The 57,671-nt window shown below is 35.5% G+C and carries 56 protein-coding genes and 5 tRNA genes (1 of these 61 running past the window's edge); 34 read left to right on the forward strand and 27 right to left on the reverse strand.

The window, feature by feature from the left end; all coding sequences use genetic code 11:
• The 7 genes from J3U24_RS10195 to tcdA all read right to left on the reverse strand — a co-directional run.
• A partial coding sequence (locus J3U24_RS10195) for a GTP-binding protein (protein ID WP_010312103.1) occupies positions 1-85 on the reverse strand: 85 nt, incomplete at its 3' end.
• 182 nt (positions 86-267) lie between these two features.
• A tRNA-Thr gene (locus J3U24_RS10200) sits at positions 268-343 on the reverse strand.
• Positions 344-346: 3 nt separating this feature from the next.
• Positions 347-421, reverse strand: a tRNA-Gly gene (locus J3U24_RS10205).
• A gap of 55 nt (positions 422-476) precedes the next feature.
• Positions 477-561, reverse strand: a tRNA-Tyr gene (locus tag J3U24_RS10210).
• Between the two features lie 32 nt (positions 562-593).
• Positions 594-669, reverse strand: a tRNA-Thr gene (locus J3U24_RS10215).
• Positions 670-822: 153 nt separating this feature from the next.
• Positions 823-3,534 (reverse strand): bifunctional acetaldehyde-CoA/alcohol dehydrogenase, encoded by a 2,712-nt coding sequence (adhE, locus tag J3U24_RS10220; protein ID WP_065735067.1) that lies wholly within the window; start codon positions 3,532-3,534, stop codon positions 823-825.
• Positions 3,535-3,797: 263 nt separating this feature from the next.
• A complete protein-coding gene (gene tcdA, locus J3U24_RS10225) occupies positions 3,798-4,592 on the reverse strand; it encodes a tRNA cyclic N6-threonylcarbamoyladenosine(37) synthase TcdA (protein ID WP_267330981.1) in 795 nt (264 codons plus the stop codon).
• Between the two features lie 78 nt (positions 4,593-4,670).
• Here tcdA and J3U24_RS11675 point away from each other — a divergent pair, with 78 nt between their 5' ends.
• Positions 4,671-4,925 carry a dihydroxyacetone kinase subunit DhaK gene (locus tag J3U24_RS11675; protein WP_081303423.1) on the forward strand — a complete coding sequence of 85 codons (255 nt, stop codon included), beginning with the start codon at positions 4,671-4,673 and terminating at the stop codon, positions 4,923-4,925.
• 247 nt (positions 4,926-5,172) lie between these two features.
• Here J3U24_RS11675 and J3U24_RS10230 read toward each other — a convergent pair whose 3' ends face one another.
• Both J3U24_RS10230 and J3U24_RS10235 read right to left on the reverse strand, forming a co-directional pair.
• Complete coding sequence (locus tag J3U24_RS10230) at positions 5,173-6,528, reverse strand: PFL family protein (protein WP_267337688.1); 1,356 nt, start codon at positions 6,526-6,528, stop codon at positions 5,173-5,175.
• A gap of 42 nt (positions 6,529-6,570) precedes the next feature.
• Positions 6,571-6,840: an ACT domain-containing protein gene (locus J3U24_RS10235; RefSeq protein WP_065562050.1), complete on the reverse strand. Its 270-nt coding sequence runs from the start codon at positions 6,838-6,840 to the stop codon at positions 6,571-6,573.
• 146 nt (positions 6,841-6,986) lie between these two features.
• Here J3U24_RS10235 and J3U24_RS10240 point away from each other — a divergent pair, with 146 nt between their 5' ends.
• Positions 6,987-8,201 (forward strand): pyridoxal phosphate-dependent aminotransferase, encoded by a 1,215-nt coding sequence (locus J3U24_RS10240; protein WP_065735064.1) that lies wholly within the window; start codon positions 6,987-6,989, stop codon positions 8,199-8,201.
• A 62-nt stretch (positions 8,202-8,263) separates the two neighbouring features.
• On the opposite strand, the gene J3U24_RS10245 is transcribed toward J3U24_RS10240, so the two are convergent.
• Positions 8,264-9,022 (reverse strand): M48 family metalloprotease, encoded by a 759-nt coding sequence (locus J3U24_RS10245; RefSeq protein ID WP_065735063.1) that lies wholly within the window; start codon positions 9,020-9,022, stop codon positions 8,264-8,266.
• Between the two features lie 155 nt (positions 9,023-9,177).
• Here J3U24_RS10245 and queA point away from each other — a divergent pair, with 155 nt between their 5' ends.
• Positions 9,178-10,203, forward strand: a complete 1,026-nt coding sequence (queA, locus tag J3U24_RS10250; RefSeq protein WP_267337689.1) for a tRNA preQ1(34) S-adenosylmethionine ribosyltransferase-isomerase QueA — start codon at positions 9,178-9,180, stop codon at positions 10,201-10,203.
• A 50-nt stretch (positions 10,204-10,253) separates the two neighbouring features.
• On the opposite strand, the gene J3U24_RS10255 is transcribed toward queA, so the two are convergent.
• Positions 10,254-10,916: a M48 family metalloprotease gene (locus J3U24_RS10255; RefSeq protein WP_267337690.1), complete on the reverse strand. Its 663-nt coding sequence runs from the start codon at positions 10,914-10,916 to the stop codon at positions 10,254-10,256.
• A gap of 139 nt (positions 10,917-11,055) precedes the next feature.
• Here J3U24_RS10255 and tgt point away from each other — a divergent pair, with 139 nt between their 5' ends.
• Complete coding sequence (tgt, locus tag J3U24_RS10260; RefSeq protein ID WP_267337691.1) at positions 11,056-12,192, forward strand: tRNA guanosine(34) transglycosylase Tgt; 1,137 nt, start codon at positions 11,056-11,058, stop codon at positions 12,190-12,192.
• 71 nt (positions 12,193-12,263) lie between these two features.
• Positions 12,264-12,340, forward strand: a tRNA-Pro gene (locus tag J3U24_RS10265).
• A 63-nt stretch (positions 12,341-12,403) separates the two neighbouring features.
• Here J3U24_RS10265 and J3U24_RS10270 read toward each other — a convergent pair.
• The gene (locus J3U24_RS10270) at positions 12,404-13,432 is read right to left on the reverse strand and encodes a LacI family DNA-binding transcriptional regulator (RefSeq protein ID WP_267330974.1); all 1,029 of its coding nucleotides are present in this window, start codon (positions 13,430-13,432) and stop codon (positions 12,404-12,406) included.
• Positions 13,433-13,760: 328 nt separating this feature from the next.
• Here J3U24_RS10270 and J3U24_RS10275 point away from each other — a divergent pair, with 328 nt between their 5' ends.
• The 5 genes from J3U24_RS10275 to J3U24_RS10295 all read left to right on the forward strand — a co-directional run bounded on the left by J3U24_RS10275 (position 13,761) and on the right by J3U24_RS10295 (position 16,537).
• Complete coding sequence (locus J3U24_RS10275; RefSeq protein ID WP_267330973.1) at positions 13,761-14,204, forward strand: PTS sugar transporter subunit IIA; 444 nt, start codon at positions 13,761-13,763, stop codon at positions 14,202-14,204.
• 31 nt (positions 14,205-14,235) lie between these two features.
• Positions 14,236-14,508, forward strand: a complete 273-nt coding sequence (locus tag J3U24_RS10280) for a PTS sugar transporter subunit IIB (RefSeq protein WP_065562042.1) — start codon at positions 14,236-14,238, stop codon at positions 14,506-14,508.
• 20 nt (positions 14,509-14,528) lie between these two features.
• The gene (locus tag J3U24_RS10285; RefSeq protein WP_267330972.1) at positions 14,529-15,893 is read left to right on the forward strand and encodes a PTS ascorbate transporter subunit IIC; all 1,365 of its coding nucleotides are present in this window, start codon (positions 14,529-14,531) and stop codon (positions 15,891-15,893) included.
• A 105-nt stretch (positions 15,894-15,998) separates the two neighbouring features.
• Positions 15,999-16,163 (forward strand): hypothetical protein, encoded by a 165-nt coding sequence (locus J3U24_RS10290; RefSeq protein WP_267337693.1) that lies wholly within the window; start codon positions 15,999-16,001, stop codon positions 16,161-16,163.
• Entirely contained in the window at positions 16,118-16,537 is a 420-nt protein-coding gene (locus J3U24_RS10295; RefSeq protein ID WP_267330970.1) for a GNAT family N-acetyltransferase, read from the forward strand. Before J3U24_RS10290 ends, J3U24_RS10295 begins: the two co-directional genes overlap by 46 nt.
• 60 nt (positions 16,538-16,597) lie before the next feature.
• Here J3U24_RS10295 and J3U24_RS10300 read toward each other — a convergent pair whose 3' ends face one another.
• Positions 16,598-18,043: an APC family permease gene (locus J3U24_RS10300; protein WP_267332336.1), complete on the reverse strand. Its 1,446-nt coding sequence runs from the start codon at positions 18,041-18,043 to the stop codon at positions 16,598-16,600.
• Between the two features lie 182 nt (positions 18,044-18,225).
• Positions 18,226-19,257 carry an alcohol dehydrogenase AdhP gene (gene adhP / locus J3U24_RS10305; protein WP_065735054.1) on the reverse strand — a complete coding sequence of 344 codons (1,032 nt, stop codon included), beginning with the start codon at positions 19,255-19,257 and terminating at the stop codon, positions 18,226-18,228.
• A gap of 330 nt (positions 19,258-19,587) precedes the next feature.
• Here adhP and J3U24_RS10310 point away from each other — a divergent pair, with 330 nt between their 5' ends.
• Genes J3U24_RS10310 through J3U24_RS10335 form a run of 6 tightly spaced genes read left to right on the forward strand, consistent with a single transcriptional unit; the run spans position 19,588 to position 26,328 of the window.
• Positions 19,588-21,183, forward strand: a complete 1,596-nt coding sequence (locus J3U24_RS10310) for an ABC transporter substrate-binding protein (RefSeq protein ID WP_267332337.1) — start codon at positions 19,588-19,590, stop codon at positions 21,181-21,183.
• 14 nt (positions 21,184-21,197) lie between these two features.
• Positions 21,198-22,175, forward strand: a complete 978-nt coding sequence (locus J3U24_RS10315) for an ABC transporter permease (protein ID WP_267346998.1) — start codon at positions 21,198-21,200, stop codon at positions 22,173-22,175.
• Between the two features lie 2 nt (positions 22,176-22,177).
• Complete coding sequence (locus J3U24_RS10320) at positions 22,178-23,008, forward strand: ABC transporter permease (protein WP_220225593.1); 831 nt, start codon at positions 22,178-22,180, stop codon at positions 23,006-23,008.
• A complete protein-coding gene (locus J3U24_RS10325; protein WP_267337696.1) occupies positions 23,005-24,645 on the forward strand; it encodes an ABC transporter ATP-binding protein in 1,641 nt (546 codons plus the stop codon). The genes J3U24_RS10320 and J3U24_RS10325 overlap by 4 nt, the downstream gene beginning before the upstream one ends.
• 12 nt (positions 24,646-24,657) lie before the next feature.
• Positions 24,658-25,509, forward strand: coding sequence for a VOC family protein (locus tag J3U24_RS10330; protein ID WP_267329302.1), 852 nt, complete (start codon positions 24,658-24,660; stop codon positions 25,507-25,509).
• A gap of 15 nt (positions 25,510-25,524) precedes the next feature.
• On the forward strand, positions 25,525-26,328 hold the full coding sequence (locus tag J3U24_RS10335) for a pyrroline-5-carboxylate reductase family protein (protein WP_267330965.1): 804 nt from the start codon (positions 25,525-25,527) through the stop codon (positions 26,326-26,328).
• Between the two features lie 62 nt (positions 26,329-26,390).
• Here J3U24_RS10335 and J3U24_RS10340 read toward each other — a convergent pair whose 3' ends face one another.
• Positions 26,391-27,710, reverse strand: a complete 1,320-nt coding sequence (locus tag J3U24_RS10340; RefSeq protein WP_267337697.1) for an MFS transporter — start codon at positions 27,708-27,710, stop codon at positions 26,391-26,393.
• A gap of 183 nt (positions 27,711-27,893) precedes the next feature.
• On the opposite strand from J3U24_RS10340, the gene J3U24_RS10345 reads away from it, so the two are divergent.
• On the forward strand, positions 27,894-28,934 hold the full coding sequence (locus tag J3U24_RS10345) for a tagatose 1,6-diphosphate aldolase (RefSeq protein ID WP_065735046.1): 1,041 nt from the start codon (positions 27,894-27,896) through the stop codon (positions 28,932-28,934).
• A 129-nt stretch (positions 28,935-29,063) separates the two neighbouring features.
• On the opposite strand, the gene grxB is transcribed toward J3U24_RS10345, so the two are convergent.
• Together grxB and J3U24_RS10355 are read right to left on the reverse strand one after the other, a co-directional pair.
• On the reverse strand, positions 29,064-29,714 hold the full coding sequence (gene grxB / locus J3U24_RS10350; RefSeq protein ID WP_065562029.1) for a glutaredoxin 2: 651 nt from the start codon (positions 29,712-29,714) through the stop codon (positions 29,064-29,066).
• Complete coding sequence (locus tag J3U24_RS10355; protein ID WP_267337699.1) at positions 29,711-30,337, reverse strand: Pr6Pr family membrane protein; 627 nt, start codon at positions 30,335-30,337, stop codon at positions 29,711-29,713. Before J3U24_RS10355 ends, grxB begins: the two co-directional genes overlap by 4 nt.
• Positions 30,338-30,483: 146 nt before the next feature.
• On the opposite strand from J3U24_RS10355, the gene xerD reads away from it, so the two are divergent.
• From xerD to mpl, 4 genes are all read left to right on the forward strand, one after another.
• Positions 30,484-31,398 (forward strand): site-specific tyrosine recombinase XerD, encoded by a 915-nt coding sequence (gene xerD, locus J3U24_RS10360; protein ID WP_267337700.1) that lies wholly within the window; start codon positions 30,484-30,486, stop codon positions 31,396-31,398.
• Between the two features lie 26 nt (positions 31,399-31,424).
• Complete coding sequence (gene dsbC, locus J3U24_RS10365; protein WP_267337701.1) at positions 31,425-32,129, forward strand: bifunctional protein-disulfide isomerase/oxidoreductase DsbC; 705 nt, start codon at positions 31,425-31,427, stop codon at positions 32,127-32,129.
• A gap of 73 nt (positions 32,130-32,202) precedes the next feature.
• Entirely contained in the window at positions 32,203-33,933 is a 1,731-nt protein-coding gene (recJ, locus tag J3U24_RS10370) for a single-stranded-DNA-specific exonuclease RecJ (RefSeq protein ID WP_267337702.1), read from the forward strand.
• Positions 33,934-34,054: 121 nt separating this feature from the next.
• The gene (gene mpl, locus J3U24_RS10375; RefSeq protein WP_065562024.1) at positions 34,055-35,437 is read left to right on the forward strand and encodes a UDP-N-acetylmuramate:L-alanyl-gamma-D-glutamyl-meso-diaminopimelate ligase; all 1,383 of its coding nucleotides are present in this window, start codon (positions 34,055-34,057) and stop codon (positions 35,435-35,437) included.
• A 253-nt stretch (positions 35,438-35,690) separates the two neighbouring features.
• On the opposite strand, the gene J3U24_RS10380 is transcribed toward mpl, so the two are convergent.
• Positions 35,691-37,049: an L-serine ammonia-lyase gene (locus J3U24_RS10380; RefSeq protein WP_065735040.1), complete on the reverse strand. Its 1,359-nt coding sequence runs from the start codon at positions 37,047-37,049 to the stop codon at positions 35,691-35,693.
• 237 nt (positions 37,050-37,286) lie between these two features.
• Positions 37,287-37,667, reverse strand: a complete 381-nt coding sequence (locus J3U24_RS10385; protein ID WP_065562022.1) for a hypothetical protein — start codon at positions 37,665-37,667, stop codon at positions 37,287-37,289.
• A gap of 170 nt (positions 37,668-37,837) precedes the next feature.
• Between J3U24_RS10385 and proS the strand changes: the two genes are divergently transcribed.
• The 3 genes from proS (at position 37,838) to J3U24_RS10400 (ending at position 41,727) form a co-directional block, all read left to right on the forward strand.
• A complete protein-coding gene (proS, locus tag J3U24_RS10390) occupies positions 37,838-39,553 on the forward strand; it encodes a proline--tRNA ligase (protein WP_065735039.1) in 1,716 nt (571 codons plus the stop codon).
• Positions 39,554-39,586: 33 nt separating this feature from the next.
• Positions 39,587-40,138, forward strand: coding sequence for a tyrosine-protein phosphatase (locus J3U24_RS10395; protein WP_065735038.1), 552 nt, complete (start codon positions 39,587-39,589; stop codon positions 40,136-40,138).
• 134 nt (positions 40,139-40,272) lie between these two features.
• Positions 40,273-41,727 carry a M48 family metalloprotease gene (locus J3U24_RS10400; protein WP_065562019.1) on the forward strand — a complete coding sequence of 485 codons (1,455 nt, stop codon included), beginning with the start codon at positions 40,273-40,275 and terminating at the stop codon, positions 41,725-41,727.
• A 61-nt stretch (positions 41,728-41,788) separates the two neighbouring features.
• On the opposite strand, the gene J3U24_RS10405 is transcribed toward J3U24_RS10400, so the two are convergent.
• Both J3U24_RS10405 and rluC read right to left on the reverse strand, forming a co-directional pair.
• Positions 41,789-42,448, reverse strand: a complete 660-nt coding sequence (locus tag J3U24_RS10405; RefSeq protein WP_220225580.1) for a histidine phosphatase family protein — start codon at positions 42,446-42,448, stop codon at positions 41,789-41,791.
• Between the two features lie 26 nt (positions 42,449-42,474).
• Positions 42,475-43,449 (reverse strand): 23S rRNA pseudouridine(955/2504/2580) synthase RluC, encoded by a 975-nt coding sequence (gene rluC / locus J3U24_RS10410; RefSeq protein WP_267337703.1) that lies wholly within the window; start codon positions 43,447-43,449, stop codon positions 42,475-42,477.
• A gap of 148 nt (positions 43,450-43,597) precedes the next feature.
• Here rluC and dsbB point away from each other — a divergent pair, with 148 nt between their 5' ends.
• The 4 genes from dsbB to rapZ all read left to right on the forward strand — a co-directional run bounded on the left by dsbB (position 43,598) and on the right by rapZ (position 46,476).
• Entirely contained in the window at positions 43,598-44,131 is a 534-nt protein-coding gene (gene dsbB, locus J3U24_RS10415) for a disulfide bond formation protein DsbB (RefSeq protein ID WP_065735035.1), read from the forward strand.
• A gap of 75 nt (positions 44,132-44,206) precedes the next feature.
• Positions 44,207-44,863: a bifunctional tRNA pseudouridine(32) synthase/23S rRNA pseudouridine(746) synthase RluA gene (rluA, locus tag J3U24_RS10420; RefSeq protein WP_065562015.1), complete on the forward strand. Its 657-nt coding sequence runs from the start codon at positions 44,207-44,209 to the stop codon at positions 44,861-44,863.
• 74 nt (positions 44,864-44,937) lie between these two features.
• A complete protein-coding gene (locus J3U24_RS10425) occupies positions 44,938-45,534 on the forward strand; it encodes an XTP/dITP diphosphatase (RefSeq protein ID WP_267330948.1) in 597 nt (198 codons plus the stop codon).
• A 93-nt stretch (positions 45,535-45,627) separates the two neighbouring features.
• Positions 45,628-46,476, forward strand: coding sequence for an RNase adapter RapZ (gene rapZ / locus J3U24_RS10430; RefSeq protein WP_267337704.1), 849 nt, complete (start codon positions 45,628-45,630; stop codon positions 46,474-46,476).
• A gap of 6 nt (positions 46,477-46,482) precedes the next feature.
• Here the strand turns inward: rapZ and J3U24_RS10435 are convergent, their stop codons facing one another.
• A complete protein-coding gene (locus tag J3U24_RS10435; RefSeq protein WP_065735032.1) occupies positions 46,483-47,280 on the reverse strand; it encodes a divergent polysaccharide deacetylase family protein in 798 nt (265 codons plus the stop codon).
• Positions 47,277-48,485 carry a murein hydrolase activator EnvC gene (gene envC, locus J3U24_RS10440; protein ID WP_267330946.1) on the reverse strand — a complete coding sequence of 403 codons (1,209 nt, stop codon included), beginning with the start codon at positions 48,483-48,485 and terminating at the stop codon, positions 47,277-47,279. Before envC ends, J3U24_RS10435 begins: the two co-directional genes overlap by 4 nt.
• Positions 48,486-48,687: 202 nt before the next feature.
• Between envC and glyQ the strand changes: the two genes are divergently transcribed.
• The 4 genes from glyQ to ybaK all read left to right on the forward strand — a co-directional run bounded on the left by glyQ (position 48,688) and on the right by ybaK (position 53,171).
• Positions 48,688-49,620, forward strand: coding sequence for a glycine--tRNA ligase subunit alpha (glyQ, locus tag J3U24_RS10445; protein WP_065562010.1), 933 nt, complete (start codon positions 48,688-48,690; stop codon positions 49,618-49,620).
• Between the two features lie 10 nt (positions 49,621-49,630).
• On the forward strand, positions 49,631-51,703 hold the full coding sequence (glyS, locus tag J3U24_RS10450; protein ID WP_416380509.1) for a glycine--tRNA ligase subunit beta: 2,073 nt from the start codon (positions 49,631-49,633) through the stop codon (positions 51,701-51,703).
• Positions 51,704-51,763: 60 nt separating this feature from the next.
• Entirely contained in the window at positions 51,764-52,588 is an 825-nt protein-coding gene (locus tag J3U24_RS10455; RefSeq protein ID WP_267330944.1) for a hypothetical protein, read from the forward strand.
• Positions 52,589-52,685: 97 nt separating this feature from the next.
• Complete coding sequence (ybaK, locus tag J3U24_RS10460) at positions 52,686-53,171, forward strand: Cys-tRNA(Pro) deacylase (RefSeq protein ID WP_065562007.1); 486 nt, start codon at positions 52,686-52,688, stop codon at positions 53,169-53,171.
• A 120-nt stretch (positions 53,172-53,291) separates the two neighbouring features.
• Here the strand turns inward: ybaK and J3U24_RS10465 are convergent, their stop codons facing one another.
• From J3U24_RS10465 to J3U24_RS10480, 4 genes are all read right to left on the reverse strand, one after another.
• Positions 53,292-53,564, reverse strand: a complete 273-nt coding sequence (locus J3U24_RS10465) for an HU family DNA-binding protein (RefSeq protein ID WP_065562006.1) — start codon at positions 53,562-53,564, stop codon at positions 53,292-53,294.
• A gap of 175 nt (positions 53,565-53,739) precedes the next feature.
• Positions 53,740-54,333 (reverse strand): YjaG family protein, encoded by a 594-nt coding sequence (locus J3U24_RS10470; protein WP_267337707.1) that lies wholly within the window; start codon positions 54,331-54,333, stop codon positions 53,740-53,742.
• The gene (gene hemE / locus J3U24_RS10475; RefSeq protein WP_065562004.1) at positions 54,330-55,400 is read right to left on the reverse strand and encodes a uroporphyrinogen decarboxylase; all 1,071 of its coding nucleotides are present in this window, start codon (positions 55,398-55,400) and stop codon (positions 54,330-54,332) included. Before hemE ends, J3U24_RS10470 begins: the two co-directional genes overlap by 4 nt.
• A gap of 76 nt (positions 55,401-55,476) precedes the next feature.
• Entirely contained in the window at positions 55,477-56,382 is a 906-nt protein-coding gene (locus J3U24_RS10480) for a LysR family transcriptional regulator ArgP (RefSeq protein WP_065562003.1), read from the reverse strand.
• Positions 56,383-56,590: 208 nt separating this feature from the next.
• On the opposite strand from J3U24_RS10480, the gene rpiA reads away from it, so the two are divergent.
• Complete coding sequence (gene rpiA / locus J3U24_RS10485; protein WP_065562002.1) at positions 56,591-57,250, forward strand: ribose-5-phosphate isomerase RpiA; 660 nt, start codon at positions 56,591-56,593, stop codon at positions 57,248-57,250.
• Between the two features lie 70 nt (positions 57,251-57,320).
• A protein-coding gene (gene serA / locus J3U24_RS10490) for a phosphoglycerate dehydrogenase (protein ID WP_065562001.1) crosses the window boundary here: on the forward strand, positions 57,321-57,671 show its 5' end (the start). Its footprint extends 891 nt past the window's final position; the window shows 351 of its 1,242 coding nt (coding positions 1-351); it begins with the start codon at positions 57,321-57,323; its stop codon lies beyond the right edge, outside the window.

Raw genomic sequence — 57,671 nt, forward strand, 5'->3', positions numbered from 1 at the left:
TTAAAGTTGTTTTACCATGGTCAACGTGGCCGATTGTACCAACGTTAACGTGGGGTTTTGTACGTTCAAATTTTTCTTTAGACATTTATAGTCCCTCAATGTAATACAAATCGGTGGTGAATCACCACATTAACCAAGTATCATATTTAGTTTTAACATAATACTAATTTAAAATTAGCTTTGCATAATAACAGATAAAGCCATCTAGTGACAAGCTTTAAAGCTATCAAATATAATTTTTTTAGAAGTTTAGGAAAGTAACAAGAATGGTGCTGATAGGCAGATTTGAACTGCCGACCTCACCCTTACCAAGGGTGCGCTCTACCAACTGAGCTATATCAGCAATTGGAGCGGGCAGCGGGAATCGAACCCGCATCATCAGCTTGGAAGGCTGAGGTAATAGCCATTATACGATGCCCGCATGTTCAAACTCGGCTACCTAAATGCTTCAATTAGCAATTGCTAACGTTAGATAATGGTGGTGGGGGAAGGATTCGAACCTTCGAAGTGTGACACGGCAGATTTACAGTCTGCTCCCTTTGGCCGCTCGGGAACCCCACCCCGAATCATTATAAACTGTTTACTTAGGAAAATGGTGCCGGCTGCCGGAATCGAACTGGCGACCTACTGATTACAAGTCAGTTGCTCTACCTACTGAGCTAAGCCGGCCTAAGTGCTGCGCATTATGGACTAGAACATTTAACCTTGCAAGCAAAAAAAACATTTTTTTTATTGTTTGCTTAAAAAAAAATCAAAAATATAAAAAAAACCTGAAATATAGACTATTTCAGGTTTTTATTTAATCAAAAATAATGTGTTAAATTATTTCTTTTTTGTTGCTTTTTTAGTCGTTGCTTTTTTCTTAGTTGAAGCAACACCTTTAGCTGCTGTATGTACTGCTACATCTTCGCTGATATCACCTTTATCTTGATATGCACGACCGTAATAAGTATCAAGTAGAATTTGTTTCAATTCTGCAATTAAAGGATAACGAGGGTTAGCACCTGTACATTGATCATCAAATGCATCAACTGCAAGTTGGTCAACTTGAGCTAAGAAAGCTTTTTCATCAATACCAAACTCTTTAATAGAGAATGGAATTTCAAGATCTTTTCTTAATTGATCTAACCAACCAATTAATTTCTCAACTTTCTTCTCGTCTTTGTCTGATGCAGCAGTTAAGCCTAAGTGGTCAGCAATTTCAGCATAACGTCTAACGGCTTGAGGGTAACCATATTGGCTAAATGTACCTTGTTTAGTTGGTTTATCTGTTGCATTGAAGCGAACAACATTACTAATCAGCATTGCATTTGCCACACCATGAGGGATATGGAATGCAGCACCAATTTTATGAGCCATAGAGTGACAAACACCTAAAAATGCTTGAGCAAATGCAACACCAGCTAACGTTGCAGCACTATGCACTTTTTCACGAGCAACTGGGTTTTTAGCCCCTTCTTTATAGCTTGTAGGTAGATATGCTTTCAATATGCTCAATGCTTGTAATGCTTGTCCATCAGAGAACTCGCTTGCCATAATTGACACATAAGCTTCTAAGGCATGAGTTACCGCATCATAACCACCTGCAGCACAAAGTGATTTAGGCATATTCATTACTAAGTTAGCATCAACAATTGCCATATTTGGTGTAATTGCATAATCAGCTAATGGATATTTTTGGCCAGTTGCATCATCTGTTACTACCGCAAACGGTGTAACTTCAGAACCTGTACCAGAAGTAGTTGTCACACAAATTAATTTGGCTTTTTTACCCATATTAGGGAAATGACAAGTACGTTTACGGATATCCATAAAGCGCAATGCTAATTCATCAAATTTTGTTTCTGGATGTTCATAAAGTACCCACATAATTTTTGCGGCATCCATTGGAGAACCACCACCTAAAGCAATAACAGTATCCGGTTGGAATGCTATCATTGAGTCAGTACCTTTACGAACAACACTTAATGTTGGGTCTGCTTCAACATCAAAGAAAGTTTCACAAATTACACCACGCTCTTCAAGTTGATCGGTAATTTGTTTTGAGTAACCATTGTTAAATAAGAATTTATCGGTTACTAAAAATACGCGTTTGGCACCTTGTTCAATTACTTCATTTAAAGCAACTGGAAGTGAGCCACGTTTAAAATAGATAGAACTTGGTAATTTGTGCCATAACATGTTTTCTGCTCTCTTAGCGATTGTTTTCTTGTTGATTAAGTGTTTCGGACCGACATTTTCTGAGACCGAGTTACCACCCCAAGAACCACATCCTAGTGTTAAAGATGGCGCCAAATCAAAGTTATATAAATCACCAATACCACCGTGAGCAGCTGGTTGATTAATTAAAATACGACATGTTTTCATTTTACTACCGAAATAAGCAACACGATCACGATTGCTATCTTGGTCAGTATAAAGAACAGAAGTATGACCCATACCGCCCATTTCAACTAATTTCTCAGCTTTATCTACTGCTTCATTGAAGTCTTTAGCTTTAAACATAGCTAAAGTTGGAGAAAGTTTTTCATGAGCAAATGGTTCTGATAAGTCAACTTTACTCACTTCACCAACAAGCACTTTTGCACCTGCCGGCGCTTTAAATCCAGCTAATTCAGCAATTTTAGTCGCTGGTTGACCAACGATATTAGCATTTAAAGCACCTTTATCATTTAAGATAATACCTTGAACAGCTTTGGTTTCCTTAGCATTTAAAATATAAGCGCCATATTGTTTTAATAAACTACGAACTTCGTCATAAACAGAATCAACAACCACAATAGCTTGTTCTGAGGCACAAATCATACCGTTGTCGAATGTTTTAGACATCAATACTGATGCAACAGCACGTTTTAAGTCAGCTGTTTCATCAATAATTACAGGAGTATTACCTGCTCCAACACCTAATGCTGGTTTACCAGAACTATAAGCTGCCTTAACCATACCTGGACCACCAGTAGCTAAGATAGCTGACACACTATCATGATGCATTAATGCATTAGATAATTCGATAGATGGTTCATCAATCCAACCAATAATATCTTTTGGAGCACCAGCTTTAATTGCAGCATCTAGCACAATTCTAGCTGCTTCAATGGTAGATTTTTTAGCGCGTGGATGAGGTGAAAATACGATAGCATTACGAGTTTTTAAGCTAATTAATGATTTAAAGATTGCAGTTGATGTTGGGTTTGTTGTTGGAACGATACCACAAATAATCCCTAACGGTTCAGCTAAAGTAATGGTCCCATATGGTTCATTCTCAGCGATAACACCACAAGTCTTATCATTGCGATATTTATTAAGAATATACTCAGCAGCAAATAGGTTTTTGATAACTTTATCTTCAACAATTCCCATTCCTGATTCAGCAACAGCTTGCTGTGCAAGAGGGATTCGAGCTGCGGCTGCAGCTGTTGCTGCTGCTACGAAGATTTTATCAACTTGCTCTTGAGTATAAGTAGAATAAGTTTCTTGAGCTTTTTTCACTCGAGTCATTAACTCATTTAACTCATTCATATTGGTTACTGCCATAGATTTCTCCTTGAAAATTAAAAAATAAACTGGGATCGTTTGGCGTCTTCCTTGAACATATTTGTAATAGCAAAACGAAATTGTGGAATATCGTAAATCAGTTTTTTACTTAATACAATAAGATATTTAACAAAAAATGAATGTTCTTTAAAAGAACAAAATTTATTATTACTTTAAGCGAATTAAATTTGAAGATTTTTAAAAAATATAATTAATTAGCTAAAGGAAGCAAAATTGTTTCTTTAGCTAAATTGAATTAAAAATCAAACATTAATTAACTTGTCTAATACATAACTCACAGCCACAAAACCAAAAGTCGCTGTCACGGTAGTAATAGCACCAAATCCGGACTGACAATCCATTTTCTTACTACCTTCAGCTTGATTTTTAGTTGAACAAACCTGACCGTTTGGAGCTGGATAAATTAACTGTTCAGTCGAGAAAACACACGCTATGCCATACTTACCTTTACTATCTTTATTGAGTTTATAATCATTTTTTAAGCGCTCACGCAATTTAGCCGCTAACGGATCTTGAATGGTTTTAGCTAAATCAGCAATTTTAATTTTGGTCGGATCTTTTTGCCCGCCAGCGCCACCAATGGTGATAACTTTTAATTTATTTCGCTTGCAGTGCGCTAAAAGTGCAGCTTTATCACGCACGCTGTCAATGGCATCAATAATAAAGTTGAAGCATGGGTTTTGTTTCGACCCTAAATAATTTGCAACATTATCCGGACTGATAAAATCATCGATGACATTGACGATGCATTGAGGATTGATCTGTAAAATTCGTTCAGCCATAACAGCAGTTTTAGCTTTACCAATATTGGTATTTAACGCATGAATTTGCCGATTAGTATTGGTGATACACACATCATCCATATCAATTAAGGTAATTTGCCCAATACCACTACGGGCAAGGGATTCGGCCACCCATGACCCAACACCACCAATACCAATGACACAAATATGAGCTTGTGAAAATTGCGTTAATGCTGCTTCACCATAGAGCCTTGCAATACCGCTAAAACGTTGAAAGTAGGATTCTGATTTCATAATTGATTATCGAAGGTGCTTATCGTCAAACACCCAACACTCCAAAAACTTGTTTACCAATAATAAAGATAATTTGCTTTGCTAACTAATTTATATATAAATAATGTCGATATATTCGTTTTCAAGGACTCTGGATGCAATATATGCTTTCTCATTGCCAGAAAAGTCGATATTAAACTTGATTCACGCTGCATAATCAGCCATGAGATTGCTATTGGCCATTTTTGTACCTCACTGGAAATGTCCGGCTTTTCGATCACTTTAGTCAAATTAGATCAGCAGTTACAATACCTTTACGACCTACCTTGCCAAACCTTAGGAAGGAGAAAATAGAATGAACTTATCACTACTAATAAGATTATCGCCTTACTTGCAACTGTTTGAGATGTAGCCGCTCCACTCCCACATGCAATGATAATCTTTTTCTTAAAGTCTCCCAATAAATAGATTATTTGATGTCGATAATTTAAAAACTTAACGCGGGAAATATCTGGGATTAGTTATACTAAGTTAGTTAGGCAATTGTGATTCTGCTATTAGCAATTTAATAGACAGAATCACAATAAGTATTGAAGGTTATTTAATTTTTGAAAGAGTGAATTGGTGCCGGAATTCGTCCGCCACGATGAATGAAATCAAATGAACTGAATTTACTCACCGGCATCACAGGAGCATGACCGAGTAATCCGCCAAACTCAATATTATCACCCACCTTTAATCCCACAGCCGGAATAATCCGCACAGCAGTGGTTTTGTGGTTAATGACACCGATTGCTGCTTCATCAGCAATAATAGCAGAAATCGTTTCAGCGGAGGTATCACCCGGTATAGCTATCATATCAAGACCAACTGAACACACACAGGTCATGGCTTCGAGTTTTTCCAGATTAAGAGCCCCGCAATTAACCGCATCAATCATGCCGGCATCTTCTGAAACAGGTATAAAGGCGCCACTTAAACCACCGACATGACCACACGCCATTACGCCGCCTTTTTTAACCGCATCATTTAACATCGCCAAAGCTGCCGTTGTGCCATGTGTGCCGACAACTTCCAGTCCCATTTCTTCTAAAATATGCGCAACCGAATCACCAATTGCCGGCGTCGGTGCGAGCGATAAATCTACGATACCAAATTTCACACCTAAGCGCTCTGATGCTTCTTTTCCAACTAATTGCCCCATACGGGTAATTTTAAAAGCAGTTTTTTTAATCGTTTCGGCAACCACATCAAAAGGTTGACCTTTTACTTTTTCAAGCGCACGTTTAACAACCCCCGGTCCACTAACGCCGACATTAATCACACAATCGGCTTCACCAACACCATGAAATGCGCCGGCCATAAAAGGGTTGTCTTCAACTGCATTGGCAAATACAACTAATTTTGCACATGCCATACTGCTATTATCAGCGGTTAACTCTGCCGCTTGTTTGATAATTTGCCCCATTTGCTTAACCGCATCCATATTGATACCGGTTTGAGTTGAGCCAACATTGACCGATGCACACACCCGCTCTGTTTGAGCCAGCGCTTGCGGAATGGATTTAATTAAAATCTCATCACCTTTGTGATAGCCCTTTTGTACTAAGGCAGAAAACCCACCAATAAAATTAACACCAACGGCTTTAGCTGCTCTATCAAGGGTTTTAGCAAAGGCAACATAATCTTTATCATCACTGGCGCCGGCAATTAAAGATATCGGCGTGACGGAAATACGTTTATTGATAATAGGGATGCCAAATTCGGAAGTGATTTGATCCCCAACTTTGACAAGATCTTTAGCTAATGTCGTTATTTTGTCATAAATTTTTTGGCGAGCTTTCTCACCATTACTATCGATACAATCAAGGAGAGAAATACCCATGGTTATTGTGCGGATATCAAGTTTTTCTTCCTCAATCATTTTAATTGTTTCGAGGATCTGTTTTGTTTCCATTAGTCCTATCCTTAAGTAAGAAATGTAGAATTAGAATTGAAATTACAAACGATGCATAGCATCGAAAATCTCTTCTCGCTGAATATTTACTTTTACCTTGAGTCTGTCGCCTGTTTGCGTTAACGAAGTTTTAACTTCATCAAATGAGACTTTTATTTTGGATAAATCAAGCAACATAATCATGGTAAAATATTCATCCATAATCGTTTGGCTCACATCTAAAATATTGATATCTAATTCAAACAGCTTTTGACTAATTCCCGCAATTATTCCGGTTTGGTCTTTTCCAATGACAGTTAAGATCGTTTTCATCACATACTCCGCACAAAATTCACACAATTAAAAGATATTTATTGAGTTGATTATAATAACATCTTCAAAAATTATCGAAATAGGAGTAGATTGTTTTTTTCAACAAAAATAAAAATATCATTAGAATAAATTGAAAGGGCGAAGTTATGATAAATTTCCAAAAATCCAATAAATTGGATCATGTCTGTTACGACATTCGTGGACCTATCTTAGATCATGCAAAACGACTTGAAGAAGAAGGTCAAACTATCCTTAAACTCAATATTGGAAATCCCGCCCCTTTTGGTTTTGCCGCCCCTGATGAATTATTGGTTGATGTCATTCGTAATTTACCTTCTGCGCAAGGATATTGCGATTCAAAAGGGCTTTACTCAGCTCGTAAAGCCATTATGCAACACTATCAAGCCAGAGGAATTACCAATTTAGATATTGAAGATATCTATATCGGCAATGGTGTGTCGGAACTGATTGTGCAATCGATGCAAGCACTACTTAATAGCGGAGATGAAGTTTTAGTGCCTATGCCTGATTACCCATTATGGACAGCGGCAATTAGTTTATCCGGTGGCAATGCCGTTCACTATTTGTGTGACGAAGAGGCCAACTGGTCACCAGATTTAGAGGATATAAAACGAAAAATCACCCCCAAAACTAAAGGGATTGTGATCATTAATCCTAATAATCCAACCGGCGCAGTTTATAGCAAAGAAGTGTTACTTGAGATTGCCGAAATTGCTCGCCAACATAATTTGCTTATTTTTGCAGACGAGATTTACGATAAGATTTTATACGATGATGCCGTGCATCATTCGATTGCCGCCCTTGCTCCTGACTTATTTGTTGTTACCATGAGTGGCTTATCAAAAACCTATCGAGTAGCAGGCTTTAGACAAGGCTGGATGGCGCTTTGTGGACCTAAACAGCATGTAAAAGGCTACATTGAAGGATTAAATATGCTCGCCTCGATGCGTTTATGCGCCAATGTGCCATTACAACATGCTATTCAAGGCGCATTAGGCGGATATCAAAGCATAAATGAATTTATTGTGCCCGGTGGCCGTTTATATGATCAATGTATGTTAGCTTGGCGGTTGTTAAATGAGATTCCGGGCGTTTCATGCACCAGACCACAAGGCGCGTTATACCTGTTTCCAAAGCTGGATCAACAAAAGTTTAATATTCACAATGACCAAAAATTAGTATTAGACTTTTTATTACAAGAAAAAGTATTGTTAGTGCAAGGCAGTGGCTTTAATTGGCACAAACCCGATCATGTAAGAATTGTTGCACTGCCACATACTGGTGATCTTGAAGATGCCATTAACCGCTTTGGTAACTTTTTATCAAGTTATAAACAATAATTAGATACCAATAAAAAAGCGCCAGAATTGGCGCTTTTTATTTAACCAGTAATGTGAATTAATTATCTTTTTAATTCAGCTAATTTATTACGGATATTTTGTGCACGTTTAGATGAAGATGGATGGCTACTTAAAATTGATGATTCACCGCCACCTAATTTATCAAATGCTGTTGCAAGACCAGCTGGATTAATTTTTCTCTTGATTAAATAATCAAATGAGAAGTTATCCGCTTCTTGTTCTTGAGCTTGTGAGAATTGAGCATTGATAACTTTTTCTGCTAATTTACCAATACTTGATTTAGATAATTTAGCAACTGCTGCATTACCTGATGCTGCTGCTGCATCACGAGCAATTTCTGTAGCATAAGCAACTTGGATTGCTTTTTTACTATGACCTAAAGCTACGTGACCTAATTCATGACCTAAAACACCTTCGATTTCGTTGTCATTCATCATATCCATTAGACCGCTGTAAACACGTACACAGCCGTTAGCCATTGCCCATGCGTTAACATCTTTAGTAATATATACTTTATAGTTAACTGGTGTACCGTTTATATTATTACCAAGAGCTTTGGCAATTTTATTTAAACGTTTGGCGTAAGCACTTTTAGCTGGAGCAATTTTTGATTGAGCATCCATTTGTGCACATGATTTTTGGCTTAATGCTTTCACATCATTATCACTGAGTGTTGCCGCTTTCAAACCTTTCATGCCAAGACTAGTTAAATCGTTAGCACTCATGTTTTTACAACCAGCTAACGACATAGCTGCAACTAAAGGTAGTGCAACAAGCAAAGTTTTTTGATGTTTTTTCATACTCTTTTCCTTATATTAACAAATTTTACTTTTTTCTAACTTAAAGCTAGATTTTTTGAATTTTAACGCAAATTTAATAATAATCAACAAATAATTACTTGCTTAGTCATTATTAGCACTTTAGACTAGTGCCTCATTTTTTGAGGAACACAAATATGCAACTGTCAGATTTTGATTTTACACTCCCAAAAGAACTGATTGCAAAATACCCATCAGAAACAAGAAGCTCATGCCGATTATTATCACTTAACAGCCGTACGGGTCATATTGAAGATAAAGTATTTACTGATATCACTGATTACATCAATCAAGGAGATTTACTTATTTTTAATAACACAAAAGTGATTCCGGCTCGAATATATGGAAAAAAAGCATCTGGTGGAAAAATTGAAATATTGATTGAACGTTTATTAGAAGATAATCGAGCTCTTGCACATATAAAAGCATCTAAATCACCTAAAGCAGGTGCTGAACTCATTTTAGGTGAGGAAAATAATATTAGCGTTACCATGCTTGCTCGCCATGATACTTTATTCGAATTACAATTTCCTGATGATGTACTTAAAATTTTGAATGAAATTGGACACATCCCTTTACCACCTTACATAGATCGACCTGATGAGGCTCAAGATCGTGAGGTATACCAAACTGTTTATAGTAAAGTGCCTGGTGCAGTTGCTGCGCCAACAGCAGGTCTTCATTTCGATGAGCTTTTATTAGAAAAGCTTAAAAACAAAGGTGTCGAAATGGAATTTGTAACGTTGCATGTCGGTGCAGGTACATTTCAACCAGTAAGAGTTGAAAATATTGAAACGCATATCATGCACGCTGAATATGCAGAAGTACCAGAATCAGTTGTGAAAGCAGTTTTAGAATGCAAAGCCCGAGGAAATAAGGTCATTGCTGTCGGTACAACATCAGTCAGAGCGTTGGAAAGTGCAGCAAAACAATCTGGCAAAATTGCACCTTTTTTTGAAGATACTCAGATATTTATTTATCCAGGTTTTGATTTTAAAGTAATCGATGCACTTATTACTAATTTTCATTTACCTGAATCCACTTTAATAATGTTAGTTTCTGCATTTGCTGGCTATGAAAATACCATGCGAGCTTATCAACATGCAGTAAACGAAAAATATCACTTTTTTAGTTATGGTGATGCCATGCTAATTACTAAATAAGTTATAGCCAATTAAATTTTACCTAAATTTAATTGGCAAAATATAAAATACTAATAATGCTTTAACTTGTTAGTGATGTTATTAATACGATTTATATTAGTTGGATGGGATGTTGGTTGATTTTTAGCATGAATTGGCATTTTTGTTAACATATTAACCAATCCTTTGGGATCTATTTTTTCCTTAGCTAATAAATCAAAAGCATAATTATCTGCTTCAACCTCATATTGATGGGAAATTTCTTCTTTTACCATAATCACTATTTCATTGGATTTATCAGTAATCTCAATATAAGGCGCTTGTCTAAATAAACTTATTCCGTGTTTTAGTGCAATATGAGCCTGTTCATGAGCAATCACTGCTTGTAACTCATCATCTTCAAGTAATCTCATCAATCCACTATTTATTCGAATACAACCATTAGCTGTAGACCAAGCATTAGGTTCACTATCAAGGTAAACTTTGTAACTTAATTCAATATTATTTATTTTTTTAGGTAACTTATTGGTAAGATTGGATAATCTATTACTAAGAAAATGATAATCGGGTGCAATAATTGCCTTCTTATCATTTTCAATGCAAGCTTGTTGGCTAATAGCTAATATATCAGAGTCAGATAATGTTTTAATTCGTTCAGATGAAATGATAGTTGGCTGTATTTGATTTTGACATCCAACTAACATTACTACAAATAAGAAAATAATATATTTCAAAAGCTCAAAGATCCTTATAGATATTGTCTATTTAGGTTTAGCACGATAAACTACGCACCGCAAAAATAATACGATAGCGTATTATATCAATAATTAGCGCCAAACTGTTTATTTGGTCGCAAGAGGTTAACACAAAAAAATGAAATTTGAACTAGATAATACTGATGGCTTAGCTCGTCGTGGACGAATGAAGTTCGATCGTCGTGGTGTTGAATATACAGTTGAGACACCTACATTTATGCCAGTTGGCACTTATGGTACCGTCAAAGGTATGACCCCAGAAGAAGTCGCTGCAACAGGTGCACAAATTTTATTGGGTAATACTTTCCATTTATGGTTAAGACCTGGACAAGAAATTATGCGTAAGCACGGTGATTTGCATGATTTTATGCAGTGGCCAGGCCCGATTTTAACCGACTCTGGAGGATTCCAAGTTTTTAGTCTTGGTGATATTCGTAAAATTAAAGAAGAAGGCGTCTATTTCCGTAATCCTATCAATGGTGATTCAATCTTTTTATCACCTGAAATTTCAATGGAAATCCAATATGATCTTGGTTCTGATATCGTCATGATTTTTGATGAATGTGCCCCGTTTCCTGCCGAGTGGGACTATGTCAAAAAATCAATGGAAATGTCTCTACGCTGGGCAAAACGTAGTCGCCAACGTTTTGACGAATTGGGCAATAAAAATGCCTTATTTGGTATAGTACAAGGCGGTATACATCAAGAATTACGTGATATCTCGATTAAAGGATTAACCGAAATTGGTTTTGACGGCTATGCCGTTGGCGGATTAGCGGTGGGTGAGCCGAAAGCCGATATGCATCGTATCTTAGAAGGAACTTGCCCACAATTACCAGCTGATAAACCACGTTATCTAATGGGTGTTGGTAAACCTGAGGATTTAGTTGAAGGTGTTCGTCGTGGTATTGATATGTTTGATTGCGTGATGCCAACTCGTAACGCACGTAACGGGCATCTGTTTGTTACTAATGGAGTCATTAAAATACGTAATGCCAAATATAAAGATGACACGACCCCACTCGATCCTGAGTGTGATTGTTACACCTGTAAAAATTACACGAAATCGTATCTTCATCATTTAGATAAATGTGGAGAAATATTAGGGGCAAGACTCAATACCATCCATAATTTACGTTATTATCAACGCTTAATGGCTGAAATTCGTGAAGCGGTTGCTAATCAACGTTACGAAGCATTTGTCATCGAGTTTTACCAAAGAATTGGCAAAACCCCCGCTCCTTTCACAAAATAAAAATTATCATTATAATTTTTAGGGGTAACTATTGACACATCGAGGTTAGCGCAGTATTATGCGCATCCTAACGGCGAGTAGCGCAGCTTGGTAGCGCAACTGGTTTGGGACCAGTGGGTCGGAGGTTCGAATCCTCTCTCGCCGACCAATTTAAATAAAAAAGCCTGCTCATTGAGTAGGCTTTTTTTATTATCTCTTTTATTATTTTTTATTACAAACTAGCTCGTGATTTTATGATCGGTAAAAACTCCGTGCTTTCTGATTTAATTGGCTCCCCATTTTTTAATTTATTTAGCAATAACGCCGCTGTGTATTCGCCAATTTGTTTAGACGGTAACGCAACAGTGGTTAACGGCGGAAAGCAGACTTCACTAAACTCATTATCACCAAAACCGCTGACTGCCAATTGATAAGGAACTCGAATATGTCGCCGTTGACACTCATATAGCACACCGCAAGCTAATTCATCGGTGGTACAAATTAACGCATCAACCTCAGACCAGTTTAACAAAATATCGGCAAGCAACTGTGCGCCGGTACTAAAGTTCGCTGGTTTGGCTGCATGAATGATACGATGAGTCGGCAAGTGATAATTGAGCATCGCTTTATGCCAACCATGTAAACGCTGTTGAAATAGATGATATTGCTGATTTGCACAAAGTAAGGCAATATTTCGATACCCTTTATTAATCACATGCTCTGTTAATTTATACATCGCTAAACTATCATCATAGCCAACATCGACATCGATTGATTCATCATATTTTTTACCAATATTCATTACGGTGATTGTTTTATTTTGAACAATTTTTTTTATAAGTTCATCATTTTCAACATAAAACAACAAGACAGCTTCAAGATTATGGCTATAAAGTGTCTCTAATAATTGGGACTCTTGTTTATGGTAATGATAAGATTCAATGATAAGCGTGGTATACCCCTCTTTAGCTAACTGTGTCTGTAGCGAATCAAGCAATATTCTTACAGAATAATCATAAATTCGAGTGGTAATAACGGCAATCACTCGATTGGCGCTGGCTGATGCTAATAAACTGGCGGCGACATTCGGCTTGTAGCCCAATGTCTCAACAGCTAATTGAATTTTATGTCTAAGCTTATCTGATACCCTTTCCGGCGTGCGTAAAGCCCGAGAGACCGTCATTGTTCCCACGCCAGCATATTTAGCAACATCAAATAAAGTAATCTGCCCTGTATTTCGACGTTTTTTAGTATCCTGCATCTTTCATCCCGATTGAATTTGATTTATATATTCATTTACGCATACAATTTTTTTTGTAAAGATAGTACGATTACTCAATAATCATCTACAATGCATCAAGCAGTCTATAGCTAAATTCTGACTTTTTTCTTTCTAATTCTAGTATGTCAAAGCGGAATAGTTTAGAATTAATACATTAAAAATGTTATCTATGTCACACAATCAAAGAAAATTTTTCTAACTTTGATAGCGCTATCACATTTCTGACAATTTTTGATTTCTATTATTACTTAATATGATAATTTTCTAACCGATTATCAAAATGATTAACGGCCTTAATGGAGGTAAAATGTTAGGTACATGGTTAACTAATGAAACAGTCAATGTTGTTGATTCAGTCGAAGATTGGCAAGAAGCGATAACACTTTGTGCTGAGCCATTATTAAAGAATAAAACAATTACATCAGATTATATTAAGGCTATTTTTGAACTACACAAATCAATAGGACCTTATTATGTATTGGCACCCGGAATTGCAATGCCTCATGCAAGGCCAGAACAGGGCGTAAACCAATTAAGCCTATCGATGTTACTAGTTAAAGAAGGCGTTAAATTTAATTCAGAAGAAAACGATCCAGTCTATTTAATCATTCTATTAGCCGCTAAGGATAGTACCAGCCATATCGAAATGTTAACTCAATTGGCGGCACTGTTTGGCGAATCTGACGATATCCAGAAAATTTTCAATGCACAAAATCGTGATGAAATTTTGGCGGTTATCAAACAATATTAATTTCCAACGTATAAGTAAAAGGATAAACAATATGAAAATTATGGCAGTTTGTGGCTCAGGCCTTGGTAGTAGTTTTATGGTAGAAATGAATATCAAAAAAGTACTCAAAAAATTAAACATTGATGCAGAAGTCACTCACGCTGATCTAGCGTCAGCAACACCCGATCAAGCTGATTTGTTCGTGATGACAAAAGATCTAGCTACCAGCTCAGGAATTCCAACCGAAAAATTAGTAGTATTAAATAATATTATTGATATCAACGATTTGGAAAAGAAACTCGTTGAACATTTTGCCAAAAACTAAGCAAATTTTGAGGTGTTACTATGATTCAGGAAATAGTAAAATTTATTGTTGATATCCTAAAAGTTCCAGCGGTACTTGTTGGTTTAATCGCAATGGTAGGATTATTGGCTCAGCGTAAATCGTTTGCCGATACGGTTAAAGGAACCATTAAAACTATTTTAGGTTTCTTGGTATTAGGCGGTGGTGCAACAGTACTCATCAGTGCCATTACCCCATTAGGCTTAATGTTTGAACAAGCATTTGAACTACAAGGAATTGTTCCCAACAATGAAGCCATTGTTTCAATGGCATTAAATGAGTATGGCACAGCAACTGCTTTAATTATGGCGTTTGGCATGATTGCAAATATTATCGTTGCTCGATTTACTCGTTTAAAATACATCTTTCTAACAGGTCATCACACTTTTTATATGGCTTGTATGATTAGTATTATTTTAACTGTCTCAGGGTTTAAAGATTGGCAATTAGTCTTTACTGGCGCATTAGTTTTAGGGCTAATTATGGCGTTTTTCCCAGCTTTAGCTCAACCACAAATGCGCAAAATTACTGGTAATGACGATGTCGCGTTTGGTCACTTTGGTACACTAGGTTATGTCTTAGCTGGTTGGCTTGGAATGGCAGTTGGAAAAGGATCTCGTTCAACCGAAGAGATGAATTTGCCAAAAAACTTAAGCTTCTTACGTGACAGTTCAATTTCAATCTCGTTAACCATGATGATTATCTACCTTATTTTAGCTGTATTTGCCGGTTCAAATTATGTTGAAAGCAATCTTAGCAGTGGTGATAATTATTTAGTTTATGCCATTATTGAGGCAATTACGTTTGCCGCAGGCGTCTTTATTATATTGCAAGGTGTACGCTTAATACTTGCTGAAATTGTCCCGGCATTTACAGGGTTTTCTGAAAAGTTAGTCCCAAATGCAAAACCAGCTTTAGATTGCCCTGTCGTCTTCCCTTATGCCCCTAATGCCGTATTAATTGGCTTTTTATTCAGCTTTTTAGGTGGATTAGTCGGATTATTTGTTCTAGGTCAACTTAACGCTGTGCTCATTTTACCGGGCGTGGTTCCACATTTCTTCTGTGGTGCAACTGCTGGTGTATTTGGTAATGCAATGGGTGGACGTCGAGGCGCAATGCTTGGCGCATTTGCTAATGGTTTATTAGTGACATTCTTACCTGTGGTATTATTACCTGTGTTAGGATCACTTGGTTTTGCCAATACAACGTTTTCTGATGTCGATTTTTGTGGTGTAGGCATTTTACTTGGTAATATGGCAAAATGGTTTAATAAAGATGTTATCATGATGATTATTGTTGGTATCTTCGCTTTATTAGTTGTGTATAACTATGTAGCTAAACCGAAAAGCGATACCCATAATGATTAATAGATAATATTGTATAGATTAAAATCCATCTAATTTGCCAGACTAATCAGTCTGGCAATTTTATAAAAATAGTCATTGTATAGTTGTTTTTTAAAGGAATAAAAAATGAATGATAACCAACAAAATGGAATTTATGTCACTGAAGATATTTATCTAAAAACCGCAACGGTTTATTATGCTAATATCACATTATTGATTCAAATCGTATTTTGTTCAGTCAATTTATGGCATGGCCAAACAAATGCGAGTCAGATACGGCTAACTTTTTAGCAGATTGTTTTATCAAACATCAACAAGATGAAACTAAAACCTATGTCATTTTAAATAATAACATACCAGTTGGATTACTTTCCTTTAACCACATTGATAAAAGCAATAAAACAGCTTATATAGGCTATTGGCTAGATAGCAAAGCACAAGGTAAGGGTATTATTACACAAGCTATCCAAGCACTCACACATTATTATGCGATAAAAAAACTTATTAAACGTTTTGTCATTAAATGTTCTGTCACTAATTTAAAAAGTAATCAAGTCGCTAAGCGTTGTGGTTTTGATTATGAAGGAACACTTAAACAAGCAGAATATCTTAATGGCACTTATTATGATCAAAATATTTATAGCTTAATTTCAAGTTATATCTAAATTTAAAAAAATAAACCGACAATAGTCGGTTTATTGAATGTATTTATTAAGGAATATATTTCAATTAATGATATAACCATACACAATTAATGCAGTTATAACGATTAAAGTTCCACAAGCAATAACGTATTGTGTTTTGACACGATATCTTTTCATTTCACCAAGTGAAAGCTCTTTATTATGATTTTTTCTGTAATAATAGTAGTACAAAGGTAAACCTATCAATGTCAAACAGATTGAAGCAATACCGTTTACAGTTTGATAAATCAACATACCATAAATAACATAAGCTGCTCCGCTTATAGCCACAATGGGAATAATAGGATAACCGATAACTTTATAAGGCCTAGCCACGTCAGCATATTTTTTTCTGGCAATAATCACGCCAACAAAAGTAAGTAGATAAAATACCCAAATCGCAAACATTGAAATCTCAGATAACCGATCAGCATCTAGTAATATTGAATACAAAAATGAAAAAATGACCAAAACAATAATGGCATTAACCGGAGAACGGCTATCTTCATCAATGGTACTTAAAAAACGTGCTCCAATAATTGTACCTCGTTCCGCCATACTAAACATAGTTCGCGATAACGTCATGATATAACCATTGATACCGCCTAAAATTGAAACCATAATGCCAACTGCAACTAAATTACCACCTAAATGTCCAAACATTCGTTGTGAAGCCACCGCAGATGCATCGTGTCCAAGCGTAACCATCTCTTTTACAGGAAATATTTTGAATAATGCAATATTAATACAGGCATAAACTATTACTAAAAATATAATGCCGAGAATAATGGCTTTGGGTAACACTCTTGATGGATTACGAATTTCACCAGCAACGGACGCTACTTGCGCCCAACCATCATAAGCAAACAAGGTTGCCAATATTGCTACTGCAAATGGCGCAGTAGTTTCAATTCCTTGGCCGCTTGAACTAAATAATGCAACTTGACCATTACCTTTCCATAATCCAAATATTGCTAACAACAAAATTGGAATGAGTTTACAAAAAGTAGCGATGGTTTGCAGATATCCAGCTTGTTTAACCCCTATTGAATTGATACATGCAATGAACCCCAAAACCCCAGCACTAACCGCCAATCGATAAGAATCATTGATATCAAATAATAAACAACAAACTGAGCTAAAATATCCTACCAATGCGCCTACTAATGATGGCGCAAATAAAACGGTTATCATCCAACCATATAGATGTGAAACTTTTGCACCATAAATCTTTTCTAAATAAACCAACATGCCACCTGTTTTCGGGAACATAACGCCCAATTCACAGAGTGTTAAACCACCACAAATAGAAAAAGCACCACCGATTATCCAAGCTAACAAGGCAAAATTATAATCCCCAGCTACTTCTAGTACCGCTGGCGGTTTCATAAAGGCACCAGCCCCTAAAACCATTCCAACAACTAGTGATAGTGCAGAAAGTAAACCCAAATCTTTCCGCAAATTATTCTCTAAATTGTGCTCAGACATAAACAACCCCTTAAATCTATCAATTAAGCAAGCAAAATTGGCTTATGATAGGGTTTTATTTATAAAACACAAGAAAGATTATTCTTAATCTAAAAAAAGTCATACAAGTTATAAAATAGTTAACATTCTGTTTAATAAAAAAGTCAGCATAAAGCTGACTTTTAACAATTCAATGATAATGATTATTTTTTCTTCATTTTCATATCGATAACCATACGACCACGAATTTTACCCGCTTTCATTTCATCAATCATATTATTGATATCTTCAAATGGGCGTTTTTCAACTATTGGCACAACTTTACCTTCAGCACTAAAACGAAATGCTTCGGCTAAATCTTCACGTGTACCAACTAGCGAACCTAAAACTTGAATACCATCTAAAACTGTCTTAGGAATACTTAAATCCATTGTTTCAGAAGGGAGACCTAATGCAACAACACGACCTAATGGACGAACAGAACCTATAGCCTGATTAAATGCAGTTTTAGTAACTGAAGTCACAACTGCACCATGAACACCACCACCTGTATGCTCTTTAATATAGGCACCAACATCTTCCACCTTTTTAGGATTAACAACTAAATCAGCACCAAGTTTTTTACACAATTCTAACTGGCTATCACTGTTACTAATAGCAACAACTTTGTTATTAAAAACATTCTTACCATATTCAATAGCCAAAGTTCCAAGACCACCAATTCCAAATACTGCGAGCCATTGACCTGGTTTAGTATCAGCTACCTTAATTCCTTTATAAGTGGTAACCCCCGCACAAGTTACACTTGTTGCTTGAGCTGGATCTAATCCATCAGGGACTTTTACCGCATAATCAGCTTTAACAATACATTGCTCAGCCATACCGCCATCAACAGTATAACCAGAATTTAATGCACTACGACAAAATGTTTCGTTACCGGAAATACAATATTCACAAGTACCACAACCTGCATGAAACCATGCAATACTGACACGATCACCAACTTTCAAGCTTTTTACATCAGGCGCAATTTTAGTCACGATACCGACACCTTCATGACCAATTACACGACCAGGTTTTTTACCGAAATCTCCAGCTGCAACATGAAGATCGGTATGACAAAGTCCACAATATTCAACCTCAACTAAAGCTTCCCCCGCTTCTAAAGGACGTACAGGAATATCTTTAATTTCAACTTGACCATCGCACTCTTGTCTAATAACTGCAGCTTTCATTTGTTTCTCCTAGATAATTACAATTTAAAAACATAACTGCTTTTATTTTAGCCTATTTATTTAGAAAAAATATGCGCTATTTCACAATTATCAATAAAAATGAGAATTATTTTTAATTTATTGTGTATATGCGATATTTACCCTAAACATCTTAAAAAACTGGTGATCATAAAAATTCTACAAGTTAGCCTCGCGAGTAAATATATAACTAAAAGTAATATAAATATGCGATATCGGCATTTCTCAACTTTACTAAAAATTTTTATAGTTAAATCCTAAAAATTTTCATTGTTATAAATACCGAAAATATGGTGACAACAAGGAGCATACATGAAATTATTCAATATAAAACAGACATTTATTATAGGACTACTCTCAATTTTGTTGCCATTTTATTCGGTGGCGGATGAAAAAACACCGCAACGAGGTGGAACACTAGTTGTCCATTATTCAGGAGAACAAAGAGTTCTCAACCCTGCTTTACGCGCTTCAACGGGGGTATATGAAGTATCAGGAAAAGTAGTTGAATCATTAGTTGATCTCGATGCAGATGGCCAAATTGTTCCTGTTCTTGCTACATCATGGACTTCCTCACCGGATGGAAAAACAATAACATTCAAATTACGCGAAGGTGTCAAATGGCACGATGGTAAACCCTTTACATCACAAGATGTAAAATATAACGCATTAGAATTTTGGAAAAAAAGATTAAATTTCTCAACTGCATTACAACTTAATTTAACCTCTGTCGATACACCTGATGACCATACAGTGGTATTCAATTATTCTCGTCCAATGCCATTAGATTTACTATTAAGAGCTTTAGTTGATCTTGGCTATGTTGTTCCCAAACATTTGTACGAAGGTACCGATGTATTAAATAATCCTTATAACACCGCACCCGTAGGGACTGGGCCATTCAAGTTCGTTGAATATCAACGAGGACAACATATTATTGTTGAACGCAATCCTGATTATTGGCGAAAAGGATATCCTTATTTAGATAAAATAATCTGGCGCATTATTAACGATAACTCTTCAGCATCAGCTGCACTTGAAAGTGGACAAATTGATTTAAGTGCATACTCAAAATTAAGCCTTGCTGATATTAATCGATTCAAACAAAACTCAAAATTTGAGGTTTTAACAAAAGGTTCTCAAGCAAATATTTTCAATAATACTTTAGAATTTAACTTCCGCAATCCGATCATTGCTAACCTAAACGTTCGCAAAGCAATTGTTCAATCACTCGATATTCCTTTCTTCATCGATGACTTTTTATACGGATTTGGTAAGCCTGCAACCGGTATTATTCCATCATCAAACGTTTTTTACCCTAAAGACAGTAAAATTGTTTACCCTTTTGATAGAGAAAAAGCTGAACAATTATTAGATGAAGCGGGTTATCCACGAAAAGCTGACGGCACTCGTTTTACCTTAAAATTAGTCCATATTAATAATGGTGAAGATGTTCCACTTTTTGCAACATTTATCCAACAATCTTTAGCTGAAGTCGGCATTAATGTGGTTATCGTTAATCTCGACACTGCTGGCGCTTTAAATGCCGTTTATAAACTCCACGATTTTGATATTGCAACAGGATGGCACCAATATAGAGGCGATCCAGCAGTATCGACAACTGTTTGGTTACGTTCTGGCAGTCCTGAAGGAGCGCCTTGGACAAATCAATATGGCTGGAAATCAGATGCTGTCGACCAATTAATCGATAGTGCCGCAACTGAAATAGATCCAGTCAAACGTAAAGCACTTTATGGTCAACTAGTTGATGTCGTGAATACTGAACTACCACTCTGGTTCGCAACAGAACGTGAATTCATCTCAGTGATTAATAACAAAGTACACAATCATCATAATACAGCACGTTGGCCATCAAGTAGTTGGTTTGATGTATGGATAGAACACTAAGTTAAGGTGAAATGATGACGCATATACTGACTTTAGCACTTAGACGATTATTAACCACGATTCCAGCACTGGTTATCATACTAATCGCGCTATTTTTATTATTGCAATTGGCGCCTGGCGATACAGTGGATGCTTTACTTGCCCAAATTGGTGGTGCCGAGTCAAGCGTTATTGATGAAATGCGTCATCATTATGAACTTGACCAATCAACAAGTTCAAGATTAATCAATTATTTATGGCGATTAGTACATCTCGATTTAGGGCAATCAGCGATCTATAACAAACCTGTCAGTCATATCATTCTGGAACGTTTACCGGCTACATTATTGTTAATGGTTTGTGCAATGCTATTAGCATTTACTTTCGGAACAATTCTCGGCATTTTATCTGCTCAAAAAGTGAATCGTTGGCCAGATACACTCATTTCAGTATTGGGGCTAATTTTTTATTCAACACCTTCATTTTGGTTAGCTCTCATGGGAATTGTCTTCTTCTCAATTTATTTGAATTGGCTACCACCCAGTGGGTTTGGCAGTATCGGCGAATCATTAACGGGTATTTCAGCATTTTTTGATATTGCATGGTATTTAATCTTACCAACTACCACCCTAGCTTTAGTTTATCTAGCAATCTATTTACGCATTATGCGCGCTTCATTACTTGAAGTATCGACCTTAGACTTTGTAAAAACAGCTAAAGCGAAAGGATTAAGTAGCCGCCAGATACTGGTTAATCACATACTACGTAACGCCATGTTACCAATGATAACACTAATCGGCCTACAAGCAGGCACCATGTTAGGCGGTTCGGTGGTTATTGAAACCATTTTTGCCATCCCTGGATTAGGACGTCTTGCCTATGATTCTGTAGTACAAAGAGATCTAAACACTTTACTTGGCGTAGTATTTGTTTCAGCAATACTCGTTATCATTATTAATTTTATTGTCGATATGCTTTACGCAAAGCTCGATCCACGCATTACAGGACATTAATGATGGCGATATTAAAAGACTATTTCCGTAGCCCAATTGCTAGAATTGGTACAATTTTACTGTTATTAATTATCATAATTGCATTAAGCGCAGATTGGTTTTTTCCTGGCAATCCGCTTCGCTTAGCGGGTCGCCCATTACAATGGCCTTTTACAAATCCTAAATTTATCCTGGGAACAGATCAGGCAGGAAGAAATATCGCTGCCCAGCTTTTTCATGGTGCAAAAGTATCACTGATTATCGGACTCATCTCAACATTCATAGCAATTATTATTGGTGTGGTTATTGGTGCTATTTCAGGATTCTACGGAAGATGGGTTGACGACATACTGATGCGCCTTACAGAAGCATTCCAGATTTTACCTAACTTTTTACTATTACTCGTTGCTGTTGCGGTATTTGGTTCAACAATCAATATTGTGGTGATTGCAATTGGTGTTGTTTCTTGGCCGCCCGTTGCAAGGTTAACTCGAGCAGAATTTTTATCATTACGCAATCGTGAATTTGTACAGGCGGGAAAAACCATAGGTATGAGCTCAACTAGACTCATGTTTAAAGAGATTTTACCAAACGCATTACCGCCAGTAATTATGTATGCCAGTGTTATTTTATCAACCGCGATATTAATGGAAAGTGCGCTAGCTTTTTTGAGCCTTTCCGATCCCAATATTTCATCATGGGGGAATCTGGTCGGTAATGGGCGACTAGTATTACGTCAACAATGGTATGTTTCAGCTATTCCTGGCATTGCAATATTGCTAACCGTTTTATCTGCATCATTAGTTGGACAAGGAATAAATGATGCACTCAATCCAAGGTTAAAAAAACGATGAATCAAAAAAGACTATCAATTAAAAATTTAACCCTAGATTTGCCTCATGGTTCGGATCGAAAATATGCGGTTAATGATGTCTCACTAAATCTTTATGCTAACGAAATCCTATGTATTGTTGGTGAAAGTGGTTCGGGTAAATCTTTATTATCCAATGCAATCATGGGATTATTACCTGACGGTATTATTGCTTCTCAAGGTGAGATTGATTACGACGGAAACAACTTACTCACTTACCATGATGAACAAATGCGTAAAATTCGTGGTGCGCATATTGGTATGGTTTTCCAAGACCCGATGACTGCGCTAAATCCATTAAAAACCATCGCTAATCAAATTAGTGAAATGTTCACTATCCACACTAAGTTAACTAAACAAGAGATTAATCAGAAAGTTATCCAATTATTAACGGATGTGCAAATGCCCAATCCGCAGTCTGTTGCTAAAGCTTATCCACATCAACTTTCTGGTGGCCAGCGTCAACGTGCCATGATTGCTATGGCATTAGCATTAGAACCCGCTATTTTGATTGCTGATGAACCAACAACAGCTTTAGATGTCACAACTCAAGCATGCATATTAGAATTAATTCGCGAACTACAATCACGCAAAGGTACCGCAGTATTATTCATTACTCATGATTTTGGTGTAGTTGCTGATATTGCAACTCGTATTGCGGTTATGCAGAAAGGACAACTCGTTGAGCAAGGCTTGGCAAGTGACGTGTTAAATTCGCCAACACATCCTTATACACAAGCGTTAATAGCTGCTGTCCCTCCCCTTACTCCTGGTGATGTTCGACGTATTAATAAAGAAATTATTCTTGAAGTGAACAACCTATCAAAAACGTATCACAATCATAGCTTTTTTAAGCAAAACCGACGTACAACCTATGCGGTTAATAATGTTAGCTTTAAGTTACATAAAGGTAGTACTTTAGGCGTTGTGGGAGAAAGCGGCTCAGGTAAATCAACGTTAGCCAGATGCATTATTAAATTATTAGAAATAGACAGCGGTCAAATCAACTTTGAAGATGTAGATATTGCCAATTTAAAAGGGAAAAAACTTAAACAATATTCACGCCATATTCAGATGGTCTTTCAAGATCCCTATGCGTCATTAAATCCACGTCGAAAAGTCGGCGATCAAGTTACGATTGGACCAATACTTCACGGAACAAACAAACACGAAGCAATCAAAAGAGCAAAAGCGTTATTCAACATGGTGGGATTGGAAAGCGAGGCATTAAACCGTTATCCTCATGAATTTTCGGGAGGACAACGACAACGAATAGGCCTTGCTCGAGCATTAGCATTAGAGCCGAAAATATTGATTGCTGATGAACCGGTATCGGCGCTTGATGTTTCAGTTCAGGCACAAGTTCTTGAACTATTAACGCAATTACAAAAAAAGCTGGATTTAACGGTTCTATTTATCACCCATGACCTGCGAGTTGCTGCACAAATTTGTGATCATATTATTGTAATGAAATCAGGAAACATCGTCGAGCAAGGTATCGCATCACAAGTCTTTCTAAATCCGACAGCATCTTATACCAAAGATCTACTTGATGCGGTTCCTGGTAAAGGATGGAATCCACATCGATTAATTGATATGTCTCCCGCTATTCATATTTAAGGAGTGAATATAATGACAACACTTAGTCCACAAATTGATCATGTTGTAATCACCGTATCAGATCAGCTCGATCAAGCAAATTCTCAATATCAAAAACTGGGATTCACAACAACCCCAAGGGGCCACCATTCACTAGGAACAAGTAACAATTTAGCGATATTTACGACCACATATCTTGAGCTTTTAGGTTTTGAACCTCAAAATGCGGGTAAAGTAGATAAAAGTTGGTGTTTTGCTGACGGGCTAACTGGGTTGGTTTTCAAAACCAAAGATGCCAACAAACTTTATCAACAACTAGTTAGCCAAGGTATAAAAGTTGAGGGTGACGGTCCTAAATCCTTTTTTAGACCTGTCGAATTAAATGATGGCACTAAACCTGAGGCGCGTTTTAAAACCGTCAGATTAGACCCTTCCTATACACCAAATGGACAGATCTTTTTTTGCGACCAACTGACCCCGGAACTCGTTTGGCGTAAAGAGTGGCAAACGCACCCAAATGGTGTAATAAATATTAATCAAGTCATTATTGAAGCTCAAAAACCCCGTTCCTCAATTAACTTGCTTGAAAAAACTTTCCCTTCAGCAAACATTATCGAAATTGACGGAGGCGTACGTCTAAAAGCTGAAGATAAATTTATTGATTACCTTACACCAAATGCAATACAGCATCTTTTTGGCTCGTCAGTAAGTAAAGCGAATAACGACCAAGATCGTAAAGTTGCTTTAGGCTTCACAACAAAATCATTAGCGCAAACCCAACAAGCACTAGAAAAAGGAAAAATTAAATACAATTTACAAAATGATACGATTATCGTACCTGCCAGTGAAACATATGGTGTAGTTATGATTTTTAGCCAATTATAAATAGGAACTATCAGTATGAGTAAAATTTTATTTATAGGTAGTGGCCATATGTCTGAAGCGATTATTAGCGCTTTGATAAAAAATAAAACATATGAACCCCAAAATATATTAGTGAACGATATTGTTAAATCTCGCTTAGACTATTTACATTCAACTTATGGCGTTACCCCAACTGGCAAAATCGTCAATGCAGATATTATTGTATTGGGTGTTAGACCTCAAGATGCATGGAGTAAGATAGTTCAACAATTGGATGTTAAAGAGACTGTTATCATTTCAATCATTGCTGGAGTAACAATTGCCCAAATAAAACAATCCTTAAAAGTTGATCTTCCAGTTATTAGAACGATTCCAAATACACTTACCGATACAGGTTTTGGTTATTCAGGTATTGCTACCGACGAGAATGATCAGGCTGTTGCGAAACAAAAATCCGTTACCCAATTCTTCAAAAGTTTTGGTAAACTTGAATATATTGACGAATCACTGCTTGATATTTTTACTGGCTATGCCGTTGCAGGACCGAATTATATTTATTATTTTTATGAATCGTTAGTTGATGCTGGAGTTTTAGTTGGATTGCCCCGAGATATGGCAAAACGCATTGCAATTGAAAATTTACACGGCGCAGCCTCAATGCTTCAATTAAGTCAAAAACATCCAAGGCAATTACTTGATATTAATAACTCGCCAGCCGGAGTTGGAATACATAGTTTGTATGAACTAAATAATAGTGATTTTGCTGCAGGGTTACAACGAAGCGTGAAAGCTGGAGTCATTCGAACTATTGAGCTGGGAAAAAGCAGTAAAATAAGCTAAATATAATTGTTGAGGAACTTAAAAAACCCCGCTCCTCAACTTTTTTTATTATCTATTAAATGTTAAGAGATATCTTTTGCTATATATTTTTGGCTATTATTATTGATTAATAAAAATAGCCCGATCAATGCACCTAACACAAATAATCCAACAACATAAATAGCGGGCGCCATTTTACTTACAAAATCACTAAAAAATGAGATTAGTAATGGCGTTAAGCCACCAGCTATGGCATAAGCCATATTAAATGAGAACGACACACCGCTATAACGCACCTGAGTTGGAAACACTTTAACCATAAAATAAGCAAAAGAACCGACAATTCCAACACTAAAACCTGCTAATGAATAAGTGATAAATAGAAGATTCGGATTATCTAGTGATAGATAAAATATAGCAATCATGATAGCAGCCACGATACAACCAACAACAAGTACTTTGCCCATCGAAAACTTATCCATCATCATACCGTAAAATGTACAACTGATAATCAGTCCGATGATAGCTAATATATTCCCTTGCAAAGCTTCAATTGCTGAATAACCAAATTGCTTTTGTAACAAAATTGGCGTCATTAACATTATCACCATAATACCCGCTGACAACACCCAAGTAAGTAGCATCGATAAAATTGTTTGGGGTAAATATTGGGTAATCACAGTAATTACTGGCAACTTTCTTGATAATTCTTGATTTTTACGCTTTTGAATTTCAAGAAAAATCGGCGTTTCTTTTAGCCAACGACGTAGATACATAGCGATTAAACCGAAAATACCGCCGATAATAAATGGAATTCGCCATCCCCACTCATTCATTTGTTCTACCGAGATACTTTTACTCATTATTGTCGATACCAGCGAACCAAGCAGGATACCTAAACTTAATCCACTAGTTAAAATACCACACGCTAGACCTATTTTATTTTTAGGAACATGTTCGGCAACAAATGTCCATGCTCCAGGAACTTCACCACCAACGGCAAGTCCTTGGCATAATCGCATCATTAACAGTAATAATGGCGCAAAAATACCGATATTGGCATAAGTTGGTAGACAGCCAATAAATAATGTTGGTAAAGCCATCAATAGGATGCTAAGTGTAAACATTCTTTTGCGGCCAAATATATCACCAAAATGAGCCATCACAATACCACCAAAAGGGCGAATCAAATAGCCGGCAGCAAAAATGCCAAAAGTCTGAACTTGACTTAACCATGTAGGCATATTAGTCGGAAAAAATAAATGGCTAATCGTTATTGAAAAAAAGACAAAAATAATAAAATCATAAAACTCTAATGCGCCACCTAATGCTGAAAGTGCTAAGGTTTTATAATCCTGATTATTTAATGTTCTCACATTTTGGGAAATTGCAGAATTTGGCATAATCATCCTTGTAAATAATTGTTTACAATCAGTCTATTAAATTGTACTACTATACAAGAACTAGCTGTTATTTAAAAGAAAATATCTAAAAGCAAACAAAAATCAAAACTAGCACTAAATGATTAATAGTTGGCCATACAAATACCTACAATAACAAAATCTTAACAAATGGAGAGTTCTAAAATGGCAACAAAACGCATTTCTCGTGGAAAATTCAACCGTATGCAACAATTATCTAACCAAGATGGCGTAATTGCAGCATTAGCAATCGATCAGCGTGGTTCAATGGTAAAAATGATGCAAAATGCCGTTGGTCAAGAGCGTTATCACATTGACATGGTTTATGAATTTAAAGAGCTTGTTTCTCAGGAATTAACCAAATATGTTAGTGCCATTTTGCTTGATGAAGAACTTGGTTTCAAAGGTATGGCGGCAAAAAATAAAAATGCTGGCTTAATCATGTCTTATGAAAAAACTGGTTATGATGCCAATACTCCTGGTCGTTTACCCGATATTTTGCCTGAAGATTCATTGCAACGTTTATTGAAAAAAGGTGCTGATGCAGCAAAAGTCCTTGTTTATTATAATCCGGATGATCCTCAAGATATCTTAGATAAAAAACATGCCTTTTTAGAACGTTTAGGCAATGAAGCGAGAGCCGCTGATATTCCGGTATTTGTCGAACCAATTGTCTATGATAATGTGGTGACTGATGATAAAAGCCCTGAATTTGCCAAAATCAAACCTCAAAAAGTGATCAAAACTATTGAGGAATTTACTAAAGATCACTATTACATCGATATCTTAAAAGTAGAAGTGCCAGTTCTATTTAAAAATGTTGAAGGATTTAACGACAATAATCCTGTGGTATATTCCCAAAAACAAGCGGCTGAATATTTTAAACAAGCAAGTGACGCTGCTACACGCCCATTTATCTACTTAAGTGCGGGTGTACCAACCAAAACTTTCCATGAAGAGCTTATTTTTGCTGGCGAACATGGCGCTAAATACAGTGGTATTTTAGGCGGTCGTGCAACTTGGTTTGAAGGCGTGGCAGCATATGCTAACGGCGGTAAAGATGGCTTAAAACGTTGGCTAGATACAACTGGTCGTGAAAATGTTGAGCACCTTAACAAAATCTTAAAACAATACGCAACACCTTGGTATGATGTGTATGGTGGCAAAGATAAGATTGAAATTATTGATCCTGTATTAAGCAATTAATTGATTATTTTTAAAATTTATAACGAAGATTTAATACAAAAAAGAGTACAAGTTTTCTTCCTACTTGTACTCTTATAATTAGCAATTAATTAGCTGATTACTTTTTGATACTCCTGCAAATATCTCCAATTAGATAGCTTTATCAAAAAATAAATTTACTTTACTTTTTTCAGACATGGATTCTAAATATTCTCTGATTTTAGTTGGAAATTTAAGTCCTTTAACACATGTCAAATTGCGTAATATTGGGAACAAACAAATATCATCCCAAGATAATAAGCCATTACATGCATTAGGTGAAGTAATTAAAGATTCAAGTTGAGTAAATAAATCAGCTACCTTAGCGATTAACGAATCAGTCTGAGCAAGACATTCATCAAACGATCCCATCTTTTTACTCTTATTTGTGACAAAATTATCAATAGCATCTTGAGTAGCAAATTCAGCTAAACCAAGTTTGATATAACGCGGACACTCTAACTTATAGTCATATTGTTGAAGTTGTTTTATCAAAGCTTCAATTTTTGGATTTTTAGGTCCTGTTAAAATAGGGCTTCCGCCATAATTGCTATCGATATAAGCAACAATATCCAAACTTTCTGGCATATAGCTACCATCTTCTTTTTGTAAGATGGGTACCATTTTTTCGCCAATCATGCTTTCTGGTGATTTAGCATCATTACTTAGAAAAACATGCTGCTCAACCGGAATATTTTTCAAGCCAAAAATCATTCTTGCACGTACACAAAAAGGACAGTGTTCATAAATAAATAATTTCATATTCGTCTCCTAAAACAATCAATGCCCCATAATAAAAAAGCCAAGACTAAAAACAGCACAAAAACCAATCCAGAGGAATAAAGCGCTTTAGCGTAACCAACCTTCACTACATTAATAAAAGGATAGGGATATTGATTAGTAAAATAACCTCTTGTGAAGATATAAATACCATAAATTAGCATTGACAAAAACGAGCCAACGATAACCTTGAAATGAATGCGTCGAAATGGCCCCCATATTAACCAACTTAATACTCCAGCAATAGGTAAAACGACATGTAAACTCTCATTAGTAAATTGTAATAATGTACTCGGTGGTTTATGAATACTTCTTAATAATAGATTATAGACAATAGCCGTTATAATTACTCCGATTAAACCATTTAATCGAATCACTTTAAATAAATATCGATTACAGTTTGGATTAAAGGCTAACCACAAACAGCTAAATGCCAACATGAGATTAGACAACACGGTAAAAAAACTGTAATAAAAAACCATTCTCCCGATAGGTGTTCCTGGTTGCCAAGGCCGAAGTCGTGTATGCCAATAAATATAAGTTTCAAGACCTATTACCAAAAAAGCATATAGCACAATAAAAAGATTAATATTTCGTTTCAGCATAACTTATTATAAAAAATAACTGATAGTGCAGTATATCGTAGGCTAAAGAAAAGATACAAAAGATTCTTCCAACATAAACTAAAGTGAATAGTTATTAGCAGTTAGTATATAATAGGAAAAATCGTCGAAAAAAGAGTTGGCTTTTAATGTCTGATAAAGAGATATCATCACAAAATAAAATATTAATTGAACAATTTTTAGACTCAATTTGGTTGGAACGAAATCTTTCTGAAAATACTATCGAATCTTATAAACTCGACCTGTTTGCTTTAAGCCAATCACTGCAATCACAGCAAGTTAATTTCATCACTGCTCAATCAATTAATTTGCAGGAATTTTTATTGCAACGCGTTAAAGATGGTTATAAAGCAAGTAGTTCAGCTCGTTTACTTAGTGCGACTAAACGTTTTTTTCAATATTTATATCAAGAAAATTATCGTACGGATGATCCATCAGCTATATTATCATCGCCCAAATTACCCAAAAAGTTACCCAAAGATCTAACAGAATTACAGGTTGATGCTCTTCTTGAATCACCAAGTGTTGATGATCCAATAGAATTGCGAGATAAAGCCATGTTAGAAGTGCTTTATGCAACAGGGCTACGCGTTTCGGAGTTAGTGAATCTAGAGATTAGCGATGTAAGTCTTAGACAAGGAGTAGTTAGAGTCGTTGGTAAAGGAAATAAAGAGCGTTTAGTTCCTTTGGGAGAAGAGGCTATTTATTGGCTTGAATACTATTTCAAATATGCGCGCAACGATCTTTTAAAAAATGGCCCTGTTGATGTTCTTTTTCCAAGTCGATTGGGTAAAAAAATGACACGACAGACTTTCTGGCATAGGATAAAATATTATGCCATACTAACGGGCATTAATATAGAAGCCCTTTCGCCTCATGTACTTAGACACGCTTTTGCAACGCATTTACTTAATCATGGTGCCGATTTGCGTGTTGTACAAATGTTACTTGGGCATAGTAGTTTATCAACTACACAGATTTATACACATGTTGCAACAGAAAGATTAAAACAGTTGCACAGCAAACATCATCCTCGCGCATAGCGGTTCAATAAACTAAGGATAATTGAATGAAAAAATTAGTAATCAGTTTAGGTTTAGCATTGATCTCAACTTCAGTATTAGCCTCTAACACCGATATTACAAAAACAATGGAAAAGTTAGGTTTTTCTAGCAAAGAGATTACAATCGAAAATAACCCAATACAAGGGCTAAAAAGTGTTACCACACCTGATGGTATCTTTTATGTCACTGATGATGGTAAATTCTTAACTCAAGGACCAATCTATAATCTTGAAGGCAGTGAACCAGTAAATATTGCCAACAGCAATAACTTAAAATTAATGAAATCAATTGAAAAAGATGCCATTGTTTATCAAGCTCCAAATGAACAATATGTTATTTCAGTTTTTACCGATTACACATGCCACTACTGTAAATTATTACACGAAAATATTGAGCAATATTTAAATGCAGGCATCTCAGTTCACTATTTTGCTTTTCCACGAGCAGGAGCAGATAGTGAAGTAGGTAAAAATATGCAATCCATTTGGAGTGTAGTTGATCGCAAAGCCGCTTTTGAAAATGCATATAAAGGTAATAAAATTTCACCTGCTAATAGCATGATCCCTTATGTAACACAGCAATTTAACGTTGGTAAAAAACTCGGTATTAGTGGAACACCAGCAATAGTATTACCTGATGGACAACTTGTCTCTGGTTACGTTCCGGCTGATAAATTAATCGAAATTTTAAAAAAGAAATCTAATAACTAGTACTGTATAATTTATAACCTTTAAATTATAGAATACAAAAAATTGTTAGCGCATACGCGCTAACATTCATCATATGAAAGCAGATAAATTAATACATCGTAAATTACCCGAAACGCTACCAGAATTATCAAATGACATTCCGTTATTGTTGCAGCGAGTATATGCATTGCGCGGAATAACGTCTATGCAAGAACTAGACTATACCACTCGTAATCTATGTAACTACGACAATCTAGATGGTACCAATAAAGCTGTTGACATTCTTTATTCTGCAATGAAAAACAATGAGCGAATAATGATTGTTGGAGACTTTGATACCGATGGCGCAACCAGTACCGCATTAACGGTAAAAGCGTTAAAAAAAATGGGGTGTCAATTTGTCGATTATATTATTCCAAATCGTTTTGATGATGGATATGGCTTAAGTATTAACGTCGTAAAGAAAGCAATTTTACAAAAAGCGGATCTTATTATTACTGTTGATAACGGTGTTTCTGCTGTTGAGGCGGTCGAATTTGCAAAACAGTCGAATTTAACCGTCATTATTACCGATCACCACTTATGTCCAGAAAAACTACCTCCTGCGGATGCAATTATCAATCCTAATTTACCAAATTGCACTTTTCCTTCAAAACATTTAGCAGGTGTTGGTGTAGCTTTTTATTTTATGTTGGCATTACGGTCAAAATTACGCAAGGAAAACTGGTTCACCACACATAATTTAGAAGAATTTAATATTGCTAGCTTATTAGACTTAGTTGCCCTTGGCACTATTGCCGATGTGGTAAAACTCGACCTAAATAACCGAATACTAGTCCATCAAGGTGTTAGTCGTATCCGAGCAGGCTATTGTTGTGAAGGAATTAAAGCATTATTAAATATTTCCAGACGAGATCCCCTTACGTTCACCTCAACAGATCTTGCTTATTATATAGCCCCAAGACTAAATGCTGCTGGACGAATGGATAATATGTCTCTGAGCGTAGAATTATTGCTATGTGAAGACTATGATAGTGCAGTCAATCAAGCAGCCGATCTTGATACGCTTAATAGTGATCGAAAATTAATTGAGCAAACGATGTATCAAGAAGCTTTATCCCACGTTGAACAGATACATAAAACTACTTTCCCTAATTCAATAGTGGTACATCATCCTGAGTGGCATCAAGGTGTTATTGGTATAGTCTCAGCACGATTGAAAGACAAATATTATCGTCCTGTGATATGTTTCGCTTCGACAGAAGATGGATTATTGAAAGGTTCTGGAAGATCAATAGATGGTATTCACTTACAAAATGTACTCTATGAATTGAATCAAAGATATCCAGATATTTTGGTTAGCTTTGGTGGTCATGCCATGGCTGCTGGATTAAGTATTCAAGAAAAAGATTTAGATAAATTTAGGGATCTTTTAGAAACAGTGATAACTGAGCAACTTGATTTGAAGGTACTTGAACAAACGATTGAAACCGATGGCGAGATAAATAACGAAGATTTTAATTATTCAATTGCAAAACTACTAAAAGACTCTGGTCCATGGGGTGAAGGATTTATCGAACCTACATTTGATGGCGAATTTATTATTCATCAGCAACGCATATTTGCTGAAAAACACCTTAAATTAGTATTAGAACCCAAAAATGGGGGACCAATAATTGAAGGGATCTGTTTTAATGTTAATTTAACAAAGTGGCCAGACCAAACGATAAAAGAAGCAAAAATTGTTTATCACTTAGATGTAAATGAGTTTCGAGGAAATCAAACCCTAAAATTAATGATAAGACATATTTGGCCTATCGCATAAGCGATTAAGATCGACTATAATTACTAGATTCTGTAAAATCAGATCAGTTAATCATAAAAATAAAATTAGCAATACAATAGTTTTATCATTAGTACATTTTATACAACATTAAGGACAAAAAATGCATATTCATATTCTTGGGATTTGTGGCACATTTATGGGCGGTATTGCATTAATAGCTCGTTCATTAGGTCACAAAGTAACAGGATCAGATAAAAATGTTTACCCACCAATGAGTACGCTGTTACAAAAAGAGCATATTGATATTATTGAAGGAGACGATCCTTCACAATTAACGCCAACTCCTGATCTGGTCATCATTGGTAATGCTCTATCAAGAGGAAATCCTTGTGTTGAATACATTTTGGACAATAACATTCCTTACGTCTCTGCACCACAATGGTTACATGATAATGTACTAAAAGACCGTTGGGTTATTGCTGTAGCAGGTACACACGGCAAAACAACAACGGCTGGAATGGTTAACTGGATTTTAGAAAAACAAGGCTACAAACAAGGTTTTGTTATTGGTGGTGTTCCGGGTAATTTTGAAGTATCAGCAAGATTAGGTGAAGGCAACTTTTTTGTTATTGAAGCGGATGAGTATGACTGTTCATTCTTTGATAAGCGCTCTAAATTCATGCATTATTGTCCAAAAACACTGATTATGAATAATTTAGAGTTCGATCATGCAGATATTTTTGATGATCTTAGTTCTATCCAGAAACAGTTCCATCATCTAGTTCGTTTAGTACCAAGTAAAGGGTTAATTATTTCCCCTCAAGAAGATGTTAATTTAAAACAAGTATTAGCGAAAGGTTGTTGGAGTAAACAATCTTTTACCGAATCTGAAGAAGGTTGGTTAGCAAAGAAAATTGCTAACGATGCCAGCCAGTTTGATGTTTATTACAACAACAAAAAGATGGGTACAGTTAACTATTCTTTAGTTGGTGAACACAATATGCATAATGCCTTAATGGCAATTGCCGCTGCACACAATGTTGGTATAGATCCAGCAGATGCTTGTTTAGCATTAGGATCATTTTTAAATGCTAAAAGACGCTTGGAGCTATATGGTGAGGTCAATAACATTGAAATTTATGATGATTTTGCTCATCATCCAACGGCAATTTTAGCAACATTAGAAGCATTACGCAGCAAAATTGGTGCAAATCGACGAATTTTAGCAGTATTAGAGCCTCGTTCTAACACAATGAAGTTAGGGATTTCAAAAGATGAACTTGCTCCATCATTAGGTCGAGCTGATGAAATATATATGTTCCAACCAGAACAACTACCTTGGTTAGTTGCTGATGTAGTCGATGCCTGTATCCAACCGGCTTATTGGACAGCTGATATTGACTTATTAGTTGAAATGATAACAAAATCAGCCAAACCAACCGATGCCATTTTGATTATGAGTAATGGTGGTTTTAGTGGAATTCATAACAAGATTTTAGAAAGCTTAAAAAAACAACAATTAAGAAAACAATTAGATGCATAACGATTAATCGCACTAAATAATTAATTTTCCTAAATGCATCTGCATATTAAAAGATGCAAAAAAGATTGTTGTAATACTTAAATATGCCACTCTTATTTATAATCCGATAATAGTGGCATCGAGTAATAGTGGTAATGTTTTAACAGTGACTCGGTAAGACTTATAACTTAACATTTATCACTCACTAAAGTAACTTCGGTGAGTGATTACTTACATTGTACAGCAAAAAGCTCACATAATTAGCTCTTCATTATTAACTACAGTGAACAGTAATTGCTAACCCACCACGTGAAGTCTCGCGGTATTTTGCATTCATATCCTTTCCGGTTTCGTACATAGTTTCAATCACCTTATCAAGCGAAACGATAGCTGCGGTAGTGCGTCTTAATGCCATGCGTGTCGCATTAATTGCTTTAACTGCAGCAATCGCATTACGTTCAATACAAGGAACTTGTACTTGACCATCAACAGGATCACAGGTTAAACCTAAATTATGTTCCATACCAATTTCGGCTGCCATACAAACTTGCTGAGGATTACCCCCCAACAATTCAGCCAGACCAGCAGCCGCCATTGAACAAGCAACACCGACCTCACCCTGACAACCAACTTCAGCACCTGAAATAGATGCATTTTTTTGATAAAGTAAACCAATGGCTCCACAAGTTAAAAAATAGCGAATAAAAATATCGGGCGAGACCGGATCGATAAACTTATCATAATAGGCAAGAACGGCTGGTATTATGCCGCAAGCGCCATTGGTAGGAGCCGTCACTACCCTTCCCCCTGCGGCATTTTCTTCACTGACTGCTAACGCAAACATATTTATCCAATCAATAATAATCATTGGATCATTATTATTTTTGCTAGTCAATAATTGGCGATAAAGTGCATTTGCTCGACGTGGAACCTTAAGCGCACCAGGTAATAATCCTTCAGTATTCATGCCGCGTTTAATACAATCAAGCATTGTTTGTCCAACTAAAGAAAAATAATTTACAACATCATCATAACTATGCAGTTGTAACTCATTTTTTAACACAATACTCGATACCGACAACGAATTATCATCACAATGCTTCAATAATTGCGCTGCTGTTGAAAAAGGATAAGGCACATCAACAGAATTCTGTTCTTGTTGTCCAAACTGCTCCTCTTCAACAATTTTTCCTCCACCCACTGAATAATAGGTTTTCTGGACGATGAGTTCATTACCATGATAAGCGCTTAACGTCATACCATTTTCATGTAATGGTAAAAAAGTTGAATGAAAAATAATGCTTTCGTTTGAAAAATCAATTTGGTATTTACCATTATATATCGGTAATTTACCACATTGGTTCATGGTTTGAATAAAATGGGGAATTTGGTCAATATTAACGGTATCAGGCTTTTCGCCAGATAACCCAAGAATAATTGCAACATCAGTATGATGTCCCTTGCCGGTCAGTGATAAAGAACCATAAACATCTGCCACAATTTTTGTCACTAATGGCATTTGCCCATTATCAATCAGTTGATCAATAAACGCCTTACCCGCTCGCATTGGACCAACTGTATGTGAACTAGAAGGACCTATACCAATTTTAAATATCTCAAAAACTGAACCCATTTTATCCCTTTTATAATCTTTGACATGCACGTAGTTATGAATAAAAAATGACTTATATAATGCTATATTATGGTGATAAGTATTAGCTAATCAAGCTAATAATTGAGATTAAATTTTTATCCTTAAATAAATTAAAAAAAAGTTGAGGAGCGGGGTTTTTGACACCAAATTTTGGTTTAAAAACATGTCAAAATGATTATATAGAATCATAGTAACAATTTTATAATACCCGTTATTTTAATCCATAACAGAGTCGTAGTAACAAATGAACCCTGTATCTATATGTTCAATTTTTAAAAATCCCCCCGTCAAAAGATCCATTTGAAAATAGCTTGGTTTTTCTATCAAAGTCACCTTACCATAGAGTTTATTACCAAAGTACATGTATCCGTCGTTGTTAATGTAAACATCATCATCCGGTTCGATTAATCCACCACACGGGCAATCAGCACTGCTTACTAAATCATCATCTTTAGTTTTGCAAGTATCAAAGCGCCAACCGACATTTGAAATTTCATCATAACTCATATCCATTAAATGGTATTTGGCGATTTTGAATGGATAGTAAAGTAGAATCATGCAAAACAAAATAAGAGCAATACGAGATAAAAATTTCAAAAATATTCAACCTTATTATTTTTCTAATCTTATAATTATCTAAATTTACTCTATATTTTTACTCATAACAACAATAACCAATAAAATTACTTTAGTGTTACGTTAGGTACTGCTAAACTAGCTCACATTTTAGTATATTATTAGTACATTATTTTTTTCAGGATAAATTTATGCGAACCAGTAAATATCTTCTATCTACATTAAAAGAGACACCCGCTGATGCTGAAGTGATAAGCCATCAATTAATGTTACGTGCCGGCATGATCCGTAAAGTTGCCGCAGGATTATATACTTGGCTACCTACTGGCTATCGTGTACTTAAAAAAGTTGAAAATATTGTTCGGGAAGAGATGAACAAAGCAGGGGCAATTGAAGTGTTAATGCCAGTTGTGCAACCTGCTGATATTTGGCAAGAGAGTGGTCGTTGGGAACAATATGGTCCAGAGCTATTACGTATCAAAGACCGTGGTGACCGTGATTTTGTATTAGGCCCAACCCATGAGGAAGTGATCACTGACTTACTTCGTAATGAAGTCAGTTCCTATAAACAATTACCGCTTAATGTTTATCAAATTCAAACCAAATTCCGCGACGAAGTCCGTCCACGATTTGGGGTAATGCGTTCGCGTGAATTCATTATGAAGGATGCTTATTCGTTTCATACTTCACAAGAATCTTTACAAGAAACCTATGATGATATGTATAAGGCTTACAGTGCGGTATTTACTCGTGCTGGCTTAAATTTTAGAGCAGTGCGTGCTGATACGGGTTCTATTGGTGGCAACTGGTCGCATGAGTTCCAAGTATTAGCCGATAGTGGTGAAGATGATATCGTCTTTTCAACTGAATCTGATTACGCTGCTAATATTGAGATGGCACAAGCATTAGCACCAACGCAAAGCCGATCAGCACCAACTAAGGCAATGGAACTGGTTGATACACCTGATGCCAAAACAATTGATGAATTAGTTGCACAATTCAATTTACCGATTGAAAAAACAGTTAAAACACTCATGGTTAAGGCGACTAAAGAGAGTGGGCACCAACTTGTAGCTTTATTAGTCCGTGGTGATCATACGTTGAACGAAATCAAAGCGGAAAAAATTGATATTGTGGCATCACCGCTTGAATTTGCAACTGAAGAAGAAATTCGCGCGGTAGTGAATGCAGGACCTGGCTCTTTAGGACCAGTAAACCTTAATATGCCAATCATCATTGACCGTGATGTGGCAGTAATGAGTGATTTTAGTGCTGGCGCCAACATTGATCATAAACATTATTTCAATATCAATTGGGAAAGAGATGTCGCTTTACCTCGCATTGAAGATATTCGTAATGTGGTTGAAGGCGATATTAGCCCAGATGGTAAAGGGACATTACAAATTAAACGTGGTATTGAAGTTGGGCATATTTTCCAACTTGGTACTAAGTATTCAGAAGCAATGAAAGCAACTGTCCAAGGTGAAGATGGACAAAACCATGTGATGATCATGGGCTGTTATGGAATTGGGGTTAGCCGAATTGTTGCAGCTGCAATTGAACAATGCCATGACGATCGAGGGATTATTTGGCCAGAAGCGATTGCACCATTTAGTGTTGTCATTATTCCAATGAATATGCATAAATCAGAAAAAGTACAAGCCACTGCTGAAAAACTTTATGCCGATCTCCAAGCTCTGGGTATTGAAGTATTATTTGATGATCGCAAAGAGCGTCCTGGTGTTATGTTTGCAGATGCCGAACTTATTGGTATTCCTCATACTATCGTTATTGGTGAACGTAACCTTGATAATGGTGAAGTGGAATACAAACATCGTGCGGGTGGCGATAAAGAATTAATTAAAGTTGATGATATCGTTGAATTTATTAAAAAACGTCAACAATAAATTTAAGAATTAGATTTTAATATTGGAGCACAAATGGCCTGTAATAAAATATCCAAAATAACTAATATTTTCTTATTGTGTTACTTGTGCTTTATCATTAGTGGTTGCCAATCTAATATCAATTCTTTACATCTCCCCGATAATTTTTATCAAGTTTCTAATGATGTCTATCGCTCTGAGCAACCCAGTGTAGAGCAGATAGCGCAGCTTGATAAACTTGGCTTTAAAACCATTATAAATTTACGGCTATTTCACAGCGATCGAGAGTTAGTCGAAAATGCACAGATATCAGAAGTTTGGATTCGAATGCGGGCAGGTGATATTACTGATGAGAAAATGATCCAAGTAATGAAAGCGATTCATACCTCTCCTAAACCGATATTAATCCATTGTTGGCAAGGCAGTGATCGTACCGGCGTCACTATTGCTATGTACCGTTTGGTTTTTGAGAATTGGACTAAATCTCAAGCAATTAATGAGTTAATGCAAACTGAATTTGGTCATCACTACAATGTTTATCCTAACATACGAAAATACATTGAAAACGTTGATGTAGAATATATTCGCCATGCTGTATTTGAATAATTTCATTATTTAATTTAATAAACTAAATAGTCTTTATCAAATAAATAGCTCAATTTGATAAAAAATTCAAAGTGATATTGTCTTTTTTTTAAGCTAAAATGTTTCATAATCAAATTTTTTTATGAGTCATAAATATGTTAAAAAAAGCAATCGCATTGGTACTATCAACATCACTATTCTTACAAAATACACCTATTGTTTATGCAGCAGATAATATAACACTTCCTGAGATGGGAACCGCAGCTGCAACCACATTAAGCATCGGGCAAGAAAAAGAGATGGGTGATTATTATGTGCGATTGTTACGAGGCAGTGCTCCTATAGCCAATGACCCTGTCTTAAATCAATATATTAATAATTTAGGAAAAAAATTAGTTTCTAAATCTGAATCAGTTCAAACCCCTTTCCATTTTTATATAATGAAAAGTAATGTGCTCAATGCCTTTGCTTTTTTTGGCGGTAATGTTGTCATTCATTCAAGAATAATTATGGATACTGATAATGAAAGCCAATTAGCTTCGGTTATGGCTCACGAAATTGGGCATGTTACTCAACGCCATTTAGCTCGCGCTATGGAGGCTCAAAATAAAAATAGTCCTTATGTTTGGGGAGGAGCCTTAGGTTCATTACTATTAACATTAGCTAATCCAGAAGCGGGTATGGCGGCAATGACAACCACCATGGCAAGTTCGACACAGAGTATGATTAGTTTTACTCAATCAAATGAACAAGAAGCCGATAGAGTTGGGCTTAGAACCATAGCGAAAGCCGGATTTGATCCTCATGCATCTTCTGAATTTTTACAAAAACTGGCTGATCAAAGTCGCTTCAGTAGTAAACCGCCTGAAATTTTAATGACTCACCCATTACCGAATAGCCGTTTATCGGATATGCGCAATCGCTCTTTGCAATATTCTAAAAAAAATGTACCTTCCTCATTAAGTTATTATTTAGCTAAGGCCCGAATAGCAATACTTATGGGAAATAATAATACCGCTAAACTATTACTTGATAATTATCGCAAATTGAATACCGATCAGGGTAAAAAGGCGCTAACCTATGCCGTCGCACTAAGTAATTACAAAAGTAAAAATCTTGTTCAAGCAAAAATTCAATTGCAACCGTTATTAGATAATGATCCAGATAATATTTGGTATATTGATTTAATGACAGATATCAATTTAGAAAGTAATAATAATAAAGAAGCCATAGCTCGTTTACAATCTGCCTTAAAACGATCACCGGATAATGCTGTATTACAATTAAATCTTGCTAATGCTTATATAAAAGATGGCCAATATCAGCAAGCGGTGAGTTTATTGCATCGTTATACATTTGATCACAATGATGATACTAATGGTTGGGATTTACTGGTTACCGCTTATGGGGGAATAAAATCGAGAGCTCAAGAAATGAGTGCAAGGGCTGAATCAATCGCGCTTGAAGGACGTTTCCCTGAAGCAATTCAATTGTTAACCAATGCTAGAGCTCAAGCTAAAGGTAATCAAACATTAATTTCAAAAATTGACGCAAGAATTAATCAATTGAAACAATTACAAAAACGTTACGCTGCTTATAGCAGAAGGTAGTCTGAATATTACTCGGCTAATAACTTAATTAGCCGAGTATACATGACAAAATTAACGGTAATTAATTGTTTAAATGATCGACATTATTATAAAACTTAACTGAAAATTCCCCCTCAGGCTTATCATCAGTTTGCTTATAGTTAACTACACTTATACTGGTATTTAACACTCGTGGGAAATAATCTTCATCACGATGTCTACGCCAATCTCCACCATTTAAAACACAAAGTAATATTCTTAAAACCGTACCATGTGATACAACTAAAATATTGCCTTCATCTTGCGGTGCATTTTTTACGATAACATTTAAAGCTTCTTTCATTCGAGAAAGTATATCAAGATAGTTTTCACCTTGGTTAATAGATGAGTCAAAGTTTTCAGGATCGGTTAAATAAGTCGTGAATTCAGGTATTTCTTTTTTTAATGAAGGGACATGTTTGCCTTCCCAAAGACCAAAATCCATTTCTCTTAGATTATCAAGTTCAAAAGTCGGAATGACATTGTCATTTTCATGAATGATATAATCTCGAGTCTCTTTAGCCCGTTGTTGTGGGCTTGAGTAGGCTTGTATAAAAGGTATATTTTTCAGATGCTTTCCAGTGATTTGAGCGCCTAAAACACCATTTTCTGTCAAAGGCGAATTTTTCGATCCTTGCATTTGATCTTTAATATTCCATTCGGTTTGACCATGTCTAATTAAATATAAATTAAGATCTTTCATTATTGTTGATTACCTTCTCATTTAAATCATTGTTGATATTTATCATTTCTAATCTGGATTAAACAGTTTTGCAATATATTATCCATCGGGGCATGTAATTGCATCTCTTGTAAAGTTTTTGGATGAATAAATTTCACATTAGCTGCATGTAAAAATAATCGATTAAGTTTGCTTTTAGCTAATAATTCATCAAATTGGCTATCTCCGTAACGATCATCAAATGCTATTGGATGATTAACATATTGAGTGTGTACACGAATTTGATGCGTTCGTCCAGTTACGGGACTAGCTTTTATTAATGTTGCAAAACCAAAGCGTTCTTCCACTTTGAATCGTGTTTCAGATGGCTTACCTTCTGCATTTACCTTAACCACACGTTCACCACTTTTGAGTACATTTTTTAATAGTGGTGCTTGTACAACTTTACATTCAGAAGGCCAATTACCTTTCACTAAAGCTAAATAATTTTTTTGCATCTGTTTTAAACGAAGTTGTTCATGTAATGCTTTTAGTGCAGAACGTTTCTTAGCAATAAGTAAAACACCAGATGTTTCACGATCGATACGATGTACTAATTCTAAAAATTTGGCTTCAGGTCTTAATGCTCTTAATCCTTCAATAACGCCAAAACTTAAGCCACTTCCACCATGTACGGCAATGCCAGATGGTTTATTAATCGCAAGAATCACATCATCTTCATAAATAATTGATTTTTCTAAATCAGCAACTTTATTCAGTTTTTTTGAAATTTCAGGAACTGTTTTTTCTGAAATACGAATAGGTGGAATTCGAACTTCATCACCAACAGCTAATTTATATTCTGGCTTAATCCGCTTTTTGTTGACACGCACTTCCCCTTTTCTAAGTATGCGATAAATCATACTTTTAGGCACACCCTTAAGGTATGTTATTAAAAAGTTGTCAATTCGTTGTGTCACATTTTCTTCAGTGATTGTGACAAATGAGACTTGTAATTTTGTTTGTTGAACGTTTGAGTCCATAAGAAAAGATTAATCCACCCTTAATAAATAAAAGTCGTTTTACATTACTTAAAAATAAACTACACTAATGGTAATAAGAATAAGATTGGTTAATTTTAATAACCTTAATATAAAATGATTATAGCGGAATATGGAGGAATAAAATAGTATGTTGTATTTACTCAACCAATACTCTCGAGGAAGATTTGCTTGGTTTTTATTGTTTCTTTCCACCGCTATTTTTGAATTGACCGCTCTCTATTTTCAACATGGTTTAGGCCTAGCTCCTTGTACTTTATGTATTTATCAGCGCTGTGCAATTTACGGTATTATGTTTGGCAGCATCGTTGGACTTATCAACCCCAAAAAATTAATATTTAGACTAGCTGGCATATTAATCTGGCTATTTAGCGCTTTTAAGGGGTTTGAATTAGCAACTTTTCATGCCCATTTGCAGTTCGAACCGGATTTAAGTGATACCTGTGCAATTAATGTCCAATTCCCTTCTTGGTTACCATTAAATGAATGGTTACCAAGCATGTTTAATGCTTATGGTTCTTGTTCAGAAAAAATTTGGTCGTTCTTAACTATTGAAATGTCGCAATGGATGATAATCATTTTTGCTTGCTATCTTTTTGTTAGTTTAATCATACTATTTTGCCAATTGTTTTCAGCTAATAAAAAGTCAATCTGGAGTAAATAAGTTTATTTCAACTGGCACTTTTTACCGAGTTTGTTAGAATGTGTGACAATTTAATTTGACAAATTATCACACTAAATGCTTTTGGAATATCATCCCCCCATTGATCCTTGGTTAACTATTTTATATCAAGATGATCATATTGTTGTGGTTAACAAACAACCTGGTATTTTGTCGGTATCAGGAAATAAACCACAATTTATAGATAGTATTATTCATCGTTTACAACAAAAATATAGTTATGTTGAATCAGTCCATCGTCTAGATATGGCTACGAGTGGCATTATGGTTGCTGCTTTATCTAAATTAGCAGATAGAGAAATTAAAAAGCAGTTTAGAGAGCGTATACCTAAAAAAACATATATTGCTGTGGTCCACGGTCACCTTAAGGATGACGCAGGCCAAGTCGAACTCCCATTAATTTGTGATTGGCCTAATCGCCCAAGACAGATGGTAGATCATGAAAATGGCAAATATGCATTAACACATTATCAAGTTATTTCACGCAATAATGATAATACAACTCGGGTGGCATTGTTTCCATTTACAGGGCGCTCTCATCAATTAAGAGTGCATATGCAAGCTATAGGGCATCCTATTTTAGGCGATAAATTTTATGCTCATCCTGAAGCATTTTCAATGTCAAAAAGGTTATTGTTACATGCTCAACATCTAACAATAAATCATCCTAAAACCGGTGAAACTCTGACATTCCGTTGTGAGCCTGATTTTTAAAATTTAAGCGTACATCTACTTGCTATACTTAATTAACTAATTACGATATAAAACTAATATCATGGAGTCATTAAATGCAGAAAATTGTTTTAGCCACTAATAACCAAGGAAAGGTCAATGAATTACAAACGCTTTTAGCCGATGCTGGATTTGATGTTATAGCCCAAAATACCTTCAATGTTCCTGATATAGAAGAAACAGGCCTAACATTTATTGAAAATGCCATCTTAAAAGCAAGACATACCGCAAAAGTGACTCAACTACCGGCGATAGCAGATGATTCAGGTTTAGTTGTTCAAGCACTAAACGGGCAACCTGGTATCTATTCCGCTCGTTATGCGGGAGAACATGGTAATGACAAAAGCAATAATGAAAAGCTATTACTTGAATTAAAAGATGTGCCTAAAGAAAAAAGGACAGCATACTTTTATTGTGCACTCGCTTTTATGCGACACGAAAATGATCCTACACCAATCATCTGTTTAGGGAAATGGAATGGATTAATTATGAATGAACCTCATGGAAGTGGTGGTTTTGGTTATGATCCATTATTCTATATTCCTGAGCTTAATTGCAGTGCAGCAGAGTTAACTAAAGAACATAAAAGTCAGATTTCTCATCGTGGACAGGCTTTAAAACAGTTAATAGCTAAAATAAAAACAGATTATTAGAGAATTTATTTAGCTTATTGTTTCTTTTCATGAATTGCACATGTTGAACTAAACAGTATATACTAGTGTACCAATTATTTTGGAGTCGATATTGTGATATTGTTGATAGTAAGTGGCCGTTCCGGTTCAGGAAAATCAATTGCATTACGCGCATTAGAAGATATGGGTTTTTATTGCGTTGATAATATTCCCGTCGCATTATTACCGCAACTTGCAGAATCATTAAAAGATAACAATACACCTGTTGCGGTTAGTATCGATATTCGCAATTTACCAGCTAACTTTAATTTTGATCATGATATTTTTCAGCGATTACCATCATCTGTTACTCCTGAAATAATCTTTTTTGATTGTAGTCGTAATACTCTGATCAGACGTTATAGCGAAACAAGACGAATACATCCGCTAACCAATCAAAAATACTCTTTAGAAGAAGCCATTGATCTTGAAGAGAAGTATTTAGAGCCTTTAAAATCACACGCAAGTTTAGTTATTAATACTGATAATCTTTCAGTTCATGAGTTATCTAATATTCTTCGTTCACGGATTTTAGGAAAAAAAGAGCGGGAATTAACCATGATTTTTGAATCATTTGGCTTTAAACATGGTTTACCTGTCGATGCTGATTTCGTGTTTGATGTAAGATTTTTACCAAACCCACATTGGGATATATCTTTACGTCCATTAACTGGCTTAGATGAGCCTGTTAAAAGTTTCTTACTAAAACATGATGAAGTTACCAATTTCATTTATCAAACAGCCAATTATTTACAACAGTGGTTACCAATGTTAGAAAAAAATAATCGTAGCTATTTAACGATAGCCATCGGTTGTACAGGCGGGCAACACCGTTCTGTTTTTATTGCAGAACAATTAGCCGGTTTTTTTAAAGCGCAAAATAAACAAGTGCAAATTCGTCATCGAACACTTGAAAAAAAATAATTACTACTACTCTGAAAGTTCAAAATTTGGTAACTCCTCAAATCGTTTTTTATATTTTTCAAAAATATCTTTCAGAGTTAGCTTAGGTTTAGCCGGTTTAATTAATTCACTGACTTTAACTAATTCGATATTGTCAGGCAAATTAGCTAATTTTGCTCTTAAAACATTAACGGTTTGAGGATGTGGATGGCCAATGGCGATAGCATAACCATTTTTTTGCGCAATTTTAACTGCCAGATCAAACTGCTGACTAATAGCACTTTCTATCTGCTTATCATCTAAAAATACATCACGCCCAATTACAGTTATATTATAATCAGTTGCGGCATTTTTTACTTGAGTTTTACCTATCGTTTTACTATCCAAAAAAAACATTGAGTGATGACTTAATGCTTTCATAACATTGTGCATACCATTGAAATTTGATGTCATCAAACTGCCCATATGATTATTTACACCTATTGCATATGGAACTAGGGATACTGCATCATCAACAATTCTTTTTACTTCTGCTTCATCCATATAAGGAAATAGAGTATCTTTTTCTAGAGGTTGTTTCCCCATAGGAGCCATAGGTAAGTGAATAATCACATCATTACCATGTTGATGAGCAAAGGTTGCGATATGTTTGGCATTTGGTGAATGTGGTAAAACAGCAATTGTTATGTTGGGTGAAAATAAAATAATCTGTTCTTCATTATGTTGACGATAACCAAAATCATCAATCACTAACGCTAGTTTCGCAGCATATGCACTATTTACATTTAATAATAATATCCCTATATATAATATACGTTTAATCATTTTAACCAACCACTAGGATCTAATGCTTTACCATCTCGGCGAATTTCAAAATAAAGCCCAGGAGTATTTTGACCTCCGCTTGAACCAACAATTGCAATCGGCTGATCTGTCCTAACATTATCACCGACTTCTACTAAAACACGTTGGTTATAGCCATATAAACTCATATCGCCTTTACCGTGCTCAAGCGCAACCACAAAACCATAACCTTGCAGCCAGCTGGCTAGGATAACTCGACCATCAGTAATTGCTTTGACTTGTGTGCCATCTTTGGCATTTATGACCATTCCCTTCCAACGAAGTTCACCTTGCAAAGCCTCACCAAATCGATGAGCAATACTACCATTTACAGGCCAAAGAAATTGATTCTGTGGTTTACCAATACCACTAACTCGAGCCATTAATGCACGTTCATCCGCGTTAGGTGTATAATTTGTATTCTTTTGTTTTTCTTGGATATTTTTGGCTTGTCTTGCTTCTTCTTCCGCAATTCGACGGTTTTCTCTTTCTGCTTGAGCAATCTTAGCCTGTAATTTCGCTTCATTATCTTTAAGTTGAGCTAATTTTTGTTGATTTTTTTGCATTGATGATTCAAGAGAATTGATAGTTTTTTGGCGTTTTTGGTGATTTTTTTCTAAGGCTATTTGCTCTTGTTTTTGCTTGTTATGTAGTGTTTTTTGAGTGGCTTGCTTTTTTTGCAAAGCATTTTTCTTTTCATTGAGTTGTAATTGCGTTTCACGAAGCTTATTTATTTGTTGTTGTCTTGCTTCATTAATATAACGAAAATAAGTAATAAGGCGTTCATTACGCTCACTTTGTTCGCTAGCAAAGATCAACTTAAAATTGGTGTTTTTTCCTAATTTAAATGCGCTTTCTAGCTGTTTGGATAACTCATCTCGTTGTTGATTTTGTTTAATGGTTAATTCATCAATTTGCTTGATTAAATTAGTAATTTCCCCATCTAATTTTTTTAGCGTAAGACCATTTTTTTCAATCGATGTAAGTAAATTAGCAATTTCAGTTTCTTGGTTTTTAAGATCATTGACCAATTGAGTTCGTTCTTTTGTTTGTTCTGCTAGGCGCTTTTCATGCTCTTTAATTGAACGACGCAATGATTCTAATTGTTGATTATCATCAGCATACACAAAATGTGTATTCATTAATCCAATAAATAAAATAATCAATAGATTACGATAAATAGACATGGCCTTTTTATTTATGATTTATTACCAAGCAATAAAGATAACTTTACTATACCTACAAATGTGTAAAGATGCAAAATGAAAACTATATTATGTAACTTTATTAATAAAAGTAATTAGGCATTTCACAAGCACTAATAAAAAGTATAAAATGTAGCACTATTTAATTTGTAGTAAAAATTAATTTAACCACAAAGATAACATCATGCAAAAGTTTAATGTCAAAACCTTTCAGGGTTTAATACTTACGTTACAAGATTATTGGGCTAATCAAGGTTGTACAGTGATTCAGCCATTAGATATGGAAGTCGGCGCAGGTACTTCTCATCCAATGACCTGTTTAAGAGCACTTGGTCCTGAACCGATTAATGCTGCTTACGTTCAACCTTCTCGTCGCCCTACTGATGGTCGTTATGGTGAAAATCCTAATAGGTTACAACATTATTACCAATTCCAAGTTATCTTAAAACCATCACCAGATAATATCCAAGAACTTTACTTAGGATCACTAAAAGAGCTTGGTCTTGATCCAACTGTTAACGATATCCGTTTTGTAGAAGACAATTGGGAAAATCCAACATTAGGTGCATGGGGATTAGGTTGGGAAGTTTGGTTAAACGGTATGGAAGTGACCCAATTTACCTATTTCCAACAAGTTGGTGGTCTTGAGTGTAAACCGGTGACTGGCGAGATTACTTATGGTTTAGAACGCCTTGCTATGTATATTCAAGGCGTAGATAGCGTTTATGATTTAATCTGGAGTGATGGCGCATTTGGTAAAACCACTTATGGTGATGTTTTTCACCAAAACGAAGTTGAACAATCTACCTATAATTTCGAGTACGCTAATATTGATTTCTTATTTTATTGTTTTGAACAACATGAAAAAGAAGCAAAAATGTTACTTGAATTAGAAAAACCTCTACCGCTACCTGCTTATGAACGTATTTTAAAAGCAGCTCACTGCTTCAATTTACTTGATGCCCGCAAAGCTATTTCAGTAACTGAGCGACAACGTTACATATTGCGTATCAGAACATTAACAAAAATGGTTGCTGAAGCATATTACGCCTCTCGTGAAGCACTTGGATTTCCAATGTGCCAAAATAAACGTTCTAACCAAAATGCATCAAAGTAGGAATTGATATATTATGCAAAAAACATTTCTAGTAGAAATCGGTACTGAAGAGTTACCACCGAAATCACTCCGCACTTTGGCTGAAAGCTTTGCAGCTAATTTTATTGAAAAACTTGATAATGCTAACTTAGAACATGGTGAGGTACTTTGGTTTGCATCGCCGCGCCGTTTAGCTTTAAAAGTATTGAATTTAAATGACACTCAACCAGATAGCCAAGTTGTTAAACGCGGTCCTGCGGTAAGTGCCGCATTTGATGCAAATGGTAAACCAACAAAAGCAGCAGAAGGCTGGGCTAGAGGATGTGGCATCGATATCTCTCAAGCAGAGCGCATTCAAACAGATAAAGGCGAATGGTTATCTTATACTCATAATCAAAAAGGACAGCCTGTTGTTAATTTATTATGTGATATGGTTAAAAATGCATTAAATAAATTACCTATTCCTAAACCTATGCGCTGGGCAGCTCGCCAAGTTGAATTTATCAGACCAAGCCATACTGTAACTATGCTATATGGTGATCAACTTGTACCGGGCGTCATTTTAGACATTCAATCAGATCGTATTATTCGCGGACACCGCTTTATGGGTGAACAAGAATTTACCATTGATAATGCTGACCAATATCCTGAAATCCTTGAACAACGAGGCAAAGTTATTGCTGACTATAACAAGCGAAAATCAATCATTAAGCAGCAAGCTCAAGAAGCTGCTGAAAAACTTAATGGTAAAGCAGATTTAACTGAAAGCTTACTTGAAGAAGTTTCATCATTGGTTGAATGGCCTGTAGTATTAACAGCAAAATTTGAAGAAAGATTTTTAGAAGTTCCAGCCGAGTCATTGGTATATACGATGAAAGGCGATCAAAAATATTTCCCTGTCTATGATAAACAAGGAAAACTATTACCAAACTTCATCTTCGTTGCAAATATTGAATCAAAAGATCCTCAAGTTGTTATTTCTGGTAATGAAAAAGTGGTTCGTCCTCGTTTAGCTGATGCCGAATTTTTCTATAGAACAGACTTAAAACAACGTTTGGAAGATCGCCTTCCTCGCCTTGAGACGGTTTTATTTCAACAACAACTTGGTACAGTTAAAGATAAAGCACTTCGTATTGAGGCCTTATCTGGCTTCATCGCCGAAAAAATTGGTGCTGACACTGAACAAGCCAAACGTGCAGGGAAATTAACTAAATGTGATTTAGTTACCAACACGGTGTTTGAATTCCCTGAAACGCAAGGCATCATAGGTCGATATATAGCGATTAAAGATGGTGAAAATATTGAAGTCGCTACCGCTATTGAAGAACAATATAAACCTCGTTTTTCAGGCGATGAACTACCAAGTACTCCTGTGTCTAGTGCGGTATCTATTGCCGAAAAAATGGATACATTAGCCGGTATTTTTGGTATTGGTCAACATCCTAAAGGTGATAAAGATCCATTTGCACTTCGCCGTGCAGCTATTGGTGTATTACGTATTATTGTTGAAAAAAGCTTACCTCTTGATTTAGTTGAGCTAGCAAGTTTTGCCACATCTTTATATGGAAATAAATTAACCAACAACAATGTTGTTATAGATATTGTTAATTTTATGCAAGGTCGATTCCGAGCATGGTATCAAGAAAAAGGATTTGCGATAGATACCATTCAGGCTGTCTTGGCAATTAATCCAACCAAGCCTGCAGATTTTGATACCCGCGTTAATGCGGTAACACATTTTAGAACGTTACCTGAAGCTTCTTCATTAGCAGAAGCAAATAAACGTGTATCAAATATTTTGTCTAAATCTGAAAACGCTATCCCTGAAAATATTAACGCTTCACTTCTTGAAACGGGAGCAGAAAGCGAATTAGCTATGCAAATAGCAATATTGACAGATAAGTTAGCACCTTACTTTACTGAAGGTCGATATCAAGATGCCTTAATTGAATTAGCATCACTTAAAGCACCTATTGATACATTTTTTGAGAAAGTAATGGTAATGGTTGATGACGAAAAAATTAAACTAAACCGATTGGCTCTTTTGAAAAAATTACAAAATTTATTTTTGAAGGTTGCCGATATTTCTATACTACAATCATAACTTTTGAATTAAATATAAAGACCGTGGTAATACTAGTATTACCACCCATAAGGAAAAACGATGGACTCACAAAACAATTTATCATTTTTAGTTACTTTTGAAAAAACAGTTAACTTTATTCGCAATAGATTCCCAATAATCGCAATCGCAAGCGTAGTGCTTGCATTAGCTAATTCAGTATTATCGTATATTATTTTTGATCCAGCTGCTCTTGCAGCAAGCATGGTCTATTACGCAAATCCAGCTCAAGTTCTTAGTTCATTATTCGGAAAAGTATTGCTTTTATCAATTGTCTTTCTCTTTATTGCTGCCGTGACAATTGGTATTATTTATAATTTAACTACTAGTGACAAATTTGATATGAAATTAGTGTCACAACGCATATTACCTGCTTTTCTAAATCTTGCAGGATTTACCGCTATTTATTTTATTATTTTAATTATAGGAATAATTTTGCTTTCTTTAATTATGTGGATTATCGGAATGATATTACCCCAACAGTTAATTGCTTTATTAACTTTATTGATAGCTTTTGTTATATTTCTTGTATTAAGCATCATTGCGAATTACTTTAGTGCTTCATTAATCGTTCCTGATTCAATGGGATTTTTTCAAAGATTTGTTGGTAGCCATAAATTAGCTGTAACAAAATGGAAAGCACCTTTACTAATGATATTAATTTCTTGTGGTATTACTATCGTTCTAGGGCTTATTAATTACTTATTGGGTAATAATATTATTGTAACGACTATTACTTCAATAGTATCTATGTTTGTTAGTTTCTTTGTATGTAGCTTCTTCTATCGCTTGTACAACGCATCTAATAATGTTGAATTACCGAAACTAGATGATAATAATCAAAACAATCAACAAATCATCTCTTAATTTTTTTAATGTAGTATAGTTTAGTTTAATCCTAAAAATCCCTATTAATGGCAATTAATAGGGATCATCATTCTCACTTATAATAATTCTTACTATTATGACGCCAGCCATTAGATTGCTCAAAAAGCATAAAATTAAATTTAATATCCATCAATATCAACATGACGCACAACAAACCCATTATGGACAAGAAGCTGCGGATAAACTTGGATTAGAACTAAATGTTGTTTCAGGTCAGATATTTAAAACACTGATTGTATGCATAAATGGGGACAATAAATCATTAGCAGTCTGTGTATTACCGGTTGATTGTACATTGGATCTTAAACAAGCCGCTAAAATTCTTGATTGCAAAAAAGTAGCATTAGCTGACCCGAATCTAGCACAAAAAACAACAGGTTATTTAGTCGGTGGGATAAGTCCTCTCGGGCAAAAAAAGCTATTACCTACACTTATTGATGATAGTGCTAAACAATATGCAACGATGATGGTATCAGGGGGTAAAAGAGGATTAGAAATCGAAATATCACCGCAAGATTTAGCTGATCAATTAAATGCTAAATTTGCTAAATTAACGGTTTAGATAATAAGTAAAATCGTTTCTAAAAACTCAAGAAAAAATAGATTAAAAATTTGGAGTTAAAAATAAAGCCATAACGATTAGTTATGGCCTTAAAAAATTCTCTAATAGAAAGCAATAAAATTATTTGATTGCTTCTTTTAAGCTTTTACCAGAAACAAATGCTGGTACTTTGCTTGCTGCAATTTTGATTTCTTTACCAGTTTTTGGGTTACGACCAGTACGAGCTTTACGAGCATTAACTTTAAATGTACCGAAACCAACTAATTGAACTGGCTCACCAGATTTTAATGATTCAGTGATAGAAGCTAAAGTTGCTTCTAAAGCAGTTTTTGCTGCAACTTTAGTAATATTAGCTTTGCTAGCAATAGCATCTACAAGTTCTGTTTTATTCATGGAATATCCTTACATATTTATTTTATTGTTAAAGTTAACATTAATAAACAAAGTTAAAACCCAACTTTGCTTCTGTAAACGTGATTTAGATTACATTGTTGTTAAATGTAGTCTATATTTGCCTAATGTTAAAGAAAAATTTAATAAAAATTAAAAAAATCACGCTTTAACCGCTTTAATTGCTCAAAAAAACACCAATATTGCTAGTTTCTGCAGACCGAATGTCCATTTTCAAGCCTTTAATCAAGTCTAACATTTCATTATTTTCATCACTTAATAAGCGAAAAATTTCCCACTGCAAATCAAATTCCTCAATTACACTAGGCAAAGTTACTTGTTCATCTTCTGAAAGTTCAATATTATCTTTTGTCATTTCAAATTCAGCTACAGTAGTTGCGGAAATAGAGCTAACTTTGCCTGAGTGTTCATCTATTTCACCACTTATATAAGAGTGTAGAATTTCACTAAGAGCCTGACAAGCATCAATAGCAGGGTAAACCATATATGGGCTATCTTCCTTGATGACTGGAATTAACGATTCAAGTTTCTCAAGTTGTAAATCAAAATTAATTTTCACATTCTCAACCAATAGTGATTCCCAAATAAGATCTAGAATTTTTTTATATCCTACTGCTGATTGTTCATCTTGTTGTAAATTGCAATAATAAATAAAGTTTGGATACATTCGTTCGCATAGACAAACCATAAATAAACGCTGCTTCCAAACTGGCAATTTTGCTATTCTTAATTGAATAGGATTTTTAATCATGAATGAAACCTTTTTGACCGTGTGTGTACTGATTCAACTAAATATTGTACATGCTCAATGGGAATATCTTGGTGAATACCATGACCTAAATTAAAGACATGACCATTATGATAGCCAAATTCACTTAGAACTGACTCAACGTTAGACTCAATCGTTTCCTTATTGGCATACAATATAGAAGGATCTAAATTACCTTGTATGGCAATCTTACCTTTTTGTTCTATCTGATTCAAATCCACTGTCCAATCAACACCGATGGCATCAGCCCCTGATTTAGAAATAGTATCGAGCCATAAACCGCCACCTTTTGTAAATAGCGTCACAGGAACATAAGAAGTGATATTCTGGCTTTTCTTACCCCTTTTTAGTTGAGATAAGATAAGTTCCATATAATGCAAAGAAAACGCTCGATAACTTTCATGGCTAAGCACCCCGCCCCAAGTATCAAATATCATAATCGATTGGGCGCCAGCTTCAATTTGAGCATTTAAATACAATATTACACTGTTAGCTAATTTTTCTAGCAGCAAATGTAATGCTTTAGGTTCACAATAAAGCATCTTTTTTATTTTAGTAAAGGTTTTACTACTACCGCCTTCAACCATATAAGTTGCCAAAGTCCATGGACTACCAGAAAAGCCAATTAATGGAACTTTGCCACCTAACTCTTTTTTCGTTAACCCAATAGCATCCATTACATATTTGAGAGATTGTCCTGGATCAGGTATAGGCAATTGTGCAATATCATCTAAACAAGAAATCGTTTTTTTAAATTTAGGCCCTTCGCCTGTTTCAAAATATAAACCAAGTCCCATTGCATCGGGAATGGTTAAAATATCTGAAAAAATAATGGCGGCATCAAGATCAAATCGCCGAATGGGTTGTAAAGTTGCTTCACAGGCAAGTTCTGGTGTTTGGCACATCGTCATAAAATCACCAGCTTTAGCCCTAAGCTGCCGATATTCAGGTAAGTATCGACCGGCTTGGCGCATCATCCAAATTGGCGTGTAATCCACAGGTAAACATTGTAATGCACGTAAATAACGATCGTTTTTCAATTGGCTCATTTTTTTAGCTCTATAAATTGTGAGATAGGGTAAATGGGACAGTTCTACATTTAGCTCAAAATAGCTAATTTGACAATTATTTCCGATCTTGAGGCTGCGACAATATACGTTGAGCGTAACAAATCAATGTTTCAGAAATATTTTGCATCACGCTACTTTCTGGAGCAAAGCGATGCCAATACAGCATACGTCTTTGAAATAAGCCTTCCGTTAAATTAACCAATTCACCATTTTTTAACTCTTGTTCAACTTGTAACATTGGTATCATACAACATGCAGAACCTTGTTTAGCCAATTGGACAAAAGCTTCAGATGAACTAGTAATATGACAAATAACACTACCTGGTGTAAGATTAAAATTTTCTTGCAAAAAGGCTTGGTGCATATCATCCAAATGGTCAAATGCCACTGCAGGCGCTTTTAAAAGCGATGACCGAGTAACACCATTAGGAAAGTATTTTTTAGCAAACTCAGGAGAAGCAACAAAAATATAATCCAATGCCCCTAATAAATCAGATAAACATCCCGGTAAAGGATTGGGTTGAATGCTAATTGCAGCAACGACAGTACCTAAGCGTAGAAGTTCTAACGTATGCTCTTCATCTTTGACTTGAATATCAAAGCGTAAAATATTTTTATCTAAAACTGGTTTTAAAGCGGGTAAAAACCAAGTTGCTAAAGAGTCAGCATTAATTGCAATTGATAATGACAATGGCGTAGTATTTTGCTCATTGTCACCTAACCATTGTTGTTCTAATAATTCAACTTGATGCAATAATCCTAAAAGATGTTCACCTTGTTTAGTCGCTTTTGGAGGAATCGTTCTTACTAATAGTTGCTGACCAAAAAAGCTTTCTAATTGCTTAATGCGTTGCGATACTGCTGGTTGCGTAATACACAATTTGTCAGCTGCTCGTTCAAATCCTCGTTCTTTTATCACTGCATCTAATGCTTGTAATGCTCTATAATCTGGACGCTTCATAATCTCTTTACTAATGATTTGATCTTCGCTTGGTCATTCAAGCTATTTTAATTTTGCAAAAAATTTGAAATAGATCTAAAACCTTATAGATTTTCTTAAAATACTAATGATTTTTGCTTCCCAATTGGGTACTATGCCATATCTTAAACAATTTTGCTTTTAAAATTTTAATTTTTTGATCAAAATTATATTTACACACGGTGATATCATGACACAAGATGAACTAAAAAAAGCAGTAGGTTGGTCAGCCCTTAAATTTGTTAAACCAGATTCATTAGTAGGCGTAGGCACAGGTTCTACTGCGGCTCACTTTATTGATGCTCTTGCAACAATAAAAGATCAGATAAAAGGAACTGTCTCTAGTTCAGAAGCGTCAACCCAAAAATTAAAAAGCTATGGTATTCCAGTTTTAGACTGTAATGACGTTGATAGCTTAGATATTTATGTCGATGGAGCAGATGAAATTAATCATAATATGCAAATGATTAAAGGCGGAGGAGCCGCATTAACACGTGAAAAAATAGTATCGGCTCTGGCAAAACAATTTATCTGTATCGTTGATGAGTCAAAAGTGGTCGATGTTCTCGGGAAATTTCCACTTCCAGTAGAAGTCATTCCGATGGCCCGTTCTTATGTTGCTCGAGAATTATTCAAACTTGGCGGCAAACCTATCTACCGTCAAGGAGTGGTTACTGACAATGGCAATGTTATTTTAGATGTTCACGACCTTGTAATTGCAAAACCAATGGAATTAGAAGATAGGATTAATAGTATCGCCGGTGTAGTCACAGTAGGGTTATTCGCTAATAAAGGCGCGGATATCGCTTTGGTAGGCACGAGTTCTGGTGTGAAAGAAATAAAAAAATAATAAATTACTTTTTTTAATTAATAACTTTGCATGACAAATTGTTTTAAATATTAAAGATAGAGAGGAAGAAATGGTTGTTCAAGCGTTAACCAAAGATGAAAACAAGTTTCTGTTACTTGAAGGTGTCCACCCTAGCGCGATTGAAACACTTAAATCGGCAGGCTTTAACAACATTGAATATCATAAAGGTGCGCTATCCAAATCCGAACTTGAAGCGGCAATTAAAGATGCAAGATTTATTGGTATTCGCTCAAGAACACATTTAACAAAAGATATAATCGATGCTGCCCCAAAACTTGCAGGAATTGGTTGTTTCTGTATTGGAACCAATCAAGTTGAACTTGATGCTGCAACCGTTAAAGGAATTCCTGTTTTTAATGCACCGTTTTCTAATACGCGTTCTGTTGCAGAGCTAGTATTG

This window comes from Gilliamella sp. B2785 (assembly GCF_026537005.1).
GTDB classification, from domain to species: Bacteria; Pseudomonadota; Gammaproteobacteria; order Enterobacterales; family Orbaceae; genus Gilliamella; species Gilliamella apicola_E.

Bases quoted from the DNA above. Each gene is read 5' to 3' on its own strand.
- adhE (WP_065735067.1), bottom strand. From the start codon at position 3,534: ATGGCAGTAACCAATATGAATGAGTTAAATGAGTTAATGACTCGAGTG.
- tcdA (WP_267330981.1), bottom strand. From the start codon at position 4,592: ATGAAATCAGAATCCTACTTTCAACGTTTTAGCGGTATTGCAAGGCTC.
- J3U24_RS10230 (WP_267337688.1), bottom strand. From the start codon at position 6,528: ATGGAAACAAAACAGATCCTCGAAACAATTAAAATGATTGAGGAAGAA.
- J3U24_RS10235 (WP_065562050.1), bottom strand. From the start codon at position 6,840: ATGAAAACGATCTTAACTGTCATTGGAAAAGACCAAACCGGAATAATT.
- J3U24_RS10240 (WP_065735064.1), top strand. From the start codon at position 6,987: ATGATAAATTTCCAAAAATCCAATAAATTGGATCATGTCTGTTACGAC.
- J3U24_RS10245 (WP_065735063.1), bottom strand. From the start codon at position 9,022: ATGAAAAAACATCAAAAAACTTTGCTTGTTGCACTACCTTTAGTTGCA.
- queA (WP_267337689.1), top strand. From the start codon at position 9,178: ATGCAACTGTCAGATTTTGATTTTACACTCCCAAAAGAACTGATTGCA.
- tgt (WP_267337691.1), top strand. From the start codon at position 11,056: ATGAAATTTGAACTAGATAATACTGATGGCTTAGCTCGTCGTGGACGA.
- J3U24_RS10270 (WP_267330974.1), bottom strand. From the start codon at position 13,432: ATGCAGGATACTAAAAAACGTCGAAATACAGGGCAGATTACTTTATTT.
- J3U24_RS10275 (WP_267330973.1), top strand. From the start codon at position 13,761: ATGTTAGGTACATGGTTAACTAATGAAACAGTCAATGTTGTTGATTCA.
- J3U24_RS10280 (WP_065562042.1), top strand. From the start codon at position 14,236: ATGAAAATTATGGCAGTTTGTGGCTCAGGCCTTGGTAGTAGTTTTATG.
- J3U24_RS10285 (WP_267330972.1), top strand. From the start codon at position 14,529: ATGATTCAGGAAATAGTAAAATTTATTGTTGATATCCTAAAAGTTCCA.
- J3U24_RS10290 (WP_267337693.1), top strand. From the start codon at position 15,999: ATGAATGATAACCAACAAAATGGAATTTATGTCACTGAAGATATTTAT.
- J3U24_RS10295 (WP_267330970.1), top strand. From the start codon at position 16,118: ATGGCATGGCCAAACAAATGCGAGTCAGATACGGCTAACTTTTTAGCA.
- J3U24_RS10300 (WP_267332336.1), bottom strand. From the start codon at position 18,043: ATGTCTGAGCACAATTTAGAGAATAATTTGCGGAAAGATTTGGGTTTA.
- adhP (WP_065735054.1), bottom strand. From the start codon at position 19,257: ATGAAAGCTGCAGTTATTAGACAAGAGTGCGATGGTCAAGTTGAAATT.
- J3U24_RS10310 (WP_267332337.1), top strand. From the start codon at position 19,588: ATGAAATTATTCAATATAAAACAGACATTTATTATAGGACTACTCTCA.
- J3U24_RS10315 (WP_267346998.1), top strand. From the start codon at position 21,198: ATGACGCATATACTGACTTTAGCACTTAGACGATTATTAACCACGATT.
- J3U24_RS10320 (WP_220225593.1), top strand. From the start codon at position 22,178: ATGGCGATATTAAAAGACTATTTCCGTAGCCCAATTGCTAGAATTGGT.
- J3U24_RS10325 (WP_267337696.1), top strand. From the start codon at position 23,005: ATGAATCAAAAAAGACTATCAATTAAAAATTTAACCCTAGATTTGCCT.
- J3U24_RS10330 (WP_267329302.1), top strand. From the start codon at position 24,658: ATGACAACACTTAGTCCACAAATTGATCATGTTGTAATCACCGTATCA.
- J3U24_RS10335 (WP_267330965.1), top strand. From the start codon at position 25,525: ATGAGTAAAATTTTATTTATAGGTAGTGGCCATATGTCTGAAGCGATT.
- J3U24_RS10340 (WP_267337697.1), bottom strand. From the start codon at position 27,710: ATGCCAAATTCTGCAATTTCCCAAAATGTGAGAACATTAAATAATCAG.
- J3U24_RS10345 (WP_065735046.1), top strand. From the start codon at position 27,894: ATGGCAACAAAACGCATTTCTCGTGGAAAATTCAACCGTATGCAACAA.
- grxB (WP_065562029.1), bottom strand. From the start codon at position 29,714: ATGAAATTATTTATTTATGAACACTGTCCTTTTTGTGTACGTGCAAGA.
- J3U24_RS10355 (WP_267337699.1), bottom strand. From the start codon at position 30,337: ATGCTGAAACGAAATATTAATCTTTTTATTGTGCTATATGCTTTTTTG.
- xerD (WP_267337700.1), top strand. From the start codon at position 30,484: ATGTCTGATAAAGAGATATCATCACAAAATAAAATATTAATTGAACAA.
- dsbC (WP_267337701.1), top strand. From the start codon at position 31,425: ATGAAAAAATTAGTAATCAGTTTAGGTTTAGCATTGATCTCAACTTCA.
- recJ (WP_267337702.1), top strand. From the start codon at position 32,203: ATGAAAGCAGATAAATTAATACATCGTAAATTACCCGAAACGCTACCA.
- mpl (WP_065562024.1), top strand. From the start codon at position 34,055: ATGCATATTCATATTCTTGGGATTTGTGGCACATTTATGGGCGGTATT.
- J3U24_RS10380 (WP_065735040.1), bottom strand. From the start codon at position 37,049: ATGGGTTCAGTTTTTGAGATATTTAAAATTGGTATAGGTCCTTCTAGT.
- proS (WP_065735039.1), top strand. From the start codon at position 37,838: ATGCGAACCAGTAAATATCTTCTATCTACATTAAAAGAGACACCCGCT.
- J3U24_RS10395 (WP_065735038.1), top strand. From the start codon at position 39,587: ATGGCCTGTAATAAAATATCCAAAATAACTAATATTTTCTTATTGTGT.
- J3U24_RS10400 (WP_065562019.1), top strand. From the start codon at position 40,273: ATGTTAAAAAAAGCAATCGCATTGGTACTATCAACATCACTATTCTTA.
- J3U24_RS10405 (WP_220225580.1), bottom strand. From the start codon at position 42,448: ATGAAAGATCTTAATTTATATTTAATTAGACATGGTCAAACCGAATGG.
- rluC (WP_267337703.1), bottom strand. From the start codon at position 43,449: ATGGACTCAAACGTTCAACAAACAAAATTACAAGTCTCATTTGTCACA.
- dsbB (WP_065735035.1), top strand. From the start codon at position 43,598: ATGTTGTATTTACTCAACCAATACTCTCGAGGAAGATTTGCTTGGTTT.
- rluA (WP_065562015.1), top strand. From the start codon at position 44,207: ATGCTTTTGGAATATCATCCCCCCATTGATCCTTGGTTAACTATTTTA.
- J3U24_RS10425 (WP_267330948.1), top strand. From the start codon at position 44,938: ATGCAGAAAATTGTTTTAGCCACTAATAACCAAGGAAAGGTCAATGAA.
- J3U24_RS10435 (WP_065735032.1), bottom strand. From the start codon at position 47,280: ATGATTAAACGTATATTATATATAGGGATATTATTATTAAATGTAAAT.
- envC (WP_267330946.1), bottom strand. From the start codon at position 48,485: ATGTCTATTTATCGTAATCTATTGATTATTTTATTTATTGGATTAATG.
- glyQ (WP_065562010.1), top strand. From the start codon at position 48,688: ATGCAAAAGTTTAATGTCAAAACCTTTCAGGGTTTAATACTTACGTTA.
- J3U24_RS10455 (WP_267330944.1), top strand. From the start codon at position 51,764: ATGGACTCACAAAACAATTTATCATTTTTAGTTACTTTTGAAAAAACA.
- ybaK (WP_065562007.1), top strand. From the start codon at position 52,686: ATGACGCCAGCCATTAGATTGCTCAAAAAGCATAAAATTAAATTTAAT.
- J3U24_RS10465 (WP_065562006.1), bottom strand. From the start codon at position 53,564: ATGAATAAAACAGAACTTGTAGATGCTATTGCTAGCAAAGCTAATATT.
- J3U24_RS10470 (WP_267337707.1), bottom strand. From the start codon at position 54,333: ATGATTAAAAATCCTATTCAATTAAGAATAGCAAAATTGCCAGTTTGG.
- hemE (WP_065562004.1), bottom strand. From the start codon at position 55,400: ATGAGCCAATTGAAAAACGATCGTTATTTACGTGCATTACAATGTTTA.
- J3U24_RS10480 (WP_065562003.1), bottom strand. From the start codon at position 56,382: ATGAAGCGTCCAGATTATAGAGCATTACAAGCATTAGATGCAGTGATA.
- rpiA (WP_065562002.1), top strand. From the start codon at position 56,591: ATGACACAAGATGAACTAAAAAAAGCAGTAGGTTGGTCAGCCCTTAAA.